A 57,671-nucleotide genomic window follows, 5' to 3' on the forward strand; every position below is an offset into this window, starting at 1 on the left:
GCGGCATCAAGCCGGGCCGTTTCAACGAATTCAGCGCCGGCGATGTCGTGCTTTACGCCGAAACCCTGGACGCCAGCCAGGACATGCTGAACATCTTCGTGCAGAGCCGGCAGAGCGACAGCACCGGGGTCGTGATCGCCGAACGGGGCCGGCTGCAGCGGGCCGACAACGGCGACAATTTCGTGGTCCTGAACAATGGACGCCGCTATCAGGGCATCCCCGGACAGGCCGATTACGTCATCAGCCAGTTCGACGAGTACGCCGTCCGTATCGGCGGGCCGGAGGAAATGTCCGCCACCCTGCGCCGCGAGGGAACGGCCAGCCTGGAACTGCTGGCGGCCGGCACCCCCAAGGAACTCGCCGAACTGCAAAAGCGCATCGGCATTCCGCTGGGGGTCGTCGCCCTCGCCCTCCTCGCCGTCCCGCTGGCGCGGGTCTCGCCACGCCAGGGCCCTTATGCCAGCGTCTTCTCGGCCTTCATCATCTACATCGTCTACGAGAATGCCCAGAAAATATCGCAGGGCCTGGTGATGTCGGAAAAGATCGCCCCCTGGGTGGCCTATGCGGCCATCTACGGCCTTCTGCTGCTGATGACGCTGGTGCTGTTCGCCAAGAACCTGGGCCTGCGCTGGGTGCGATACCAGCTGCATATCGGGAGACGGACATGATCCGCAGCCTGGACTGGTACATCGCCCGCGAGGTCATCAAGGGATCGTTGATCGCGGTGCTGATCCTGCTGACCCTGCTGAGTTTCTTCACCTTTGCCGACGAGCTGGGCGACATGGGCAAGGGCGACTACGGCATGCGGCAGATCTTCAAGTACCTGGCCCTGACCCTGCCCCGCAACTTCTATGAGCTGCTGCCACCCGCCGCCCTGGTCGGCAGCCTGGTCACCCTGGGAGCGCTCGCCAACCACCGCGAGCTGGTCGCCATGCAGGCGGCCGGCGTGGCCCGGGCCCGCATCGTCGGCGGCGTGATCCTCGGCGGGGTCATCCTGCTGGTCTTGTCCATCCTGGTCGGCGAACTGCTGGCGCCACCCTCGGAGCGCGCTGCCCAGAATCTCAAGTCCATCGCCCAGAACAAGCAGGTGACCTCGCGTTCCAAGTACGGCTTCTGGGTGCGGGATGGCAATGTCTTCATCAACATCCGCAGCATGACCGAACTGGAGCAGCTGGGCGACATCAGCATCTACGATGTCGACACCGACCGCCAGCTGACCCGTGCCACCCACGCCGACCAGGCCAGCCACGACGGCATCCGCTGGCGGCTGAGGGACATCAGCACCAGCATCTTTGACGGGCGGCGTGTGGCGACCTCGCATCTGCACGAAACCGACTGGTCCTCGGTGCTGGCGCCCGAGCTGCTGAATGCCTTCGTCATCCGTCCGGAGAACCTGTCGGCCCTGGAACTGCACAACTACGCGCAGTACCTGCGCGAGAACGGCCAGAAATCGCAGATCGTCGAACAGGCCTTCTGGGGCCGGCTGGTCAATCCGCTGGTCACGCTGGTCATGCTGATGGTGGCAATACCGTTCGTGCTGACGGTCAGGCGCGAGGTCGGCACCGGCCAGCGCGTGGTGGCCGGGGTGGTCATCGGGCTTGGCTTCCATGTGTTCGACAAGATGTTCGGCCACCTGGGGCTCGTTTATGAGCTGAACCCGCTGTTCTCCGTCTCCATGCCGACCCTCCTGGCACTGCTGGGCGTGCTGGTGGCCCTCTGGCGGCTGCGGACAACCTGAGCCGCCGGACCGGCAGGCGGAAATCCATGAAAACCGGAAGGCGGGCGAGGTTTGCTATCATTCGGCGGCTGTAACCGCACATACCGGCACGACCGCATGGCCCTACTGGAAACACCCGTTTGCGATTTCGGCGCGCGCGCCATCGACTTTGCCCTGCCCGGCGTCGACGGCAGGATCTGGACCCTGAGCGACTGCCTGGGCCCGCGCGGGCTGCTGGTCATGTTCATCTGCAACCATTGCCCCTACGTCAAGGCCATCCAGCCGAGGCTGGTGCGCGACACCCTGGCGCTCCGGGCGCACGGCATACATAGCGTGGCCATCATGGCCAACGATCCCGCCGACTATCCCGAGGATTCGTTCGAGAACATGCAGCGCGTCGCCCGCGAGCAGGAATACCCGTTCCCCTATCTCCTGGATGCCAGCCAGGCAACCGCCCGCGCCTATGGCGCCGTCTGCACGCCGGACTTCTTTGGCTACAACGCACAACTCGCGCTGCAGTACCGGGGCCGGCTGGACGCCAGCGGCCGCAACCCGGCACCGCCGGAGGCACGCCGGGAACTGTTCGAGGCCATGCAGCAGGTGGCCGAGACCGGCAACGGGCCGGCCGAGCAGATGCCCAGCATGGGCTGCTCCATCAAGTGGCGCGTGGCCTGAGCCCCACCAGCAGATTCAACCCACCAACCGGAACCTTACGACATATGAGCTTCAAACGACTGACCGATCTGGATCTCGCCGGCAAACGCGTCCTCATCCGCGAGGACCTGAATGTCCCCGTCAAGGATGGCAAGGTCACCAGCGATACCCGCATCCGCGCCAGCCTGCCGACCATCGAACATTGCCTCAAGGCTGGCGCCCAGGTCATGCTGATGTCGCATCTGGGCCGCCCCAGCGAGGGCGAGTTCGCCGGGGAGTTTTCCCTGCAGCCGGTCGCCGAGCGGCTGGCCGAACTGCTGGGTCGACCGGTCAAGCTGGCCAGGGACTGGCTGAACGGGGTCGAGGCCGCGCCGGGCGATGTCGTGCTCTGCGAGAACGTCCGCTTCAACAAGGGCGAGAAGAAGGACGGCGAGGAACTGTCGAGGCAAATGGCGGCCCTGTGCGACGTATACGTGATGGACGCCTTCGGCTCCGCCCACCGCGCCCATGCCTCCACCCATGGGGTCGGCCGCTTCGCCCCGGTCGCCTGCGCCGGCCTGCTGCTGGCGGCCGAACTGGACGCGCTGGGCAAGGCGCTGAAGCATCCGCAACGGCCGATGCTGGCCATCGTCGGTGGCTCCAAGGTGTCCGGCAAGCTCGAGGTGCTGGATTCGCTGTCCAGCCTCTGCGACCAGCTGATCGTCGGTGGCGGCATCGCCAACACCTTCATCGCCGCGGCCGGTTTCCCCGTCGGCAAGTCGCTGTACGAGGCGGATCTGATTCCCGAGGCGCAGCGGCTGATGGCACAGGCCAAGGCCCGCGGCGGCGAGATCCCGGTGCCGACCGATGTCGTTACCGCCAAGGAATTTTCCGAAGCCGCGGTTGCCACGGTGAAAAAGGTCGGCGATGTCGCCGAGGACGACATGATCCTGGACATCGGTCCTGAGACGGCGGCCCGCTATGCCGAGATCATCAAGTCGGCCGGCACGATCGTCTGGAATGGCCCGGTCGGCGTGTTCGAGATCGAGCAGTTCAGCCAGGGCACCCAGGTGGTCGCCCGGGCCGTCGCGGACAGCCAGGGCTTCTCCATCGCCGGCGGCGGCGACACCTTGGCGGCGATCGACCAATACGGCATTGGCGACCGGGTGTCCTACACCTCCACCGGTGGCGGCGCCTTCCTGGAATTCCTGGAAGGCAAGAAGCTGCCGGCTGTCGCCATGCTGGAAACCCGCGCAAGCTGACAGCGCCGCGAACACCGTGCCGGCGCGCGTCCGCGCCGGCGGTATGAACCTGTGCCTCGGCAAGTGCCCGCAGCGCTTGCCAGGCTGTACAAGCCCGGGACTTTCCGGTAAAACCGGAATCCGTTCCGCCTTTCACCTATCGTCAAGATTTTTCATGGCACGAGTTACCGTAGAGGACTGTCTCGACAACGTCGACAACCGCTTCCAGCTGGTGCTGGTGGCCGCCAAGCGCGCCCGCCAGCTGTCCATCAACCCCGATGACGCCAAGGTAGCCTGGGAGAACGACAAGGCCACCGTGGTTGCATTGCGGGAAATTGCCGCCGGCGACATCACCCGCGACTACCTGAACGTTCCGGTCAAGCAGGACCGTTTCACCTTCGCCCGCCCCCCGCTGCCCACGCCGGGCCCGGATCTCGATGACGAGGATTTCGACTGACGAAGGCGCGGGGCCGAGCGGAGCAGCCACATGCCGCACGCCGCGATCCGCCGTCATCGGGTAGCTTGACCGTGCGTGGCTGGCCGCATGCAGTCCCTTGCGCTACGTGAAGCCATCGAGCAGCCCCAGGAGAAGCTGATCCGCCGCCTGTGCGGCGTGCTGTCGGCCTATCTGGAGCCAGCGCAGATCGCCGAGGTCGAGCGGGCCTATCGCCTCGCCGATCGGGCCCATGCCGGCCAGACCCGCCTGACCGGCGAACCCTACATCTGCCACCCGCTGTCGGTGGCCCTGATCCTCGCCGACATGCGCATGGATGCGCGCGGCATCATGGCCGCGATCATGCATGACGTCATCGAGGACACCGCGATCGGCAAGGAACAGCTGATCGAGGAATTCGGCGAGGAGGTCGCCGAACTGGTCGACGGCGTCACCAAGCTCGGCCGCATCGACAGCAAGTCGCGTGCCGAGGCGCAGGCGCAGAACGTCCGCAAGATGTTCCTGGCCATGGTCAAGGACCTGCGCGTGATCATGGTCAAGCTGGCCGACCGCCTGCACAACATGCGCACGCTGGAAAACATGGCCAGCGCCAAGCGCCGCCGCATCGCCGCCGAGACCCTCGACATCTACGCGCCGATCGCCAACCGGCTTGGCATGCACGAGCTGTGCCTGGAGCTCGAGGATCTGGGCTTTGCCGCCATGTACCCGATGCGCGCGCGGGTGCTGGAGCAGTCCGTGCGCAAGGCGCGGGGCAACCGCAAGGAAGTCGTGAGCGGCATCGAGACCAGTATCCGGCGCCGCCTGGAAGACACCGGCCTCGGAGACATGGAGGTCATCGGCCGGGAAAAGCACCTCTACAGCCTCTATCAGAAGATGCTCCGCAAGCGGCGGCCGTTCGCGGAAGTCTACGATGTCTACGCCTTCCGCATCATCGGCGAAACCATCGATGACTGCTACCGGGCCCTGGGCATCGCCCACAACCTCTACAAGCCCGTGCCGGGCCGCTTCAAGGACTACATCGCCGTCCCCAAGGCCAACGGCTACCAGTCATTGCACACCGTCCTCGCCGGCCCCTATGGCCAGCCGGTGGAAATCCAGATTCGCACGCGGGCCATGCATCACCTGGCGGAAGCCGGCATCGCCGCGCACTGGCTGTACAAGAGCGAGCAGGAACATTCCACCTACAGCCAGGCCCGCGCCCACGAATGGCTGCAGGATCTGCTGGAAATCCAGAAGAGCGCCGGCGATTCGCTGGAATTCCTCGACAACCTCAAGGTGGACCTGTTCCAGCGCGAGGTCTACGTGTTTACCCCGCGTGGCCAGATCATCAAGCTGCCGCGCAACGCCACGGTCGTCGACTTCGCCTATGCGGTGCATACGCAGATCGGCAACACCTGCATCTCGGCCCGCATCGACCGGCAACTGGCGCCACTGCAGACCGTGCTCCAGAACGGCCAGACGGTCGAGATCATTACCGCCCCCTGGGCACGGCCGAATCCGCTGTGGCTCAATTTCGTGGTCACGGCCAAGGCGCGCGCGGCCATCCGCAACCACCTGCGGCACTTCAAGACCCAGGAGGGCATCGCCCTCGGCCAGCGGCTGCTGGAGAAGGAACTGGACAGCCTCGGCCAGCGCTACGAGGACATATCGGCCAAGCAGTTCGAGCACCTGCTGCGGCGCCTGGAGATGCCCAGCCGCGAGGCGCTGCTGGAAGACATCGGCTTCGGCAACCGCCTGCCGATGCTGGTGGCCCGGCAACTGATCAATACCAAAGGCCATGCCGATGCGGGCGAGCCCTCGGCCGGAAAACCGGAACTGAATCCCCTGATCATCAAGGGCACCGAGGGCATGGTGGTCAACCTGGCCAAATGCTGCCGGCCCATCCCGGGCGATCCCATCATCGCCTTCTTCAATCCCGGCAAGGGCATTGTCGTGCACCTGACCGAGTGCAAGAACGTCGAGGAGCTGCGCAAGCGCCAGGTCAACTGGATCGACGTGCAATGGGACAAGCAGGCCAAGGGCGAATTTCCGGCGCTGATCCGGCTGGAGCTGATGAACCAGGTGGGCACCCTCGCCAAGGTCGCCTCGACCATCTCGCGCATGCGCGCCAACATCGAGAACGTGCAGATCATCAACCAGGACAGCCAGGTTTCGGTGGACTTCATCACCCTCATGGTGCGCGACCGCAACCATCTCGCCACCGTCGTCCGCGAACTGCGCAAGCTTTCGATCGTACTGAAGATTTCCCGCGTCAAGACCGAGCTCCGCAAGAAAGCCCAACATGACTAGACAGATCGTATCCACCGACCGGGCGCCGCAGGCCATCGGCACCTATTCGCAGGCCGTCAGGGCCGGCAACACCGTCTACCTGTCCGGACAGATCCCGCTCGATCCCGACAGCATGAACCTGGTCGAGGGCGACATCGACGCGCAGATCCGCCGGGTCTTCGACAACCTCCTGGCGGTGGCCGAGGCTGCTGGCGGCAGCTTCGGCGACGTGGTCAAGCTCAACGTCTTCCTCACCGACCTCGGCCACTTCGCCCGCGTCAACACCATCATGGCGGAGTATTTCCAGGCGCCCTACCCGGCCCGCGCCGCCATCGGCGTGGCCGCCCTGCCCCGTGGCGCCGGCGTGGAAATGGATGCGGTGCTCGTCCTCGCCGCGTGAGGCGGACCGCTCGCCAGCATCCCGTCCACGGCCTGCAACGGTAGGCGATTCCATCGCCGCGCTCAAGGGCGTCGGCGCGCAAACCCTCGGAAAACTGGAAAAACTGGGACTCCGCAAGCGCGAGGACCTGTTGTTCCACCTGCCGCTGCGCTATGAGGACCGCACCCGGCTGACCCCGCTGGGCGCGCTGCGGGCCGGCGATCATGCCCTGGTCGAGGGACGCATCGAACTGGCCGACCTGAGCCCCGCCGGCCGGCGCTCGCTGACGGTTCGCATCGCCGATGGCAGCGGCTGGCTGTCGCTGCGCTTTTTCCACTTCACCCCGGATCAGCGTCGGCACTTCCTGCCGGGCCAGTGGCTACACTGCTACGGCGAGATCCGGGGAGGCTTTCATGGCCTGGAAATCGTCCATCCCGACTATCGACTGATCGCCGAGTCGGAGCGGGGCCGGCCCGAGGCCACCCTGACGCCGGTCTATCCGCTGACCGACGGACTGCACCAGAAGCTGCTGCGGCGTCTGGTCGCCCAGGCGCTGACGGTGATCGAGCAATTGCCTGACTGGCTGCCCGGCACCGGGCAAGCCGGAGACGACGGCCCGGCGCTCGCCGATGCCCTGCGGTTGCTGCACACGCCACCCGCCGGCCTGTCCGCGGGCTCGGCCGCCCTTGCCGCCGCCCGCCGGCGGCTGATCATCGAGGAGCTGGTGGCGCACCATCTCAGCCTGAGCCGCCACCGCGCCCGCATGCAGAGCCATGTCGCCCCCATCCTGACGATCGACCCGCAGGCCGCCGAAGCCTTCCGGGGCGCCCTGCCGTTCGCGCTTACCGGCGCCCAGACCCGCGTCATCGCCGAAATCGGCGCCGATCTGGCCCGCCCACGCCCGATGATGCGTCTGGTGCAGGGCGATGTCGGCTCGGGCAAGACCGTGGTGGCCGCGTTCGCAGCCCTGACGGCACTCCGCGCCCAGCACCAGGTTGCCATCATGGCGCCCACCGAGCTGCTGGCCGAACAGCATGCCCGCAGCTTCCGCCAGTGGCTGGAACCGCTGGGTACGGAGGTGGCCTTTCTCGCCGGCAAGGCCAAGGGCGCGGCCCGCAGCGCCACGCTGGAGCGCCTGGCGAGCGGCCGGGTCGGCGTCATCATCGGCACCCACGCCCTGTTCCAGGAGCAGGTGGCCTTCCACAGGCTGGGCCTGGTCATCATCGACGAGCAGCACCGCTTCGGTGTGCATCAGCGTCTGGCGCTGCGCGAGAAGGGCCGCCATCAGGGCCGCTACCCGCATCAGCTGGTCATGACCGCGACGCCCATCCCGAGAACCCTGGCCATGATCGGCTATGCCGACCTCGACCTCTCGGTGATCGACGAGCGGCCACCGGGGCGGACACCGGTCAGGACCAGCGTATTGCCGACCACCCGCCGCGATGACATCGTCGCCCGCATCCAGGGCTGGGTGGCACAGCGGCGACAGGTGTACTGGGTCTGCACCCTGATCGAGGAATCGGAATCGCTGCAGGCCGAAGCCGCCGAACGAACCGCCCGGCTCCTGGCCGAGGCGCTGCCGGACCTCGCCGTCGCGCTGATCCACGGCCGGCTGAAGGCCGCCGACAAGGAAGCGATCATGCAGCGCTTCAAGCAGGGTGATATCGACGTGCTGGTCGCCACGACCGTGATCGAGGTGGGCGTGGACGTTCCCAACGCCAGCCTGATGGTCATCGAAAACGCCGAACGGCTGGGGCTCGCCCAGTTGCACCAGCTACGCGGGCGCGTCGGCCGCGGTCCCGGCGAGGCGCATTGCGTGCTGCTCTATCAGCCTCCGCTGGGCGAGACGGCCCGCGCCCGGCTGGCCACACTGAGGGAGACCGACGACGGTTTCCTCATCGCCGAGAAGGACATGAGCATCCGCGGTCCCGGCGAATTGCTGGGTACGCGCCAGACCGGCCAGATCCAGTTCCGCATCGCCGATCTGGTGCGCGACGAAAACCTCCTGGATACCGTCCAGGCGCTCGCCGAGCGCCTGCATCGCGAGCACCCCCATCATGTGGAGCCGCTGATCGAACGCTGGCTGGGGCAGGCCGTGCACTATGTCGAGGCATAGCCGGCCGCGACCGGGCAAACGATGGTTTCCGGAAGCCGGGCGCTGCAAAACACTTGCATTCGGCGATCCTTTCCGCTGAAATGTCGGCACCGCCGAGCCCTGCTCAAGCCTTCCCGGCCGTTTCCCGGCCAGACCCGTTCCCGAACCGCTTTTCCATTCATCCGATCCTGCGGAGTTACCCGTGAGTGACAACATTCTCCAAATCAGCGACGCCGACTTCGACGACAAGGTACTGAAATCCGCCACGCCGGTACTGGTGGATTTCTGGGCCGAATGGTGCGGCCCGTGCAAGATGATTGCACCGATCCTGGAAGACATCGCCGTTGACTATGCCGGCCGGCTGACCGTCGCCAAGGTCAACATCGACAACAACCCCGCCACGCCGCAGCGTTACGGTGTGCGCGGCATTCCGACGCTGATCCTGTTCAAGGATGGCGAAGTGCATGCCACCAAGGTCGGCGCACTGGCAAAATCGCAGCTGGCGGCCTTCATCGACGCCAACCTGTAGGCGAACCGCAGCACCTGAATCCCCGCGGCGTCGTGGCCGCGGGCATGCTTGAACCCGTAACGCCGACACTCCAGTCCCGCACCGTCCTCCGGCCTCCAGTGCCCCAGGCTCTCCGCTGCCCCCTCCGACGATTCACCCCTCGCGGGATCGTGACTGGAACCCAACCGATTCCTCACCCAAACTCTCCTCTCCGTCCATGAATCTGACTGACCTCAAGCGCAAGCCGGTTTCCGAGCTGATAGAAATCGGCGAATCCCTGGAAATCGAGGGCATCGCCCGCACCCGCAAGCAAGACCTGATCTTCGCCATCCTCAAGAAGCAGTCCAAGAGCGGCGAGGACATCTACGGCGACGGGGTGCTGGAGATCCTCTCCGACGGCTATGGCTTCCTGCGTTCGGCCGACAGTTCCTTCCTCGCGGGACCTGACGACATCTACGTGTCCCCCAGCCAGATCCGTCGCTTCAGCCTGCGCACCGGCGACACGATTTCCGGCAAGATCCGGCCGCCGAAGGAGGGCGAGCGCTATTTCGCCATGCTCAAGGTCGAGCAGATCAACTACGAGCCGCCCGAGAACGCCAAGCACAAGATCCTGTTCTCCAACCTGACGCCGCTGTTCCCCAAATCACGCCTGCAACTGGAAGTCGGCAATGGCACCACCGAGGATCTCACCGCCCGCATCATCGATCTGGTGGCGCCCATCGGCAAGGGCCAGCGCGGCCTCATCGTCTCGCCGCCCAAGGCCGGCAAGACCATGATCCTGCAGAACCTGGCTCACTCCATCGCCGAGAAGTACCCGGAGTGCTACCTGATCGTGCTGCTGATCGACGAACGCCCGGAGGAAGTCACCGAGATGCAGCGCAGCGTCAAGGGCGAGGTTATTTCCAGCACCTTCGACGAACCGCCGGCGCGCCATGTCCAGGTCGCGGAAATGATCATCGAGAAGGCCAAGCGTCTGGTCGAACACAAGCGCGATGTGGTCATCCTGCTGGACTCGATCACCCGCCTGGCGCGCGCCTACAATACCGTGCAGCCCGCCTCCGGCAAGATCCTCACCGGTGGCGTCGACGCCAACGCCCTGGAACGGCCCAAGCGTTTCTTCGGCGCCGCCCGCAACATCGAGGAAGGCGGCAGCCTGACCATCATCGCCACGGCGCTGATCGATACCGGCTCACGCATGGACGAGGTGATCTACGAGGAATTCAAGGGCACCGGTAACAATGAGCTGCACCTGGAGCGCAAGATCGCCGAACGGCGCATCTATCCGGCCATCAACATCAACCGCTCCGGCACCCGCCGCGAGGAATTCCTGGTACCGCCGGATGAACTGCAGAAATGCTGGATTCTCCGCAAGATCCTGCAACCCATGGACGAAATGGCGGCCAGCGAATTCCTGATCGGCAAGCTCAAGGAAACCAGGACCAACCAGGAATTCTTCGACATGATGAAGCGCTGAGCGCCTCCCTGTCCGGCCAGTACCCCGCAGACGATCCCGGCCTGCCCTGCATTGCCGGGCATCGACCGCCCGGCGGCGTCGGCCGGACGGGCTCGCCACAAACCCTCCCGCAGGACATTGGATCTTGAACGATCCGGTCATCAACCGTTACGGCGATCGACGCATCGCGCAGGCGGAGGGTCATGGCGCCGACATTGCCTCGCAGCGGCTGGACCCGCTGGATCGGCTGGCGCTGGCCGAGATCGAACGGTGCTGGCACGAGACTCCCGCCCGAGCGCCCCGGGCGCTGGAACTCGGCTGTGGCGCGGGTGGCCTGGCGGTCCGTCTGGCACAGGCAGGAGCCGACTATACCGGTGTGGACCGGATCGATTTCACGGCGGATTTCGCCCGCCTGGCCGAGACCCTGACGCCGGCCTGCCGGGGGCGATTGTGCTTCGTGCAGGCCGATTTCTCGGCCCTGCCGGAAAGCCTGCTGGCCACACTGACGGGGCAGGTATCGCTGCTGATCGCCCAGCGTTGCCTGCACTACCTCCCCTACCCGTCGGCGCTGGCAAGCCTGCGCGATCTCGGACACCTGCTTGTGCCCGACGCAAGGGTCTACATCGGCGTGTCCGGTCTGGCGTCCGAGCTGAGCCTCGGCTATCCGGCGGCAAGACAGCCGCTGACGGTTCGCTTCGGCCGGCTCGGGAGCGACATGGCGGTGCGGCATGCCATCGAGGCGCCGGTTTGCCTGTATCGGCCGGATGAACTGCGGCAGTTGCTGGAGAACGCTGGCTATGAAGTGCTGAAACTGTTCAGCTCGCCCTTCGGCAACGTCAAGGCGGTGGCGATGCCCTCGCCCCGGCCCGGGCGGAACGGCGCAGAGGGCGGGCGGCAGGTCAGCGCAGCTGATCTTCCAGCCAGGCCTTGAGGTCGTCCTTCGACGCCTCATAGGCCTCGTACTGCTGCGGACTGAGCACGGGCTTCAGCGCCGCGTCCTTGGTGCTCATGAGGCTGCGACCCTTGTTCATCCTGGCCAGCCCGCCCTCGCTCCCCTTCAGCACCGGCTCCATTTGCCGCGCATAGTCGAGATTGATGGCCTGTACCCTGGTGGTCTGGGCCTCGTCGAGAGCGAGATGTTCCTGCATGTAACGGGTCTGGAGACCGGCCCGCTGCTCCGGCGTACTGGCCTCCATGCCCCCGGCGACGCAGGCCGGGACGATGGCGAGACCTGCGACCAGCGACAGGATCAGGCGGCAGCGCCGCGGCCTGGGCGACAAGCGCCCGACCATCCGCGCAGGCAATGCCATCAGTTGCTCTTGTCGATCGGCACCAGATCGATATCGGTGCGACGATTGCGGGCGCGCCCCTCTGGGGTTGCGTTGTCGTCAGTGGGCTGGTACTGACCATGCCCGGCGGCCGTCATGCGGGCGGGGTCGACACCCCTCTTCTGCAGGTACTCCACCACGCTGGCGGCACGCGCAGCGGAGAGTTCCCAGTTGCTCTTGTACTTGCCGCGCAGATGGTGACCCACCGGGACATCGTCGGTATAGCCCTCGATCTCGATGCGGTGATCGCTGGCATCCTGCAAGGTTGGAACCAGCTTGTCGAGAATCGCCCGACCGCTGCGGCTCAGGCCGGCCTGACCGGAGGGGAAGAGAATGCTGTCCTCGATCGTGACGCGGAGGCGGTCCTTCAGTTCCTGAATCTGCACCTGATCCGACTGGACTTCCGCCTGCAACTGCTCGTTGAGCTGATGCTCGCGATCATAGGTTTTCTGCATGACGCAGCCCGAACCCAGCAGGGCCGAGAAGAGCAGAATGGCAAGCTTCCTGGTGCGCATGGTCAGTCTCCGTGGGGTTGCGGTTCTGGGGTTTCTTTCTTGTCGTCGCCGGCGCCAGCCGGCTCGGACTCCGCCTCGGCCGCGGCCGCGGCCGGTCGTTTCAGGGGCGCATAGGGCTTGCCGTCGAAGGTGTAGTCCACCTCATGCGGAAAACCGTCCTCCATGAATTCGGCCGTGTACAGCTTCACGCCCTGCCTGACTTGCTCGCGGAACTCCACCTCCGTGGCGGTGGGATAGGCGGCCTTGAAGGCCCGCAGAACGGGCGAGGGAACCTGATAAACGGTCAGGTGGCTCATGCAGCCGGCCAGGATCAGCACACCGGCTCCCCAGGCCCGTGCCAGGAGCTTGTGGACGGGGGATCGGCTGGGTCTGGCCATCGATTCTGTCGGCGACACGTTGGCGGATGGTCGGGGAATGGCGGTCTGTCGGAAGAGGCCGGCAGGCACGGCACCTGTGCCCGGGGTACGGGACCACGCCCCTGGAAAGCCAAGGCCCCGTACCACGCAGCCCATGCGGTGACTAACCCAGTACCAGCTTCACCACCCCGACAATGGCGAGGATGAAGAGCACCGTGAAGACGATGCCGGCGACGATGTAGGGGGTGGCCGATCCACCGGTGAAATCGCGTTCACGGTTGGCGCTGCTCTGCACCCCGAAGGCTGCGGATACCACGCTGCCGATGACCTGCCGCAACGATGGCTTTTGCTCATGCATCGTGGACACCGGCTCCTTACTCGGACTTGGCCTTGCGCTTCTGTTCGTAGATCTTGTAGCCGATGGCCAGGCCGACGACCACGATCACGGTGAACAGCGACCGCCAGCTGGCGCTGCCGGTATAGATCTGCTCCTCATCGACGTTGCCCCACAGGTTGGAGCCGGCGCCGCTCTTGACATCCTCGCCGCCACCCATGGTCAGCAGGTAGTTCCAGATGAAGTTCATCGGGATGATGCTGGCGATGCTGACGCCGATCGACATGATCAGCAGGTCGATGGCCTTGTTGACATCAGCATTCTTGGTCAGGTTCTCGCTGATGGTGATATTGTCGAGATAGAGCTTGACGATGACATAGCCGGGCAGGATCAGCACCACGGCCATGCCGAACAGATCCTTGACCACCAGGCCGCTGTTGCTCGAAAAGAGGCTGAAGGCGACGATGAGAATGACGCTGAAGATGCCCACGCCGGACCACATCAGCACATCGGGCTTACCGAACTTGAACAGATCTTTGATCATGACTGCCAGACTCCTTATTGTTTTTTGAAAAAGTAGAACCCTTCGAGACCGCCCTTGAGGATGAGTTCATTGCCTTCCTTCTTGTAGACGGAATAATCGATGGTCCTGCCCGGGCGGCCCGGGTCGTCGGCAACAATCTTCCCGTTGACGATCTTGTAACTCCACTCGTGGCGATCGTCGGTCTTGAAATGGCGGTTGTAGCCGCTGGTGACGATGATGCCGTCCGGCCGGAATTCCCAGGTGCGGTTTTCCGGAACCTGCGGCTTGTCGAGCGCGGCGGCCACCGATTCGAGCTTCCAGCTGCCGACGATCTCGCTCATGTCCTTGAGCGCGATATCGGCGTTGGCCGCGGTCGTCAGCAGGGTGGAAGCCAGCAGGACCGTGCGTGCGCCATGTAGTGTCAGTTTCATCGGAGATCCCCCCGCCGAAGTTGTTGTCGTGTCACCTTCCCGGCCAACAGAATTCGGTATTTCTGCAGGGAGGAAGCGTTGCAAATCAGCGCCGATTCTTACATTTTTCAATTCGGCATAGCAAGGAAGCCAAGCGAGAGCCGGACCCCGGTGGTTTATAGGCATGGCGCCAGCCTCTACAATGCCGCGTTTTGCGCACGATGACCCGCCCCGCCATGACCCAAGATTACGCTGCCCGGACCCGCCAGATTCGGTCGCTGCTGGCCGAACGCATCCTGTTCCTGGATGGCGCCATGGGCACCATGATCCAGACCTACCAGCTGGCCGAGGCGGACTATCGGGGCGAACGCTTCGCCGAATGGCCACGTGATCTCAAGGGCAACAACGACCTGCTGGCCCTGACCCAGCCGCAGATCATCCGCGCCATCCACGACGCCTATCTGGAGGCCGGCGCCGACATTCTCGAAACCAACACCTTCAACGCCAACCGCATCAGCATGGCGGACTACGGTATGGAGGCGCTGGTCTACGAACTGAACGTCGAAGCCACCCGTCTGGCCCGCGCCGCCTGCGACGCGACGACCGCGCAAACCCCGGACCGGCCACGCTTCGTCGCTGGCGTGCTGGGTCCGACCAGCCGCACGGCGACCCTCTCGCCCGACGTCAACGATCCCGGTTTCCGCAATGTCCACTTCGACGAACTGGTGGAGGCCTACACCGAGGCCACCCGCGGCCTGGTCGACGGCGGCGCCGACCTGATCCTGATCGAAACGGTGTTCGACACCCTCAACGCCAAGGCCGCCGTGTTCGCCGTCGAGCAGTTCGCCGAGGATCACGGGCTGCCCCTGCCCGTCATGATCTCCGGCACCATCACCGACGCCTCCGGCCGTACCCTGTCCGGCCAGACCGTCGGCGCCTTCTGGAACTCGCTGCGCCATGCCAAGCCCATCTCCTTCGGCTTCAACTGCGCGCTGGGCGCCAAGCAGTTGCGCCAGTACATCGAGGAACTGTCGAACCTTGCCGACACCCATGTCTCGGCCCATCCCAATGCCGGCCTGCCCAACGAGTTCGGCGAGTACGACGAATCGCCCGAGGCCATGGCCAGGGAGATCGCCGAATGGGCCGAACAGGGCTTTCTCAACATCATCGGCGGCTGCTGCGGCACCCGCCCGCCGCACATCAAGGCCATCCACGACGCGGTAAAGGATTGCCCGCCGCGCCGGGTACCGTCACCCGAGCCGCAATGTCGCCTGGCCGGACTGGAGCCGCTGAACATCGGCGCCGACACCCTGTTCGTCAACGTCGGCGAGCGCACCAATGTCACCGGCTCGGCCGTCTTCCGGCGGCTGATCCGCGAGGAAAGGTACGAAGAGGCGCTGGAGGTCGCCCGCCAGCAGGTGGAAAACGGCGCCCAGATCATCGACATCAACATGGACGAGGGCATGCTGGATTCGCAGGCCGCGATGGTGCGGTTCCTGAATCTGATCGCCGCCGAACCGGACATCGCCCGCGTGCCGGTGATGCTCGATTCGTCCAAGTGGGACATCCTCGAGGCCGGCCTCAAGTGCGTGCAGGGCAAGGGCATCGTCAACTCCATCTCGATGAAGGAGGGCGAGGACGCCTTCCTGCGCCAGGCCCGGCTGGTGCGCCGCTATGGCGCCGCGGTCATCGTCATGGCCTTCGACGAGGTTGGCCAGGCCGACACGGTGGCGCGCAAGGTCGAGATTTGTACCCGCGCCTACAGGCTCCTCACCGAAAAGCTGGACTTCCCGCCCGAGGACATCATCTTCGATCCCAACATCTTCGCCGTCGCCACCGGCATCGAAGAACACAACCGCTATGGGCTGGATTTCATCGAGGCGGTCAAGATCATCAAGGAGACCCTGCCCCACGCGCTGATCTCGGGTGGCGTCTCCAACGTCTCGTTCTCGTTCCGCGGCAACAATGCCGTGCGCGAGGCCATCCACGCCGTGTTCCTCTACCACGCCATCCGCAACGGCATGGACATGGGCATCGTCAACGCCGGCCAGCTGGCCATCTACGCGGACATCCCGGCGGAACTCCGCGACACCATCGAGGACGTGATCCTGGCGCGGCACGACGGCGCCACCGAACGGCTGCTGGAACTCGCCGACCGGTACCGCGAGGAGGGCGGCACGACGGAAAAAAAGGAGGACCAGGCCTGGCGCGCCTGGCCGGTCGCCAAACGGCTGGAACACGCCCTGGTCAAGGGAATCGACGAATTCATCGAGGCTGATACCGAGGAAGCCCGCCAGCAGTTCGAGCGGCCCCTGCATGTCATCGAGGGCCCGCTGATGGACGGCATGAACGTCGTCGGCGACCTGTTCGGCGCCGGCAAGATGTTTCTGCCGCAGGTGGTGAAGTCGGCCCGGGTCATGAAGAAATCGGTGGCCTACCTGATGCCGTTCATGGAGGCGGAAAAGGCGCTGAATCCCGCGCCGAAGTCCAACGGCAAGATCCTCATGGCCACCGTGAAGGGCGACGTCCACGACATCGGCAAGAACATCGTCGGCGTGGTGCTGCAATGCAACGGCTTCGACGTGGTCGACCTGGGCGTGATGGTGCCCTGCGAGAAGATCCTGGATGCCGCGCGCGAGCACCGGGTGGACATCATCGGCCTCTCCGGCCTCATCACCCCGTCGCTGGACGAGATGGTGCATGTCGCCAGGGAGATGCAGCGCCTGGGTTTCGCCATCCCGCTGCTGATCGGCGGCGCCACCACCTCGCGGGCGCACACCGCGGTCAAGATCGAGCCTCACTACCAGGCCGGCCCGACCGTCTACGTGACCGACGCCTCGCGCGCCGTCGGCGTCGCCGGCAGCCTGCTGAGCGAGGACCTGCGCAATGACTATGTCGCCCGCATCCGCCGGGAATACGAGGAGGTCCGCGTCCACCACGGCGGCCGCAAGGCCAGGGCGCCCCTGCACGACATCGCCGCCGCCCGCGCCAATGCCTTCCGCGCCGACTGGACCGGCTACGCCGCGCCCCGGCCCGGATTCCTGGGCGTGCAGACCTTCGACCGCTACCCGCTGGCGGAACTGGTCGACTTCATCGACTGGTCGCCGTTCTTCCACACCTGGGAGCTGGCCGGCAGCTACCCGAAAATTCTGGACGACGAGATCGTCGGCGAGCAGGCCCGCGCGCTGTATGCCGATGCCCGGGCCATGCTGGAGACCCTGGTCGCGGACGAGTGGCTCACCGCGCGCGCCGTGCTGGGTTTCTTCCCGGCGGCGCGGGTCGGGGACGACATCCAGCTGTATGAGGACGAAAGCCGCCAGCGCCCGCTCGCTGTCCTGCACCACCTGCGCCAGCAGTCCGTCAAGCCGCCGGGCCAGCCCAACTATGCGCTGTCCGACTTCGTCGCGCCGCAGGAGAGCGGCATCGCCGACTACGTCGGTGGCTTTGCCGTGACCGCCGGCATCGGCATCGAGGAACACCTCGACCGCTTCGCCGCCGAGCATGACGACTACAGCAGCATCCTGCTCAAGGCGCTGGCCGACCGGCTGGCCGAGGCCTTCGCCGAGTGCCTGCACCGCCGCGTGCGCCGTGAATTCTGGGGCTATGCCCCGGACGAAGCGCTGAACAACGAGGCCTTGATCGAGGAGGCCTATCGCGGCATCCGCCCGGCCCCCGGCTATCCCGCCTGCCCCGACCACACCGAGAAGGCGACGCTGTTCCGCCTGCTCGAGGTGGAATCGCGCAGCGGCATCCACCTGACCGAGTCCTTCGCCATGACCCCGGCCTCCTCGGTCAGCGGCTGGTATTTCAGCCACCCGGCGGCGCGCTATTTCAACGTCGGCAAGATCGGTCGCGACCAGGTCGAGGATTACGCCCGCCGCAAGGGTCTGTCGCTGGCGGACATGGAACGCTGGCTGGCGCCAACCCTGGCCTACGAGCCGGACTGAGCGCCCATGCGGCGCCTGCTGCTCTACGGCACGGACGGCTGCCATCTGTGCGAGATAGCAGCGGACCGGGTGCGGCAGGCACTGCCGACCCGCGCCGATCCCGCCGCGCTGGAGCTGATCGACATCGCCGCCGACGATGCCCTGCTGGCGGGCTACGGGATGCGCATCCCGGTGCTGCGCCGCGCCGACGGGCGCGAGCTGGACTGGCCCTTCGGCGCGCAGGAGCTGGCCACCTTCCTGTCACCCGACTGAACGGCCCTGCTTTTTTTCGCAACCCCAATCGAACCGGAGACACGCATGAGCACGGTATTTCGAACCGAACAGGACAGCATGGGCGAGCTGAAGGTCCCCGTCGATGCGCTGTACGCGGCCCAGACCCAGCGCGCGGTGGAAAACTTTCCGGTCAGCGGACTGACCCTGCCGCCGGCCTTCATCCGCGCGGTAGCGCTGATCAAGCAATGCGCGGCGGAGGTGAACGCCCAGCTGGGCATGCTGGATCCGCAGATCGCCGACGCCATCCAGTCGGCCGCCGCCGAGATCGTCGAGGGACATCATCTCGACCAGTTTCCGGTCGATGTCTTCCAGACCGGCTCCGGCACCAGCACCAACATGAACGCCAATGAGGTCATCGCGACGCTGGCCGCCCGGGTTTCCGGACGGCCGGTCAGCGCCAACGACCACGTCAACATGGGCCAGAGCAGCAACGACACCATCCCCACCGCCATTCACCTGAGCGCCGCCCTGGAATGCAAGGGCAAACTGCTGCCGGCGCTGGATACCCTCGCCGATGCGCTGGAAACCCGGGCGCGCACGCTGGACGACGCGGTGAAGACCGGCCGCACGCACCTGATGGACGCCATGCCCATCACGCTCGGCCAGGAACTCGACGGCTGGGCCTTCCAGGTCCGCAACGGCAGCGCGCGCATCGAGTCGGCCCTGACCCGCATCCACAAGCTGGCCCAGGGCGGCACGGCGGTCGGCACCGGCATCAACGCGCACCCGGAATTCGCCCGGCGCATCGCCGCGGCGCTCAGCCAGAAGACCGGCATCGCGCTGGCGCCGAACGAGAACTTCTTCGAGAGCCTGAGCACCCAGGACGCGGCGGTGGAGCTGTCCGGCCAGCTCAAGACCGTCGCCGTGAGCCTGATGAAGATCGCCAATGACCTGCGCTGGATGAATTCCGGCCCGCTGGCGGGGCTCGGCGAGATCGAGCTGCCGGCATTGCAACCGGGCAGTTCCATCATGCCCGGCAAGGTCAACCCGGTGATCCCGGAATCGGTCGGCATGGTCGCCGCCCAGGTCATCGGCAACGATGCCACCATCACGGTAGCCGGCCAGTCGGGCGCGTTCCAGCTCAACGTGATGCTGCCGGTGATCGTCTACAACCTGCTGCAGAGCATCGAGCTGCTGGCCAACGCCGCCCGCCTGCTGGCGCAGAAGGCCATCGCCAACTTCACGGTACGGACCGACAACCTGGAACGGGCGCTGGCCCTGAATCCCATCCTGGTCACCGCACTGAATCCGGTGATCGGCTATCTGGAGGCCGCCAGGATCGCCAAGACCGCCTATCAGTCGCGGCGGCCGATCATCGAGGTCGCCGCCGAGATGACCGACATTCCCCGCGCCGAGCTGGAACGGCTGCTGAACCCGAAGGCTCTCACCGCGGGTGGCATCCAGGCCGACGGATGAGCCGCACCGGCCGCTCGCGGCGCCGGCTCCCGCTGGCGCTCCTGCTCGGCGGGCTGGGCCTCCCGGCCTGCCAGGCCCCGCCCGTGATCGAGCACCAGGCCAGGCTGACGGAGATCGTCCGGGTCGAACCCGGCATCCGGCTCGATCTCCGCTACGCCACCCCCCGCAACTTCACTGGCTGGCCGCTGTACCCGGTCGCCCGGGCCTACCTGCTGCCGGCAGCGGCCGCGGCCCTGGGCCGCGCGCACCGGAGCCTCGCCGCCGAGGGCTACGGCCTCTTGGTCTACGACGCCTACCGGCCCTGGCACATCACCAAGGCGCTATGGGACGCGGCGAGCGAGTCCGACCGCCGGCAGGGCTATGTCGCCGATCCGGATACCGGCTCGCGTCACAACCGCGGCTGCGCGGTGGATGTCGGTCTCTACGACCTGACGACCGGGCGGGAAGTCCCCATGCCCAGCGCCTTCGACGACTTCAGCGTGCGCGCCCATGCGGACTGGCCGGGTGCAAGCCCGGCAACCCGGCGCACCCGGGCGCTCCTGCGCCAGGCCATGGCGGCCCAGGGCTACACCGTGCTGGCCAACGAGTGGTGGCACTTCAACTACCGGGATTGCGATCGCCAGCCCCTGCTGGATATTCCCCTGACACGCGCCGGTCAGGCGTCTCCCTGAGCGGGCCGGCCGGGGTGGCGGCCGGCTGCGATTCCGTCCACGCCCGCGCCAGCCCCTCGCGGACGGTATCGACGATCGCCTGGTAATCCAGGCAACTGGTCGCCGCCAGCTCGCGGCGGAGGGCGCTCACCTCGGGCAGTCGCCGCAGCGCGGCATACAGACCGCCGAGGTAGACGAAATCCAGCCGCAGCAGCCGGGTCAGCGCCTGCACGGCATATCCCGGAATCACCTGCCGCAAGGCCTCCGGCGAGAGATGGATCCACTCGAACAGGAACTTGTTGCGGCGACCGATGCGCTGGATGCGCGCGGCCCGCACGTGCCGCTTGATGGAGGAATCGCTGTGGTCGTGGACGATGCGGCAGCCCGGCTCGAACAGGCTGCGCCAGCCGCGGCGCCAGGCCCGCAGTCCCAGGTCGATGTCCTCCCAGTAGAACGGCTGGTAGATGGGATGGAAACCGCCCAGGGCCTGGAAGCGCGACTTCCTGACCGCCATCGAGCCGCCGGAGGCGAACAGGGTCGGCACCGCCCGATCCGGCAGGCGTCCGCCCAGTTTCAGTGGCCGCAGGCGCCGGCGGCGGATCTCGTAGCCGCGCCAGGATTCGTCGGTGGGGCGCCCCTGTCCGTCGACGATCAGCGGCGCGACCGCGAACACATCCGGCGCCTGCAGGTGCCGGATCAGCGGAGCGATGAAATCGGCGTCCGGCCGCACGTCGGAGTTGAGCAGCACCAGGCACTCGTTCGCCGCCACCTCGACCCCGGAATGCACGGCCTCGGCAAAACCGCGGTTGACGGCATGCTGCACCAGCCTGACGCCGGGAAACTCGCGCGTCAGCCGCGCCACGCTGTCATCCGTCGAGCCATCGTCGACGACGATGATCTCGCAGTCGCCGGGATAGTGCGCGGCGGCGGCCAGCACAGCCGGCAGATTGGCGCCCAGCAGCCGGGCACCGTTGAAATTGGGAATGACGAGGCTGACGGCCGGCAGGATCGCATCAGGCATGGCGCGGGATTGTGCGGATATGGCAGAAGCTGGCCCCGATCAGCAGGCTGAGGGGATGAAAATGATGGCGGGCGAAAAACGGCAGGGTCAGGAAGCCCACCACCAGGAAGCCGGCCCAGGCAGCCAGCAACGCCAGGCCCCGGCGCCGCTCCGGCAATGTCCGGCTGTCGCGGATGGCGCGCGCCAGCCCCCGATAGCCCAGCGCGAAGGCGGCAAGGAGCAGCGTCAGCCCCAGCAGCCCATGGCTGTAGAGGATTTCCAGGAGGAAGTTGTGCGGGAAGACAAAATCCTTGACATGACGGAGGCTGGAATAGGCCTGGTAATCCCGGTAATAGGCGCCGAAGCCGTGGCCCAGCCACCACTGCAGCGGCGTGCTGGACAGTTGCAGAGGGATGAACTCCCGCCACAGCACCCAGCGCTCCTCCTGGTCGATATGGACGAGGAAATCGTCGATGCGATCCGCGAAGCCGAACCCGCCGGAGGCATAGAGTCCCGCCGCCAGCAGCAGGCTGAACCCGGCCAGCCGCCAGCCGAGGCGCGGTGACAGATGCGGCACCAGGGCCAGCGGCATGCAGAACAGGGCCAGGTAGCCGGGCCGCGAATGGGTCAGCAGCAGCATCGCCAGATCCACCACCAGGGCCAGCACCAGCAGCCAGCGGACCCGGGCGCGCAGGGCCAGGGCCAGACAGGCGAGCGGCGGCAGCACCAGTACCGCATAGGCCGCCATGTAGTGGATGTTGCGGTAGAGGCCGCGCGGCCCGTCGTGGTTGCCGCGGGAACCGAGCAGGTCGGCGACGCCCTGGGTGGCGACAAACACCAGCAGCAGCAGGATCATCGCCGTACGGTGATCGAAGCGCGCCGACACGCGCGGGGGCAGCAGGGTCATGGCCGTCGCCATCACGAGCCCGCCCAGCAGGATGGCAGGCTCGTGCCCCGGGCTCGGCTGGACCGCCATCGTCACGCCCAGCACCAGGAACACCAGTCCCGCTCCCCACAGCCAGACCAGCGGCCGCGGCAGCCGCAGGCGGGCCGGCTCGCCGATGCCGATCAGCAGCAGGGCGGCCGCTGTCACCTGCTGGCTCAGGACATAGGTGCCGCGGTTGGTCAGCAGCGACAGGGCAAAGCCATAGACCCCCAGCAGCAGCAGACGATTGCCGAGCGCCGTCGCGGCCGGCCGGCAGGCGGAACAGGAAAGCGGAAAACGGCTGCCGGACATGACGCGCAACGGACCCCCGGGAAAAGCCCGGCATTATACGGCCGGCCCACCGGGCGCGAGGGAAACCCCATGGCGGACCGGCTTCGCTACAATAGTCCACCCCCGTGTCGCGGCCGCCGACCCTCCGTCCCGATCCCCATGCCTGCCGATGAAGATCGCAACATGTCCGCGACAAGCGCCACATCACGCCGCCCGGCCGGCTCATCCGCCGACCGTCAGCCTCAGGGCATACCCGACATGAGCACCGACCTGGCCATCTTCTTTTCCACCTCGGGCCACAGCGGCGTCGACCGGCTGGCGCAGAATCTGGTGCCGGCCCTGGCCAGGCGCGGCTATGCCGTCGACGTGCTGAAGGTCCGCAAGCACGGCCCCTATCTGGACAGCCTGCCCGAGGGCGTGCGGGTCATCGACCTGGGCACGGCGCATACCTATTCCAGCCTGCTGCCGCTGGCCCACTACCTGCGCCGCCACCGGCCGAGGACGCTCTATTGCGACAAGGATCGCGTGAACCACACCGCGATCCTCGCCCATGCCCTGGCCGGATCGTCCAGCTACCTCGCCGTCGGCACCGGCACCACGCTGTCGATCGACTGCGCCCAGCGCGGCCTGCTGCATCGCGTCAAGACGCGGTTTTCCACCGGCCGGCTGTACCGCTATGCCGACAATGTCATCGTCACCTCCCGGGGTGTGGCGGACGACATGGCCGCCTATACGGGCCTGCCACGCCGGCACATCTCGGTCGTGCCCTGCCCGGTCGTGCCGGCCGCGGCATTCGAAGGCCGTTTCGGGACGCCCGACCACCCCTGGTTCGGCGACGGCGGACCGCCGATCATCATGGGCCTCGGCGAACTCTGTGCCCGCAAGGACTTCGTCACCCTGATCCGCGCCTTCGCCCGGCTGCGCGAGCGCCTGCCCTGCCGGCTGATGATCCTCGGCCGGGGACAGGATCGCGAACGCCTGCTGGCGACGGCGCACGCGCTCGGTGTCGCCGAGCAGCTGGCGCTGCCCGGCTTCGTCGAGGCACCCCATGCCTGGCTGGCCCAGGCCAGCCTGTTCGCCTTCACCTCGCTGCTGGAGGGGCTCGGCTTCGCCCTGATCGAGGCGCTGGCGGTCGGCATTCCCTCGGTCTCGACCGACTGCCCCAGCGGCCCGCGGGAAATCCTGCACGATGGCGACTACGGACCGCTGGTGCCGGTGGGCGATCACGAGGCGCTGGCCGCCGCCATGGCCGAGGTGCTCCGGTCGCCCCTGCCGAAGGCCAGGCTGCAAGAGGCCGCCCGGCCCTACGAGATCGAGAACGCCACCAGCGCCTACATCCAGGCACTGCATCTGGACCAACCCGCCCGCCGGCCGGAACCCTTGCCGCGTGACTGACATCGTCACGCCGAACGGGGCGCGTCGCCTCCGCATCGTGTTCTTCTCGCCCTCCTTCGGCGACGGCGGCGTCGAGCGCGACACCGTCAACCTGGCCAACGGCTTCAGCGCCCTGGGCTATCCGGTCGCCATCCTGCTGCGGCAGACCGAGGGGGCGTTCCAGTCGCAGCTTCAGTCCGGCGTCGAGCGCATTCGGCTGCCAGGCGGCCGGCCCGAAGCCAGTGGCCAGGCGCTGGCCGACTACCTCGGCGCGCATGCGGTGGCGGCCGTCATCAGCGCCAACGATGCCGACGATCGCATCGCCGTGCGCGTCAAGGCACAACTCGCGGACCGCAGCGGCGCGCGCTTCTACATCCGCGTCGGCACCGCCATCGTCAGCCGCCTGCGCGAGGATCGCCTGCACTGGCTGACCGGCGGCTTCCGCCGCCGACAACTGGCACGGCTGTTCCTGGCCTGCGACGGCGTCATTACCACGTCCACCGGCGCAGCGCGGGAAATCGTCGCGGAACTGGGCATTCCGCCGGCGCGTGTGACGGCGATACCCAACCCCACGCTCACCGCCGATGTCGAGCGGCTGGCCGCCGTCGAACCCGGACATCCCTGGTTCGCCGCCGGCCAGCCACCGGTCATCATGGCCCTGGGGCGGCTGGCGCGGGTGAAGGACTACCCGACCCTGATCCGCGCCTTCGCGCAGCTGCGCGCCGAGCGCGCCTGCCGGCTGCTGATCCTCGGCCGGGGGCGGCAGCGCGACCGGCTGCTTCAGCTGGCCACGCGGCTCGGGGTCGGCGAGGATGTCGACCTGCCGGGCTTTTTCGACAACCCTTACGCCAGCCTGCGGCGCGCCAGCCTGCTCGCTGTCAGTTCGCTGCGCGAAGGGGGACCGATCGTGCTGATCGAAGCGCTGGCGCTGGGCATCCCGGTGGTGTCCACCGACTGCCCGACCGGCCCGCGCGAGATCCTGCAGGACGGCCGCTACGGCCGGCTGGTGCCGCCGGGCGATCCGGCCGCGCTGGCCGCGGCCATGCGCGAGACGCTGGACAACCCGCCGGATGCGGCCCTGCTGCGACAGGGCGCCGCTCCCTATACCCAGGCCGACAGCTGCCGGCGGCACTTGCAAGCCATGGGCCTGGCACCAGTCTGAGGCGCGGCGCGGCTTGCGCCGGAAGAAGCGTGACGGTAAGGTGCGCGCTCCCCGATTCTGCCCCACGATGAAGCCTCCTTCTCCCTTGCGTGTTTCCCTGTCTGACGTTCCCGGGCGGGTCCGTGGCCTGGCCCGGACGCTGTGCCTGCTGGCCCTGGGCGGACTCGTCGCCGGCCCCGTGCCGGCCGGCGCCGATACCCAGAAGTCTTCGACCGCCCCCAGCGCCAGGCAGGCGCCGGCCGTCCAGCCACGCTTCGTGGTCGTCATCGATGCCGGCCATGGCGGCAAGGATGGCGGCGCCCAGGGCCCGCGCGGCACCCTGGAGAAGGATGTCGTGCTTGCCGTGGCGCGGCGGCTGGCCAGACAGCTAAACCGCGAGCCCGGCATGCGCGGCATCCTGGTGCGCGCCGACGACCGCTTCCTCAACCTGCGCCAGCGGGCCGAGATCGCCCACCGGGCCCGTGCCGACCTGTTCGTCTCGCTGCACGCGGACGCCTATGCCGACGGCGAGGCCAGCGGTTCCTCGGTCTACATCCTGTCCGAATCGGGTGCCAGCAGCGAGGCTGCCCGCTGCCTGGCCGACCGCGAGAATGCCGGCGAGGTGGGCGGCGTCGATCTCAGTACGCAGGACGCCGTGCTGGCCTCGGTGCTGGTGGACCTGTCCAAGAACGCCAACATCGAAGCCAGCGAACGCGCCGCCGGCCAGGTACTGGGAGCCTTGCAGCAGGAATTCCGCCTGCACAACCCGGGCGTGCAGAAGGCCGGCTTCGCCGTGCTGAAATCGCTGGACGTGCCGTCCCTGCTGGTGGAGATGGCCTTCATCTCCAATCCCGACGAGGAAGCCCGGCTGCTGGACCCGAAGCAGCAGGAGCGCCTGGCGGGCGCGCTGTACCGGGGCATCCGCCAGCATGCCGCCACGCTCGGCCGGCTTCCCCCGGACCCCGCCGGCGCAGCGACGTCCGCCGGGCGCGACAATCCCGAACCGACCCGAACCTCGTCGATACCCTGAGCGATACCGCCACCGGATCGCCGGCGATCCGCCACGGATAGGCGCCCGGCACCGATTCGGCGATACTGCCCACTCCGGCGGCAGGGCCGCCACCGACCTTCGAGGTGATCCATGTCGCACCGTGGTCTGCTGCTGCTTGCCGGCCTGGCCTGGCTCCTGAGCCAGACATCGGGCGCCGCCCCCCTCCCGGCCACCGCCATCCCGGACGCGCTGAAACCCTGGCAGGACTGGGTACTGTGGCCGGAGCGCAACCTCGGCTGCCCGGCGCTCACGGACCACGCCGGGATGCGGCCCTGCGTCTGGCCCGGCCGGTTGCGCCTTGATCTCGACGGGCGCGGCGGGCGCTTCGAGCTGGCGCTGGCGGTCTATGCCGAGCAGCAGGTGGCGCTGCCGGGCGACACCGTGCACTGGCCCCAGGCGGCGACGGCCAACGGCCGGCCGCTGCCGGTTGTCGAGCGGGATGGCCTGCCGTATGCCTCGCTGCCGCCCGGCACCCACTATCTGTCGGGTCGCTTCCGCTGGGACCGGCTGCCCCCCACCTTGGCCCTGCCAGCGGGATCGGCGCTGATCGACCTGAAAGTGCACGGGAGGCCGGTGGACTTCCCCACCCTCAACGAACAGGGCCAGCTCTGGCTCGCGCCGGCGGCGGACGAACCGCCGGCCGCGGCCTCGGACACGCTGCATGTCGCCGTGTTCCGCCGCCTCGACGACGGCGTGCCGGTCCGGGTACTGACCCATGTCGACCTCGATGTCGCCGGCAAAAGCCGCGAGATCGCCCTGGCCGGCGCACTGTTGCCCCAGGCCGTAGCGATGCGGCTGGACAGCCCCCTGCCCGCGCGCCTCGAGCCGGACGGTACCCTGCGGCTGCAGGTCCGACCGGGCCGCTGGTCGCTGGAACTCCTGGCCCGCTATCCCGGCGGCATCACCGAGTTCCCGCGCGCCGCAGCCGGCGAAGCCTGGCCGACCGAGGAAATCTGGTCCTACCGGGCCGACCGCGCCGTGCGCCTCGCCGAGGTCGCGGATGCCGCCACCGTCGATCCGCGCCAGACGCAACTGCCGGAGGACTGGCGCGACCTGCCGGCCTACCGGCTGGAAGCCGGCACGGTGCCGCGGCTGAACGTCCTGCGGCGCGGCGATCCGGAACCGGAGCCGGACCGGCTGACCCTCAGCCGCAGCCTGTGGCTGGATTTCGACGGCGGCGGCTACACGGTGGCTGACCACATCGGCGGCCAGATGACTCGGGACTGGCGCTTGAACGCCGGTGCCGGGCTGCGGCTCGGCCAGGTGCTCCTGAATGGCGAGCCGCAGCCCATCACTCTCGACCCCGCCGGCGGCGAGCGCGGCGTCGAGGTCCGCCGCGGCGACCTCGACCTCCATGCCGACAGCCGCCTGCCGGCGGGCCAGACGCTGTCGGCGACCGGCTGGCGCAAGGATTTCCGGTCGCTGCGGGCCGAGCTCAACCTGCCGCCGGGCTGGCGGCTGGTCACCGCCTGGGGCGTCGATGAGGCCCCAGGCGCCTGGATGACGGCCTGGACGCTGCTGGACTTCTTCGTCGTGCTGACCCTCGGCCTGGCGGCCGGCAAGCTGTGGGACTGGCGCGCGGGACTGCTGACCCTGTTGACCCTGACGCTGATCTGGCAGGAACCGGGGGCGCCGCGTTTCGCCTGGGTCAACCTGCTGGCCGTGGCCGGCCTGCTGCGGGTACTGCCGGCCACGGCGGCAGGCGGTGCGCGGGCGGCGACGATGCGCCGCTGGGTGCAGGGTTACCGGCTGCTGGCGGTGGTCGTGCTGGCGCTGATCGCGATCCCGTTCCTGGGCCAGCAGCTGCGCCTGGGCCTGTATCCGGCGCTGGAACATCCCTACGGCGCCCCGGGCCTGGCGACACCCGAGGTTGCCCGAGCGCAGGCTGCCGGCGAGGTGGCCTCGGCGCTGGCGGAAAACCGGGATGAAAGCATGCCGGACAGTCCGCCGGCGGCGCCGGCGATGAAGGCCGCCGGCCCGACCGCGCCGGCGCCCGAACCGGTCGCGCTGGGCGTCGACCGCATCGACCCCGATGCCCTGACCCAGACCGGACCCGGGCGGCCGGCATGGACCTGGAACCGCATCGCCCTGGTCTGGAAGGGGCCGGTCCAGCAGGACCAGAACCTGACGCTGGTGCTGGTTTCGCCGGCCATGAACCTGTTCCTCAATGGGCTGCGCGTCCTCCTGCTCGCGGCACTGGCGGCCCTGCTGATCCGTGGCGATGCGCCCTGGCCACGGTTCCGGCTGCGTGCCGGGCAGACCGCAGGACTGTTGCTGCTGATGCTGTTCCTGCCCCGGCCGCACGCCGCCGAACTGCCAACTCCGGAGCTGCTCAACGAACTGCGGAACCGGCTGACCGCCCCGCCCGCCTGCGCGCCCCGCTGCGCCGATATCCCGCGCATGACGGTGAGTACCGGGCCACGCACCCTGAACCTGCAACTCGACATCGATGTCGCCGCTCCGGTCGGCGTGCCCTTGCCGGCGCAGCCGGGGTGGTGGCTGCCATCGCAGGTGCAGGTCGACGGCAAACCCGCCACCGCCCTGCTGCGCGACGAGGAGGGGCGGCTCTGGCTGGCGCTGGAGCCGGGCCGGCACCGGGTCGCACTCGGCGGTGGCCTGCCCGCGCAGGATCAGGTCGTGCTGCCCCTGCCCCTGCGGCCGCACCGGATCGAGACAGCCGGCAGCGGCTGGCGTATCGAGGGAGTCGGTGAACACGGCGTTCCCGAGGTGCAGCTGCGCCTGCTGCGGATCACCGGGGAGACGCCGTCCTCCCTGCCGGCGCTGGCCGCAGGCGAGCCGCTGCCGGCCTTTCTGGAGGTGGAGCGAACCCTGGCGCTGGGGCTCGACTGGCGCGTCGTCACCCGGGTGCGCCGCCTGACCCCGCCCGACAGCGCGGTGACGCTGGAAATCCCCCTGTTGCCGGGGGAATCGGTGCTGACGGCCGACCTTCCGGCTGCCGGCGGCCATGTCCGCTTCAGCCTGCCCGCCGGCGAGACGGAGGGCGGCTGGACTTCGTCGCTGGCGCGACAGGCCACCCTGACGCTCGCCGCGCCGGATACCGGGCGCTGGTCCGAGGTCTGGCGCCTGGCCATCGGGCCCCGCTGGCATGTCGCCAGTTCGGGCATCGCCGTGGTCCACCATCGCGCGCCCGATGGCCACTGGCAGCCGGAATGGCGGCCCTGGCCCGGCGAGCAGGTCACGCTCGCCATCACCCAGCCGGCCGGGGCGCCCGGCGAGACCCTGACCATCGATGGCAGCGAACTGCGGCTGCGGCCGGGCAAACGGGCCACGCAAGCCTCGCTGAGCCTGAACTTCCACAGCTCGCAGGGCGGCCAGCTGCCGGTGACCCTGCCACCCGGCGCGCAGCTGCAAGCCGTGGCGATCGACGGCCTGGCCCAGCCGATCCGCCAGGACGGCCGCACCGTGCGCCTGCCGGTGCATCCGGGCCGGCAGACGGCCCGGCTCGACTGGGCCAGCCAGGATGGCATCCGCACCGTCTTCCCGGTACCGGACATTCGCCTGGGCCAGCCCAGCGTCAACGCTACCGTGCATGTCGAGATGAGCCCGGACCGTTGGATCTGGCTGCTGGGCGGGCCGCGCATGGGCCCGGCGGTGCTGTTCTGGAGCGTGCTGGCGCTGCTGGTGCTGCTGGCCTTCGGACTGTCGAGGCTGCCGCATAGCCCGGCACGCTTCGGCGAATGGGCGCTGCTGCTGGTCGGGCTGAGCCAAGCCTCGGTCAGCGGCGGCCTGGCCGTTGTCGGCTGGCTGCTGGCGCTCGCCTGGCGGGAAAGGACGCCGTTGCCGGCCGGCAGCCGTACCCTGCGGTTGACGCAGACCGGCCTGATCCTGTGGTCGCTCGTGGCGCTCGCCACACTCACCGGAGCCGTCGCCGAGGGTCTCCTGGGCCTGCCGGCCATGCAGATTGCCGGCAATCAGTCGCAGGCCCAGGATCTGGTCTGGTACCTGGATCGCAGCCCGGAAACCCTGCCGCGACCCTGGGTGCTGTCCGTACCGCTGTGGGTCTATCGCGGCCTGATGCTGGCCTGGGCCCTGTGGCTCGCCAACACCCTGCTGAAGTGGCTCCGATGGGGCTGGAACTGCCTGATGGGTGACCCCATCGCGACGGCAGAACCGTGATCCGGCCGGCGGGGCCGGAGCCGGGAGGCACGGACCAGCCATGCGGCGGCGGCTTGAAGACGGCCGCCGGCATCCCCAACCCGCCATGCCTCGGTGCCGCCTCGCCCGGCAACGTAAACTATCGCCATCCGGCCGACCGACCGACCGAGGTCCGCCAGGCCGTTCCAAGAACCCGCCGGGGGGCAGTTCCTCCGCGCCCCCCGATCGTCCAGGAGTCCAGCCGTGTCCATGTCTGCCCGTATCCCCATGATTGTCCTGCTGGCTGCCGGCATCGCCGCCTGCGCCACCAACAAGATCACCGGCCGCACGCAGGCCATGCTGGTCAGCGACGAATCGGCCGCGCAGCAATCCAGCCAGGCCTATGCCCAGCTGATCGGCGAGGCCGCGCAGAAGCGCCTGCTGGATGACGACACCTACGAGCTCAACCGCATCCAGTCGATCGCCAAACCGCTGATCCAGCAGGCGGTCAAACTGCGACCGGAAGTCCAGAACTGGCGCTGGGAGGTGCACGTCCTGAAGAGCGACGAGATCAATGCCTGGTGCATGGCCGGCGGCAAGATGGCGGTCTACACGGGGCTGTTGCAGAAGATCCAGCCGACCGACGACGAACTGGCGGCCGTCCTCGGGCATGAGATCTCGCATGCCCTGCTCTCGCACCAGGCCGAGAAACTGTCGCGGGCGCAGATGCAGAAAGCCGGGCTCACGGCGGGCGTGCTGGCGGGCGCCATGTTCGGCGTCAATCTCGGCAACCTGGCTTCCATCGCCGATTCGGTGGCCACGCTGGGTCTGCAACTGCCCAACAGCCGCGAGGCCGAGAGCGAGGCCGACCAGGTCGGCATCGAGCTGGCGGCCAGGGCCGGCTTCAATCCGAACGCGGCGGTAACCCTGTGGGAAAAGATGATCCGCTTCGGCAGCGGCGGCACGCCGGACTGGCTGAGCACCCACCCGAATCCGGAGTCGCGCATCGCCGCCATGAAAGCCCGGGCGCAACAGTTGATGCCGGTCTACGAGGCGGCCCGCCAGGGCGGCGCCAGCGCAGCGCCCACATCACCCGCGGCGGCGGTGCAGACCCGTCCGCTGAACTAGCCCGGGATCAGACCGGATCGCCCGGCCTTTCCCGGGCATTGTCGAGCAGATCGAAGAACAGCTGCTCCAGCCGGTTGGCGGCGTTGCGCAGCGCCATCACGCGGACGCCGATGGCGGCCAGCGCGTCGAACAGTGCATGCACGCCGACCTCGGTCGGCACCTCGGCCGACAGCGTGCGCTCGTCGATGCGCTCCAGCCGCATCGCCGCCAGTTCCGGCAGGACCGCGAGCGGGCGGTCCAGTTCGAGGATGTAGCGGCTGGCGTGCAGCCGTGCCAGCAGGCTGTCCATGGCGGCGTGCTCGACGATCCGCCCATGGTTGATGATGGCGATGTGGCGGCAGAGATTCTCCGCCTCCTCCAGGTAATGCGTGGTCAGGATGATGGTGGTGCCCTCGCGGTTGATGCGCGTCAGCAGCTCCCACATGGACCGGCGGATCTCGATGTCCACGCCGGCGGTCGGCTCGTCGAGGATCAGCAGGCGCGGCGAGTGCACCAGCGCCCGTGCGATCATCAGGCGCCGCTTCATGCCGCCGGACAGGGTGCGCGACACGCTGTGACGCTTGCCCCACAGTCCCAGCTGGTCCAGGCAGTTTTCCGCCCGCTCCCGCGCCTCCCGCCGGGGGATGCCCTGATAGCCGGCATGGTTGGCGACCACGCTGAGCACGGTCTCGAACTGGTTGAAGTTGACTTCCTGCGGCACCAGACCGATCAGCCGCTTGGCGGCGTCGCGCTGGCGGTCCAGATCGAGCCCGAAAATCTCCACCCGCCCCGCCGTCTTGTTGACCAGCGAGCTGATGATGCCGATGGTGGTGGACTTGCCGGCGCCGTTCGGCCCCAGCAGGGCGAAGAAATCCCCGGTGGCGACATCGAGATCGATACCTTTCAGGGCCTCCATGCCGTTGCGGTAGGTCTTGCGCAGTCCGCGCAAGGACAGGGCTTTCATCGTGGGTGTATTTCGCCGGGGGGATTTGCAACAATACTCGGGCAGCCGCCGGCGCCACGCGCACAGCGGCTTTTTTTCGCAAAGTTTAACGGATTTCCCGGCTCCGCCCGCCGGTTCCCGCAACCCGCCGCACCGCCATGACCCTGCCCAGCCAAGACAAACCCCGCCAGGTCGCCGCCGTCGACCTAGGCTCCAACAGCTTCCACATGATCGTCGCGGAACTGCGGGCCAACGAGATCGTGGTGCTCGACCGGCTGCGCGAAATGGTCCGCCTGGGCGCCGGCCTGACCCCGGACAACCAGCTCGGTGAGGACATCCAGCAACGGGCGCTGGAGTGCCTGGAACGCTTTGGTCAACGCCTGCGCCACCTGCCGCCCGGCAGCGTGCGGGCGGTGGGCACCAACACCCTGCGCGTCGCCCGCAACGCCGGGCCTTGGCTGCTGCGGGCCGAGCAGGCACTGGGCCACCCGATCGAGATCATCGCCGGCATCGAGGAGGCGCGGCTCATCTACCAGGGCGTCGCCGAGAGTCTGGCCCCCGACGGCAAGCGGCGCCTGGTGATGGACATCGGCGGCGGCAGCACCGAATACATCATCGGCGTCGACCGCACGCCGCTGCAGAAGGAAAGCCTGCGCATGGGCTGCGTCTCCATGAGCCTTGCCCACTTCGCCGACGGCCGCATCACCGCCAAGCGCTTCCGTCGCGCCGTGCTGGCGGCCGAGCGCGAGCTGGAACCGTTCCAGCATCTCTTCTGCAGCCACGAATGGGCCCAGGCCGTGGGCGCCTCCGGCACGCTCAGGACAACCCAGAAGCTGCTGCAGAACCGCGGCTGGAGCCGCGACGGCATCTCTGCCGAGGGCCTGCAACGGCTGGTCGACCTGGTGGTCGATGGCGGGCGCCTGAGCAGGACGCTGCTGCCGGACCTGGATCCCGAGCGCCACCCCAGCTTTCCCGGCGGTCTCGCCATCATCCAGGCGAGCTTCACGGCGCTGGGCATCCGGCACATGCAGATTTCCGACGGCGCCCTGCGCGAAGGCCTGCTGCACGACCTGCTGGGCCGCATCAACCATCAGGACATCCGCGAGCGCACGGTAGCGGCGCTGGCCACGCGCTACCACGTGGAAATGGAACACGCGCGGCTGATCCAGGACACGCTGGCCGACTGGCTGTCACAGCTGGAGCTGCTGCCGGAGCTGGACCGCGCCAGCGCCAGCCAGTGGCTGGACTGGGCCGCCCGGCTGCACGACATCGGCCGCGACATCGCCCACAGCGGCTATCACAAGCACGGCGCCTACATCCTCGCCAATGCCGACCTGCCGGGTTTCTCGACCCAGGATCAGCTGCTGCTGGCCACGCTGGTGCGGGCGCATCGCCGCAAGTTTCCGATCAAGCTGTTCAAGGAGCTTGCCGCACCCTGGGACGAAGCCGGCAAATGGCTGGCCGTCCTGCTGCGCCTGTCGATCCTGCTGCACCGCAGCCGCGCCCTGGTCGACCTGCCGAGCATCGGCCTGCGGATCGACAGATCCGCTGTCTGCCTGGAGTTCCCGCCCGGCTGGCTGGAGGCACACCCCCTGACCGTGGCCGATCTGGAGCAGGAGGCGACCTACCTGCAGGCCGCGGGCATCGCGCTGAGCTTCAGCTGAGGCGGCGCAGCAGGCGATACCAGACCATCCCCAGCCCCTCGTGGATGGCGTGATAGCTGTCTACCCAAGCCTGCGCATCGGGCAGGAAATCCAGCCAGTCCAACTCGACAGCACCCTCGCAGCCGGTGCCGGCCGGAATCACCTCCAGGCCCAGCCGCTCGAATTCCGGCGCGGCCCGCGGCAGATGCCAACCCTGGCTGACCAGATAGATGCGCTTCACACCCGCCGGCTCCAGGAGTCGTGCCGCGTTGCGGGCGTTTTCCCGGGTGGTGCGGGCGCGGTCCTCGACCCAGCGCACCGGCACCCCGAAATCCCTCACCAGCGTCTCGCGCATGGCCGCGGCTTCCGCCGGACGCCCCTCGGCCGCGCCACCGGTGACGAGGATGGGCAGCCCGGTATCGCGGTGCAGGCGCGCGCCGTGCCGCAGCCGTTCCAGCGCCAGCGGCTTGACCGCCGGCGCGCCCCCGTATTCGGGGGCAACCTCGCGGAGGCCGCCGCCGAGTATGACGATGGCATCGGCGGGTGCCGTCACCGGACGGCAGGCGTCGGTCTGCCAGGGCGCCAGGAGCACCCTGGCGATCGCCGGAATACCCAGCAGGATCAGGCCGGCGAGACTGCCCGCTAGCAGGGTCCGTCCCCAGCCGGGCCAGCGGGGCCACAACGCCAGGCCGGTCATCGCCAGCAGGGGCAGGTTGACCGGCGGCAGCCATGCCAGCCCGAGCAGCTTGCCGGCCACGAACCAGACACTATCCAGCACGCCAACCCCCGGTGCGCGGGGCATGCGCCGATGCCGGCATCGCGCTCAGGAGATGGCGAGCGCCGACGGGTCCGGCGCCAGGACGGCATCGCCCTTGTCACGGGCGGCCAGCTCGATGCCCTCGCTCTCCAGCAGGAACGCCAGCGCCTCCTCCAGCAGGGCCCGGGCTTCGGCCGTCATGGCGTGCAGGCGCGCATGCACGGCGGCATCCTGGGCATGGCGATGCTCGCAGGCAAGACTGTACTGCTCGAACGCACCCAGACGGGACACCAGTTCGACGAGATGGTGCGGACATTCGCAGGGCAGATGGATTTCCCGATTGGCGATCTCGGTCAGGGTCGCGGCATCGAAGCGGGGCGGCGCCACGGGGCGCGGCACAGCCAGGATGGCCGTCTCGGGCGGTGTCTCGGCGGCGACCGGCAGGCAGGCCCCCAGCAACAGCTCGGGGGTCAGTGGCGCCCGCAGCGTCTGGATTCCGCGCTGATGCAAGCGTTCGAGCACGGTTCTTGCCGAGAAGGCATAGACGACCACGATGCGGCGCGTCCGGAGCTGGGCCGGGAGTTCCAGCAGACGGCCGAGCCGATCGGCGGAAAGCGCCGGAAATTCGACGATGGCGATGTCGGCCTGCCGTTCCCGTCCCTCGCGCAGGAAGTCGGACCAGAGCGTATGAGCGGCACGGATGTCGAGGGCGGACAATGGCCCCGACCAGTGACGCAGCTGGTGCGGCAGGGCGTCGCCGTAGGCGATGACCGAGACACGGCGCCCGGCGTCAGGCTCCAGCCCCGCGGCGAGGAGGCCCTGCTGCTGGAACTCGGCATGCACCGCCAGCCGGCTGCGCAACTCCGCCTCGGGCAGGTGCACGATCGAGCCCACCGGCTCGCCGCGCTCGACCAGCTGCTTGATCAGCAGCAGCCGCGAGACATCCTCCCGCGTGTAGAAGCGCCGGTTCTGGGCCGAGCGCCGCGGACAGACGGCACCATAACGGCGCTCCCAGACGCGCAGGGTGTCCATGGGAATGCCGGTCAGCCGCGAGACGGTGCCGATGCCGAAGGAAGAACCCGTAATGGAGACAGTCAAGCGACCTCCGTTGAACAAAAACCACAGGATTCAGTCTGACGGCATGCTACGCAAAGTCATTGTCCTTGACAACAGATTGACAGGACCGGGCCAAGATGGGTTAATGATGGACAACATATGGACATGGCCCGCTGGATTGACAGCCAAGCGCAGACGGCGTGAAGCCGCTCTACCCGTTCTAGACAGGCAGGGATTGCCAGGATCGACAAGACGTTGAGGTTGCGGAGTTCATCTCCGCGTTTTTGGATACCAAAGAGGAAGAGACATGAAAGACATGACGAAGAACATCCTCCTGTGGGTCGTCATCGCGTTCGCGCTGCTGTCGATGTTCAATTACTTCAGTCCCCGGGGCAAGACAGACCCGGCCATGACCTACACCAATTTCATCGCCGCCATCAACCAGGGCAGCATCCGCCAGGTCAACATCGAGGGCGATGTGATCAGCGGCATGACCACCGATGGCGACCGCTTCATGACCTATAACCCGGGCGATCCCCACCTGGTCGACGACCTGCTGAAGAACCATGTGGACATCAAGGTCGTTCCCCCGGAACGTCCCTCCTTCCTGACCCAGCTGTTCATGGCCACCTTCCCCATGCTGCTGCTGATCGGCGTCTGGATCTACTTCATGCGGCGCATGCAGGGCGGTGCCGGCGGCGGAGCGATGAACTTCGGCAAGAACAAGGCCAAGCTGATCGAGGAGGACAAGGTCAAGGTCACCTTCGCCGATGTCGCCGGCTGCGACGAGGCCAAGGAAGATGTGCAGGAAATGGTCGACTTCCTGCGCGACCCGACCAAGTTCCAGAAGCTGGGCGGCATGATCCCGCGCGGCGCCCTCATGGTCGGCCCGCCCGGCACCGGCAAGACCCTGCTGGCCCGCGCCATTGCTGGCGAGGCCAAGGTTCCCTTCTTCTCGATCTCCGGCTCCGACTTCGTGGAAATGTTCGTCGGCGTCGGCGCCTCCCGCGTCCGCAGCATGTTCGAGGAGGCCAAGAAGCGCGCCCCCTGCATCATCTTCATCGACGAGATTGACGCCGTCGGCCGCCAGCGCGGTGCCGGCCTCGGCGGTGGTCACGACGAGCGCGAGCAGACCCTCAACCAGCTGCTGGTGGAAATGGACGGCTTCAGCGGCAACGAGGGCATCATCATCATCGCCGCCACCAACCGGCCCGACGTACTGGACAAGGCGCTGCTGCGTCCCGGCCGCTTCGACCGCCAGATCACCGTCGGCCTGCCCGACCTGCGCGGCCGCCAGCAGATTCTGGGCGTGCACATGAAGCGCGTGCCGGTGGCCGGCAACGTCGAGACCGAATGGCTGGCGCGCGGCACCCCGGGCTTCTCCGGCGCCGATCTGGCCAACCTGGTCAACGAGGCCGCCCTGTTCGCCGCCCGCCGCAACAAGAAGCAGGTGGAGATGGATGACTTCGAGAAGGCCAAGGACAAGATCCTCATGGGCGCCGAGCGCAAGACGGCGGTCATGAGCGAGGAGGAGAAGCTGGTGACGGCCTATCACGAGGCCGGCCATGCCATCGTCGGCCGGCTGGTGCCGGATCATGATCCGGTCTACAAGGTCAGCATCATCCCGCGCGGACGCGCCCTGGGCATCACCATGTTCCTGCCCGAGAAGGATCAATACAGCATGAGCAAGCAGAAGCTGGAAAGCCAGATTTCCAGCCTCTACGGCGGTCGCCTGGCCGAGGAAATCATCTTCGGCACCGAAAAGGTCACCACCGGCGCCCAGAACGACATCGAGCGCGCCACCCAGCTGGCCCGCAACATGGTCACCCGCTGGGGCCTGTCGGAGCGACTGGGGCCGCTGGCCTACAGCGAGGAGCAGGGCGAGGTCTTCCTCGGCCGCTCGGTCACCCAGACCAAGTCGGTGTCCGAGGAGACCGCGCACCTGATCGACGAGGAGATCCGCTCGGTGATCGACCGCAACTACGAGCGTGCCGATCGCCTGCTGCGCGAGAACCTCGACAAGATGCACCTGATGGCCGAGGCGCTGATGAAGTACGAGACCATCGACCGTCACCAGATCGACCAGATCATGGAAGGGCGCGTACCCAGCCCGCCGAAGGACTGGATCAACACGCCGCCGAGCAACGCCGGCAGCGAGGGCGGTTCGCCGTCCGAACCGGTCGAGATCGGCCCGATCGGCAAGGCTGCGACCTCGCACTGAGCCCCTGCCCGTCCCAGGCCCGCCGGAGCCCGCTCCGGCGGGCTTTTTCATGCCCGGCGCCCCGTTTGCCGGCGGCACCGGCAGCCGCCACGGTCAAACCGGTTAAAATGGCCGCCCCGAATCCACCGTGCCGCCATGTCCAAGTCCAACCGTCCCGAACCCGCCGCGACCGCCGTCCAGGACGAGGCCATGGCTGTCGCCCGCGGCATCCAGAAACCCGGACAGACCAAGGAGCAGACACGGCTGATCGCCCAGGGCATCGCCAAGGGGATCGAACAGTACAAGCGCCAGCAGAGCGCCAAGGCCCGGGAGCGCGACAAGGCCCGCAAGCGTCTGGACAAACAGCGTCACCAGGCAGCCGCCGGTCACGGCGCGCCCTTGCACGAGGATGCCGAAGACGGGCTGGCCTCCGGTTCCGATCCGGTCATGGCCCTCCGCGTGGCTGCCTGGCTGTTCACGCTGATGGCGCTGCTGCATGGGCTGCGCCTCCTGGCCGGCTGGCCGGTCGTCATCGCCGGCTGGAACGTTCCCGCGTGGCTGTCCGGCCTTGCCGTCCCGCTGCTCGCCACCCTGGCCTTCTGGCTTTTCCGCGGCGCCCGCCGCCTCCGCTAAACCCTCGGACCCACCCCCATGAAACTACTGTCCATCATCATCCTGGTCTTCCTGATCGCCAGCATGTCCTACCTGATGTTCGGCAAGCTCGGCATCCCCGACGGCGTGAGCGCGGTGCAGAACTTCGACGCCAAGCGGTTCGCCGGCACCTGGTACGAGATCGCCCGCCTGGACCATGGCTTCGAAAAGGGCATGAGCCACGTGACCGCCGACTACCAGCCCAGGGACGATGGCGGCTTCCGCGTCGTCAACAAGGGTTTCAACACCAAGACCGGCCACTGGGAATCCAACGAGGCCAAGGCCTTCTTCATCGATACGCCGGATGTCGGGCGCCTCAAGGTCTCCTTCTTCGGCCCCTTCTACGGCAGCTACAACGTCATCGACCTGGATCCGGAAAACTATCGCTACGCCATGGTGACCGGCCCCAATACCCGCTTCTTCTGGATTCTGTCGCGCGACAAGACGCTGGACAACCCGACCATGCAGCGGCTGGTACAGAAGGCCATCGGTCTCGGCTTCAAGCTGGAAAAACTGGTCTATGTGGACCAGAAGGACGAGACGGTGCCGGCACCGGGAGCGGCGCCGGCCGCGCCGGCGCCATGACAGCCCGCGCCGGGCGCCAGCCGGCAGCGCTCACACGCGGCTGACCCGACGCTCCCGCCAGCCGGCAACCAGCCCCGCGGCCAGCGCCAGCCACAGCAGGGCGGGCACCGCCCAGTAGGCGCGCTGGTAGACCGTGGGCGCCGGCACCCGCACGAAGGGCACGTCGTAGACGCCGGCCCAGGGCTCATGCAGCGGCGATTGCCGCAACACCTCGCCGCTCGCCAGGCCGACGGTCGAGATGCCGGTATTGGTGGCGCGCAGCACCGGTCGCCGCAGTTCCACCCCGCGCGCCAGCGTCATCATCATGTGCTGCCAGGGCTCCTGCCAGCTGCCGTACCAGGAATCGTTGGTGGTATTGACGATGAACTGCGCCCCGAGGTCGGCCAGGGCGCGGCTGAAATCGGGGAACAGGCTCTCGTAGCAGACCTGCGGCCCCATGCGCAGCCCGTTCCACTCCAGCAGCACCGTGGGCCCCGGCCCGCGCGCGAACTGCCCGGTGGGCGGCAACCAGGAGCGGAGCTGCGGAAACCAGCTCTCCCCGGGGATGTACTCGCCGAACGCCAGCAGCCGTGTCTTGCTGTAATGGGGCGGCACGACCTCGCCGTCCTGATCCAGCATGAACAGGGAATTGGTCAGCAGCCGTGAGGCGAAATCCACCCCGTAGGCGCCGGTCACCAGTGCCAGCCGGCGCTGGCGGAGAAACTCGCGCAATCTTTCGCTGTAGGGGCTCGGGTTGAGGTCTTCCCCCAGCAGGGCCGGAAAGGCGGTTTCCGGCCACAGGGCGAAATCGATCGGGCGCACCTCGCCCGCCAGTGCCGCACCGGTCGCCTTCAGGTAGCGGTCGAGAATGGCCTGCTGATAGCCCTTGCCGAGTTCGGCCGAGATTTTCTCGAAATTGCCGACATTGCCCTGCACCAGCAGCACCCGCAGCAGGCCATCCGGCTGCGGCAGGCGCTGCTTGAGCCACAGCCCGCCCAGATTCAGGAGCGTGAAAGCCACGACGACGCCCGCCAGCAGCCGGCGGCCCCGCGCCTCGCGCCGCTGCCGCCAGGCCAGCAGCAGCGGCCAGTTGGCCAGCAGCGTCGCCGCGCTGAGGCCGCTGAAGCCGACGATCTCGGCCCAGTGATACAGGGGCACCTGGCTGCCGTACCAGGAATAGCCGAAGTTCCAGTCGAACAGGGTCGGCGAATTGGCCTCGCAGAGCACCGTGATCAGAGCCATCAGCGCCAGCGACAGGCCGGGCCGCCAGCGGAAGCGGCGCTGCCCGAGAAACCACAGCAGCCCCGCCAGCGGCACGAACAGGTGCGCCAGCAGCGCGAACAGCAGCATCCCCAGTACGGCCACCGGCCAGTCCAGCTGGCCGAATTCGTGCAGCACGTAGGTAACCCAGTTGAAACCGATGAGGGTGAAGACGAACGCGGTCAGGAAGCCCCCCAGAACCACCTCCCGCCAGCGCGCCTGGCGTTGCCAGAACAGCCACAGCGGCACGAAGCAGAACAGCGAGGCCCAGGGCGGAAACGGAATGTAGCTGGTGCCGATGAACACGCCGGACAGGACCGGCAGCCACCAGTGACGGGCGGAGGGCTTCATGGGCTGGTACGCGAGAAACGGGGTTGTGTGCGGTTGCGTGCAGAGGCGGAAACGGGGCCTGAGGCCGGCAACCGGGCTGACGACCCCGGCTGCCGGAAGCGTGGCATGCGCCTGGTGCAGGCGTCGCCGGCCCTCAAAGCCGCTCGCGGACGATCGTCGCGATCTCCGCATCGTCGAGTTCCACCGGATTGGTCTTCATGCTCGCGCCGCGCGCATTGGCGACGATACGCGGCAGGTCCGGCTCGCCGACGCCGAAATGCGCCAGGCGCGGCAGGCGCAGGCGGACCGTCCACTCCGACAGGGTCTCCAGCAGCGCCGCCCGCGCCGCGGGCACATCCAGCCCCGGGCGGCCCACGAGCCAGCGACCGACATCGGCATACCTGGCCAGCGCCGGGGATGCCGGCGCGCGCGCCTGCAGGGCAGTCAGGTTGACCCCGGTCGCCGCCGCCAGCAGCGTGCCACAGACCACCCCATGCGGAATCGGGAACAGCGATCCCAGGGGCTGGGCCAGGCCATGCACCGAACCCAGTCCCGTCTGCGCCAGGCAGATACCGGACAGCAGCGCCGCATAGGCCATCCGCGCGCGGGCCTCGGCCGCCTCCGGACCGGCCTCGTACCAGGGCAGCAGGCCTTCGATCGCCGCCCGCAGGCCCGATTCCGCCAGGGCATCGGTCAGGGGATTGGCGCGCAGCGAGACATAGGCCTCCAGCAACTGCGTGAAGGCATCCATGCCATTGGCGGCAATCAGCTCGGGCGGACAGCCGGCCAGCAGATCGGGATCGACGATGGCATGCGTGGCCACCAGCCGATCGTCGCGGAACGACTTCTTGAAACCGTCGGCCCCCTGGCGCGTCAGCACCGCGTTGCGGGTGGCCTCGGAACCGGTGCCCGCCGTGGTCGGGACGGCGACAAAGGGCGTTGCCGGCCCCCGGTAGGGCCGCTCGGGCCCGACCCCTTCCAGGTGCTCCATGACGCTGCTGCCCGGTTTCAGCAGGCCGGCGATGGCCTTGGCGGCGTCGAGGACGCTGCCGCCGCCGATACCGATCACGGCATCGATGCCGGCCGGACCCCAGATCCTGACGGCCTCGTCCACCGCCTCCGGGGCTGGCTCGCCGGTGATCCGCAACAGCTCCCATTCGAGGTCGCCTGCCTGCAAGGCGTGTTGCAGGGCTTCCCAGGACGGCGAAGAGACAAACGACTGTCCGCCGGTGACGATCAGGAGTCGATGCCCGAAGGCGCGGGCGATGTCGGGCAAGGCGGCCAGGCGCCCCGGGCCGAATTCGATGCGCGGCAGGCGGCCGATCGAGAACGGCTGCATGCCCTCAGCCCGCCGGGTAGAGGCCCTGCATGGGCACGCCCTGCCGCGGCCGGGCCATCATCTCGGCGACCGTATCGCGCCAGACGGCGTAGTGCGGCGTCTGCTTGTGCGCCGCCGCGTCCTCGGCGCTGGCATAGGCCTCATAGAGGATGAAATGCGTGACGTCGGCGGGATCCTGCAGCACGTCGAAGCGCCGGTTGCCGGGCTCCCGCACCGAGGCTTCATGGTTCAGCCGGGTCGCGGCCAGGAAGGCCGGAACCGATTCGGGTTTGACATGGACATGGACGAGGGTGACATGCATGGTGATGGCCGTTTGCTGGATGGGGTGTGTGACAACGGGGGGCGGAGACCCTGCGCCGGCGTGAGGGCTGCCGCCCGTCTCCCGGCACCCCGCCGGTGGGAAATGCCGGCCCTGGCCCGGTGTATCGCGGCGGCCGGAAGGACCCTGCCGAGGTGCGCCTGTGGGGCCGGTGAGACCGGCGCCTATTTTCGCCTACCTTGTCCCCTCAGGTCGAATGGCGGGACACGCCAGGCCGGCTTTCGCGTCCCGCATGGCGCGGGCGGAAGCCCGGCTCGGGTGGCCTCCGCACCCTGCGGGCAACATGCGGGGGAAACCGTCCGTCCCCTGCGGGCCGGCTGGCGAGGGCGCCCGCAGGGCACATGCGCGATGCGGGAACGATAGCGGCGCGAGGTTGCCGCGGGAAGACACCCGGGCTACGCGGCCCGGCGGGTTCGGGGATGGCGACGTCGCCCGGCTGGCGTGCGCTGCCGGACGAGTGCGCCGAGGCGTCGCTGCAGGCCTACTGCCTGACGCCGCTGGTGGTACCCGATACCGCGCCGTCCTGGGCCTGGAAGCGGCCGGCGTACATCTGCTTGTCGCGCGTCACCTGTACCTGGGCGGCCAGACCGCCGACGCTCAGGTTGATGTCCGCGCTACAGTTGCGGTTGACCTTGAAGGTACCCTCGGTGGCAATCTGGGGCGTGTTGAAGGTCACGAATTCGCAGTAGCTGCCCAGGTCCATGCGGACGTTTCCAGCCTTGTCGACCACCAGCCGGCACTGGCCGACGTGCGCACCCTCCTGGACGATGAAGGCCGACTGATAGGTGATCCAGGTTCCCCTCACATCCTGCTGGGTACAGACGGCGCTGGCCGGCCCGCTCAGCAGCAGGGCGGCAGGCAGGGAGAGGAAGGTCAACAGGGAGCTTTTCATGATGTGGTTTTTCCTTGGACGTCGTTGTCGTTGTAAGGCTGCTGGCCATGCGGCCACCCCCTCACCGCGATAGCAAAAGTCACGCCATCGACAGGACGGGCCGGCCTGACCCGGGCCGGCGAACACCGGATGGCGCGCCTGGGCCAAATGCCGCAGTCGCTGCGCCATTTGCCGCATCGCCCCCACGGCATTCGCGGCAGCAGGCACCTGCCGCCACCGTATCCGACCGCTCGCGGGTAGCGGGCTGCTAAAATGACGGCTTTTTGGGAAACCGTCTTGAAGCGCCCCAGCCAGCTCTTTACCCGGCCTCTCCGCTGGCGGCGGGCATGTCCCGGCTCATCGGCGAGCGCCGCCGCCCCGGGCGAGCTGCAATCCTGGCTGCAGGAAGCGGGCTCGCTGACCCTGCGCCTGCGGCGGCTGTGCGGCGACAGTTTCAGGCTGGTCGTGCTGGACCAGGCCTGGCAAAAGCCGTTCGCGGAAGAGGCACGCTTGCTGCGTCTGCGACCGGGCCAGCGTGCGCTGGTGCGCGAAGTCAGCCTGCAGGATGCCGACCGGCCACTGGTGGTGGCCCGCAGCATCATCCCCCTGCATACCCTGCATGGCGCGGATCGGCGTCTGGCACGGCTCGGCAACCGCCCGCTGGGGCATCTCCTGTTTGCCGATCCCCGGCTGCAACGGCTGGACCTGCACGTCACCCGCGTCGAGCTGGCACAGCGGCTCGCCGGCGCCTTCGACAGCGGGTCGGCGCCCATCTGGGGTCGCCGCTCGCTCTACAGTCTGGGCAGGGATCACACCCTGCTGGTCGCGGAATTCTTTCTGCCCGAACTCATGCAGCTCACTGCCAGGACCCTGCCGCCATGAACACACCTGCCACGCCCGGCTGGCGCCGCCAGCTCGATGCCTACTGGCGCCTGATGCGCCTGGACAAGCCGATCGGCATCTTCCTGCTGCTGTGGCCGGCGCTGTGGGCGCTGTGGATCGCGGGGTCGGGACATCCGCAGGCCCGGGTCGTGGCCGTCATCGTGCTGGGCACGGTGCTGATGCGCTCGGCGGGCTGCGTGATCAACGACTATGCCGACCGCGATTTCGACCCGCATGTGGAACGCACCCGCCTGCGCCCCATCGCCGCGGGCGAGGTGAAGCCCCGCGAGGCGCTGTGGCTGTTCGTCGGCCTGTGCCTGCTGTCACTGGCCCTGGTCCTGTCCATGAACCCCCTGACCATCGCCCTGGCGGTACCCGGCGCCTTCCTGGCCGCCAGCTATCCCTTCACCAAGCGCTGCACGCATCTGCCGCAGGCCTACCTGGGCGTGGCGTTCGGCTGGGCGGTACCGATGAGCTTTGCCGCCGAGACCGGCGGCATCCCGGCGCTGGGCTGGCTGCTGTTCCTGGCCGCCATCCTCTGGGCGCTGGTCTACGACACCCAGTACGCCATGGTCGATCGCGACGACGACCTGAAGATCGGCGTCAAGTCGACCGCCATCCTGTTCGGCCGCCACGACCGGCTGATCATCGGCCTGTTGCAGGCCGGCCTGCTGGCGGTGCTCCATGCCGTCGGCCGCAACGCCGGCCTGGGCCTGCCCTACCAGCTGGGCTTGCTGGCCGGGGGCGGGCTGTTCGCCTACCAGCAGTGGCTGACCTGGAACCGGGAACGGTCCGCCTGCTTTCGCGCCTTCCTCAACAATCACTGGTTCGGCGCCACCCTCTTCGCCGGCATCGCACTGGATTACGCGCTGCGCTGATGGGCCCCGGCGGCTGACGGCGGCGAGAGGTGGCCCGGCGGCGGCATCGCGCCTTGGCGCCCCCACCGGTACCCAGAAGTCGACCGCGCCGACACGCCTTGACCTGAATGGCTCTGGATTCCTCGTGGAACGGCTAGGCTAGGGGCAATACCGTCGGTACCGGCCTCGACCTGCGGCGGGCAGCCGATCGACTCCGGCCACCAAGGGATCAGCCGACGGATCATCCGGATTGCCGGCGTAGTCGGGATGCCTGACCCAGATCATGTTCAGCGGTTGTGCCGATGAAGGGTGCCAACAACGTCATGCCACCTGGATATCCCCCCATCCGCCCCTCTCCCCTCAGGCAGACGGCGCGAGAGTGGCATGACCTTGTTGACTGGCGGTAACCCGGAAGCCCCAGTTCGCAAGCCCATTAGACAAGTCATGTTGTGTGCAGGATGAGATATCCGAATCTTTATAATGCCGAAGTCTCGGCCGGTTCCCTGATGTTGCCGGAAAGCCGGCGCATAGCCGCCTTCATGCTAACCGACCCGGATCAGGCGGCTTGGCGACGGGCATTCAGCCTCGAGGAAAACCTTCTCCAAAAAAACAAGCCTGCGACCGCCAGGCGGATGGCCCGTCTTATCCGCAACCGGTTTGCAGGTGCCCGCCAAGAGACGTTACGGCTGGTGGCCGAGGGCACCAGAGAAGTGGCTTTGCAAATCCTGTTTGCCTGCGCGGTCAAGCACAGCCGTTTGCTGGGTGATTATCTGAACGATGTCTATCGCGAACGGCTCCGTCGACTGGAAAGGACGCTGGATGCGAAAAGCTGGGGAGATTTCCTAGTTGAGTGCGAACATCGGGATCCGATCGTCTCCGAATGGTCGGAGAGCACCCGCAAGAAGGTTTTCCAGGTAGTCGTTCGCATTCTCGCGGAAGCCGGTTACCTGAAATCGACCCGGGGCCTGGAACTGACGGTTCCCCACGTGCACCCGCTCGTTGCAAGACACCTCAACAGCCTCGGCTGGGGCGACATTCTCGCCATCATGGAGATAGAAACTTGAGTGGCAGCTTCAAAGATCGGCTGAACGGCATCCTGCCCAAATTGACCTCACCGGACTTTCTCCGCAATCAGGGATTGGGCAATGAGATCGGCTTTTGGATCTTCGACTACCCGCCGGAACAGGAAATGGCCATGCGCGCCTTTCTCCATGAGGTGATCATGCCGGCGTTGGAAAAGCACCAGCCCGCCATCCGCAGCGCAGCGGTCAACCTTTTTGACCTGACCATCGGCCTGCTCGAGGACCGCAAACTGCTCGATAAGGCCCTCGACATGCAGCGTACCCAGGGCGACGCCAAAACCCTGGAGTCCCTGCGCCGGGTCCTCAAGGAAGACAGGTTGGCCGAGCGCCTGGTGGCCCAGCACGACATCAATAATCTCGACTTGCTGTTGCTCTGGAACGTCGGCGCCGTCTATCCGATGCTGCGCACCCATACGCTGTTATCCGCGCTGCATCCGCTCATGAAAGACACCCCCTTGGTGATGTTCTTCCCTGGAAAGTACGACGGCTACTCGCTGCGGCTCTTCAACAAACTGGCGGAAGACCACTATTACCGGGCCTTCCGGCTAATTTCCTAATCCTGGACGAACCCTACGATCAACCCCACCATGAAAATCAGGGAACTCTTCACCAAACCGATCGATCGTCCGATCAACGGCGTCATCAAGGCCGATCAGCGTGATGCCGAAAGCATCTGGCAGGAGCTGGACGAATATGTCGTCACCAAGCAACTCACCGAATACTTCCGCCGGTTTTTCGACGCTTACCTGGCAGCAGCCGACAATCCCAAGGATCCGGTACTCTCCGCCCGCATGGGTGTCTGGGTATCCGGATTTTTCGGGTCGGGCAAGTCCCACTTCATCAAGATCCTGTCCTACCTGCTGGAGAACATCGAGGCCGTCAATCCCAGAGATGGCAGCCCTAGGCGTGCCGCCGAATTCTTTGACCCATCCAAGATCAAGGACCCCATGCTCCTCGCCGACGTGCAGCGTGCGATCCGGGGCAGTGCCGATGTCATCCTGTTCAACATCGACGCCAAAGCCGACAGCAAATCGGATCGGGATGTGATCCTCCAGGTGTTTCTGCGCGTCTTCAACGAAAAGCTTGGCTACAGCGGCGATGCCCCGCACGTCGCCGAGATGGAACGCTATCTGGTCAGCAAGGGCGCCTATGACGCCTTCAAGTCAGCCTTCGCCGAAAAGAATGGCTCTAGCTGGGAGGCCGAACGCGATGCGGTGGATTTCCTCCGCGATGATGTCGTGCATGCCCTGGCCAAGGCCCTGAACCAATCCGAGGACTCGGCCGCCGCCTGGTTCGATAATGCCCGCGACACCTACCGGATCAACATCGAGGGTCTCGCCAAGATGATCCGGGACTACCTGGATACTCGACCACCTGGCCACCGCATCATCTTTCTGGTCGATGAGGTCGGGCAGTTCATTGGCGACAACACCCAGCTCATGCTCACCCTGCAAACCATCACCGAGCAATTGGGCACCCTCTGCCAGGGGCGTGCCTGGGTCATCGTCACCAGCCAGGAAGACATTGACGCCGCCATCGGCGAGGCCAACAAGGCCAAGTCGCAGGACTTCTCCAAAATTCAGGGGCGCTTTCATTCTCGGCTGTCGCTGGCCAGTTCCAATACCGATGAAGTCATTGGCGAGCGTCTGCTGGCCAAAACCGAAGCGGCCCATCAGGCCCTGCGGGATACCTTCGAAAAGAAGGGCGACATCATCAACAACCAACTCGCCTTCGTCGGCAACTCGGTGACCCTCAAAAGCTACAAGGATGCCGCCGAGTTCGTCGCCTGCTATCCGTTCTCGCCCTATCAGTTCGCCCTGCTGCAAAAGATCTTCGAGTCGATCCGCAAGGTCGGCGCCACCGGCAAGCACCTGTCCAAGGGCGAGCGTTCGTTGCTCGACGCCTTTCAGTCGGCCTCCATGCGCAACGCGGATCGCGACATCGATGCCCTGGTGCCGCTCTATGACTTCTATCCCAGCATCGAGAGCTTCATCGATACCAGCGCCAAGCGGTCGATCGACGAGGCCCCCGGCAATCCGGCCCTTGAGCCTTACGATGTCCTGCTGCTCAAGGCCCTGTTCCTGATCCGCTACATCCCGGATATCGTCAAACCCAATATCGACAACCTCGCCACCCTCTGCGTCGATCAGATCGACACCGACAAGCTGACGCTCAAGCGCCGTGTTCAGGAAAGTCTGGCGCGCCTGGAAAAGCAGCGGCTGGTCAGCCGCAACGGTGATCTCTGGTTTTTCCTCACTAACGAGGAGCGCGATGTCGCCCGCGAGATCGGTCATGTCGGGATCGCCTCCAGCGAGAAATCCCGGCTGCTGAGCGAGCTGGTGTTCGATGACCTTCTCGGCGGTCTGACCAAGGTCCGTCATCGCGACACCAAGGCCGATTACGAATTCAACCGCCTGCTCGATGGCGTCCCCTGGAAGCACGCCAGCCATGCCCTCAGTCTCGACGTGATCACGCCGCTGGGCGACGACTACGAACAGCTATCCGATGCCAAATGCATCCTGCGCAGTTCCGAAGCTGGGGGGCGCGCCCTGATTCGCATGGCGGAAGGCGAACGACTCGACATTGAGTTGACGCTGTATCTGCAAATCGAAAAGTACATCGAGAGCCCCAAGGCCAGCACTGCCGCCGCCTCGCTCAAGCGCATCCTCTTGGACCGCAAGGACGAGAACCGCGAACGCCGCACCCGAATCCTGGCCCAATTGAGCAACATGCTGCTGGCCGGGGATTTTTACGCGCTGGGCCAGAAACCCCAGATCAAGGCGGTGACGCCCGCCACCCTGCTCGACGAGCTGCTGAACTACCTGATTACCAATACCTACACCAAACTGCCCTACATCAAGGTACGCCAGGCCGATCCCATCGCCGAGATCAAGGCCGTGTTGGCAACGAATGACATCGGCCAGTTCAACCTCTATCCGGATGCCGCAGCCGGCAACCCGCTTGCCGTCAAGGAAGTCCGCGACTACCTCCACCTCAAGGCCAGTGCCGAGCGCATCTTGCTGTCGGATGTGGTCGACCGGTTCACCGGCATACCCTGGGGCTGGAAGCCCGACTGGGAGGTCGTGCTGTTGGTGGCGCGGCTATTCATGGCCGGCGAGATCAAGCTGATATGCGAGGGCGTCGATCTCGATCCGAAAAGCGCTGTCGATCCGCTCACCAAATCCGTGCGCTTCAAGCAGGTCTCCATCCTCAAGAAGAAGGTACCGGATACCGCCGCAGTCAATCGGGCTCGCGATCTGTACAAGCAACTGTTCTCGAAGATCGCCCGCGAGGACGCCGATGGCCTGGTGGCTGATTTTCGGACGGCCCTGAGTGAATGGCTGTCCGGTCTGGAAAGCCACCGTCAGACCGCCTCCGCCAAATACCACCCCGGCAAGGAGGTGATCGACACCGCCATCGCCCGCATCGGCAAACAGTTGGCCATCCGCGATGCCTTCGAATTCATTGAAGCCATGCTGGCGGCAAAGGATGCCTGGCTCGATGCCGGTGATGACATCGCCGACGTGGTCAGTTTCTATAAGACCCAATTGCCCACCTGGCACAAGCTGCTGGATGCCCTGACCGGCTTTGGCGACAATCGCGACATCCTGCTCAAGGAGAACCCCAGCGCCACGGCCCTGGCCGATCTGGAGGCCATCCGTGAACATCCGGCGCCCTATGGACAGGTGTCCCGCATTGAAGCCCTGATCAGGACCGTCGAAACAGTCAATGACGCCGCCGCCCAGGACAAACGCGAGCAGGCGTTGAAATCCATCGATGCCAAGCTGGCCGAAGTGCAGAAATCACTGGATCAGATCCAGGCCGACGCCGACCTGCGCAACCAGGCCCTCTATCCGCTTCAGGACCTGAAAACCCGGGTCGCTGGCCTCATCAGCATTCCCAAGATCCTCTATGCCCAGGATCAGGCCGGCGCCTTGCTCGATGAGGCCATGCTGGTCATCGAAACAGCCAGCCGCCCGGCGCCCACGCCACCCGGCAGCCCGCCCCCCGCGGGCAACCCACCTGTCGCGCCGACGCCCAAACCGGCCAGAGTCATCCGCGCCGCCGAGTTGTCCCCCAGCATCTATCTCGAAACCGAGGCCGATGTCGAAGCCTTTGTGGCCAAGCTGAAGGCCGATTTACTCGACATCATCCAATCCGGCAAGCGGGCGCGTATTCAGTGAAAGATGCAGCGCACTACGCCATGACGGTTTCTGATTATGCCAAGCTCCATGTGGCAATCGGGGCCGACTGCCTGGGCAATGAGCTTCGAAGAATGGGAGAAGAGCGCTCCAGATGGATGCGCTCAATGATGGAGACGACCAGCCTGGCGGATCAGATCGACAAGATTGTGGGAGCAAACTCTGCGGCTACTCTGTTGGCCCAGCAGATGTACGACGTGCAAAAAGCCCAGGAGGAAAGCATCCGGAAAATGCTCGATCCGCTGGAAAGTATCCGGGGCAGCCTGTTAAAGGACAGCTCAATCCAACGGATGATGGACGAGCTCAAAAAACCGGCATTTGCGGCGAACCATTTCACCAAGCTCATCGATCAGCTAACTGGACCCGCCTCTCGTTTGCACACGTTGCGCTCGCACGCTGAGGACTCACTAGAGCAGGCTCGCAGAATGTTGGCCGAGACTTCAGTCAGCAACAGCTTGCAGCAGATGATGAAGGGCTTCGAGGACACCAACAAGCGTTGGGTAGTCCCGACTGCGTTGATTGACGCCATGGTGCCCTTGCAAGCCTGGCAAGAGCAGTTTGGCAAGCTGTCCTTGCCGGTAATGGACGTTGCCTCCGCTGCAACTCTTGCCAACCTGCTGGGACATGAGGGGATCGAAGCGCAGCTTGCCGCGTTGGGCATCAATCCAGATGGTTCGATTAATGCCCGGTTTGTTGCGGACAGGGGCGAAGAGGGCATCGGCCTAAGTCGCAAATCAATCGAGCTCATGACTCTCTTGGGCTTCATCTTGGCCATTTTGGTACCCATCTATCAAGAGATTTCCTCCACAAGATGGCAAGCAGCAACAGATGAAAAGCTGGCAAAACAAGCGGAAGTCCTCGAAACCCAGAGAAAAATGATCGAGTCTCTTTCCACGCTGGTTGAAAAAACAATGGTGCGTGAGGCCCAACAACAGGAACAGCGATTTGTTGTCAGGGAACGAGTGACACTGGTGCGCTCCAGACCCGCGAGTGGTTCTTCCGTAGTCGGAAAGTTGTTGCCACGGGAAGTGGTTCGTCCTATAGCAGAGGACGGCAAGTGGGTTCAGTTTGAGTATTACCACTGGCTGCACCGTGAATATCGAACGGGATGGGCTTTGAAGAAATACTTCCAGCGCGTGGCGCGCCCCCCGAACAATAAAGCGCAATTTGAGCAATAGCCCCCATGAACAAAGCCAAACTCAAGACCTACGCCCCCCAAGCCCGCAAGGACTTCATTGCCGCCGTCACGGCACGAGCCCACTTGCTGGGTATCGCGGAACAGAACGGCCAGCTGGAAATTGCCCCCGGCGAGAAAACCGGTGATCTCGTCCTGATTGCCGGGCAAGCCTGGCCGGCCAAGGTGCATAACCAGCGCGAGCGGCTGATTCAGCGCATGCGGAAGGAGGGCTTTGCCCAGACGCTGGAGGCGATTGCCTACACCTGGTTCAACCGCTTTGCCGCGCTGCGCTTCATGGAAATCCACGATTACCTCGGGCATGGCCACCGTGTCCTCTCCGGTCGTGAAGGCGGCTTGCCGGAAATCCTCACCCACGCCACCGAACTGGTCGGCGTGCTCCCCGGCCTCAAAGCCCAGCCCGTGGCCGACATGAAACTGGCCGGCAACCAGGACGGCGAGCTTTATCGCCTGCTGCTGGTCGCCCAGTGCAACGCCTTGTCGAACGTCATGCCCTTCCTGTTCGAGCGCATCGACGACGAGTCCGAACTGCTGCTCCCCGGCAACCTGGAACGCACCGATTCCGTCGTCGCCAAGCTGGTGGAGGCGATTCCCGAAAACGACTGGAACGAAGTCGAGGTGATCGGCTGGCTTTACCAGTTCTACATCAGCGAGAAGAAGGACGCAGTCATCGGCAAGGTGGTCAAGAGCGAGGACATCCCCGCCGCCACCCAGCTCTTTACGCCCAACTGGATCGTCCAGTACCTGGTGCAGAACAGCGTCGGCCGTCTTTGGTTGATGGCCAATCCAACGTCAAGCCTCAAGAGCCAGTGGCCGTACTACATCGAGCCGGCCGAGCAGACGCCCGAGGTGCAGGCGCAACTCGACGCCCTGATCAAGACCCGCATGATTGATGACGGCGGAAGCCTGAACCCCGAAACCATCACCGTGCTCGATCCCGCCTGCGGCTCCGGCCACATCCTCGTGGAAGCCTACGAAGTCCTCAAGGGCATCTATCTGGAACGCGGCTACCAGGCCCGTTCCATCCCCCGCCTGATTCTGGAAAAGAATCTCTACGGCCTCGACATTGATGATCGTGCCGCGCAACTCGCCGGCTTTGCCCTGCTGATGAAGGCACGGGCGGATGACCGCCGCCTACTGGAAACGCCGGTCAATCTCAATGTGCTGGCCTTGCAGGAAAGCGCCGGCATCGACCTCGACGAATTCGCCGGCCACCTGACGCCCCACGGCATCAACCGGACGGTGCTGGGCACACTGCTGGACACCTTCACCCACGCCAGGACGTTTGGCTCGCTGATCCAGATTCCCAAGGTGCTGGAAGACGGACTGACCGGCTTGGAAGATGGCATCGCCAAGGCCATCGAGAACGGGGATGTGTTCGCTAAGGCAGTTGCGCAAGATCTGGTGCCGCTGGTGCGGCAGGCCAAGATTTTGGCGATGAAGTTTGACGCGGTGGTGGCGAATCCGCCGTATATGGGAAGTAAATTTCAATCCTCGGAGGTAAAGATTTACCTTCGAGAGCGCTATATTGGATATGAAAAGGATCTGTTTTCCGCATTTATGGGTCGATCCTATAGGTTCTTAGCCAACCATGGCTTCGCTGGATTCATGACGCCTATGGTTTGGATGTTCATCTCATCTTATGAGGCGTTAAGAAAACATCTAGTTACAGACGCTGACTTAATAACTCTGGTTCAATTGGAGTACAACGCTTCAGGTGAAGTCCGTGTCCCACTATGTGCCTTCGTTTTTGGCCGATCACATATTCCAAAAAGCTTAGGAACATTTATACGGCTTGTTGATTTTCCGGGCGAAAACAATCAAGGTCCACTGACACTCGAAGCTATTGCTGATCCAAACTGCAAGTGGCGATTTAACACTCGTCCAGGTGACTTTATCCGAATCCCAGGGTCGCCTATTGCCTACTGGGTAAGCGAAGGAGGCGCCTCAGTGTTTAAAGACTCGCTTTCGCTTGGGAGGTTAGTGAAAGTAAAACAAGGTATGACCACTGGAAACAACAGTCGTTACCTTAGATTTTGGCATGAGATATCCATAAAGAAATTCTCTCAGTTTGGAGGAACAAAATGGTATCCATTTAACAAGGGTGGCAATTTCCGACGTTGGTTCGGAAACCACGAGTACGTTTTGAATTATGAGTTTGGCGGAAAAGAGCTTATTAACGATAGTATGGCGGGCAAGAATCCAGGATTTAGGCATGACGGAAAGGATCACTACTTCACTAGAGGCGTCACGTGGTCTGCAATATCAAGTTCGAATTTTTCAACTAGGGCTATGCAACCAGGGTTCGTGTTCGGTAACGCCGGGCCAACGGCCTTCGCAGATGAGTCAACTCTTGATTTCATTCTGGCATTAACTAATTCAAAAATTGTTAGTTATTATACAAAAATATTTAGCCCAACCCTCAATTTTGAAATTGGTGACATAGGAAAAATACCTGTTCTTGCAAACATCAATGACGATATAAAGACGCGTTGTCGTGAAATTTCCTCTGAGCTAGTTTCCATCTCTAGATCAGACTGGAACAGCTATGAGACCTCATGGGAGTTTTCCAAGAGCCCATTTCATATATCTGGGGCAAGTAGACTGTCTGAATCATTTCGCGTTTGGAATGCTAACAAAGCAAAAGCTGTCAATGACATGGTGCGTCTTGAGGAGGAAAACAATCAAATCCTTATTACCCTATACAACCTTCAATCGGAGCTCCCTCCCGAAGTTCCCGAATGTCAAATCACCCTCAATCGTGCTGACCGCGAAAAAGATTCCCAGCGCCTGATCTCCTACGCCATCGGCTGCATGATGGGCCGCTACAGTCTCGACGAACCCGGCCTCATCTACGCCCAATCCGGCAACGTCGGCTTCGATTCCACCCGCTACAAAACCTTCCCCGCCGACGCCGATGGCATCGTCCCCATCACCGACGAACTCTGGTTCGAGGACGACGCCGCCAACCGCATCCGCGAGTTCCTGCTCGCCGCCTGGCCAGCGGGGACGTTGGACGAAAACATGGCCTGGCTTGCCGAGAGCCTTGGCACCAAGGGCAATGAGACGCCGGCCGAGACCATCCGCCGCTACCTCGCCTCCAGCTTCTTCAAGGATCACCTGCAAACCTACAAGAAGCGCCCGATCTACTGGCTCTTCAGAAGCGGCAAACAGGGCGCCTTCCAGGCACTGGTGTATCTGCATCGCTATCACGAGGGCACGCTGGCCCGCATGCGTGCCGAGTACGTCGTCCCGCTCACTGGCAAGATGCACTCCCGCATCGAGATGCTTGAAAAGGACAAGGATGCCGCCCCTTCCACCGCAGCCCGCAACAAGATCGCCAAACAAATCGAGTCGCTGAAAAAGATGCACGTCGAACTGCTGGCCTACGACGAGAAACTGCGGCACTACGCCGACATGCGCATCAGTCTCGACCTGGACGACGGGGTGAAGGTGAATTACGGCAAGTTCGGGGATCTGCTGGCCGAGGTAAAAGCGGTGACGGGCGGGCCGGCGGATGACTGAATCCGCCCCGCGATTATTGGTCGTGGGTGGGCCGAATGGCAGCGGCAAGTCCACCTTCGCGGCGGAATACGTTGAACGCTATGGCCTTCCCTATTTGGGGGCCGACGCGATCGCGGCCGAGTTGGCCCCGCAAGCCCCGCTCAGCGTGAGGGTGCAGGCGGGCAAGGCGTTCGTGCGCCAGCTTGAAGGCGCTCTGGCGGCCCGTGAGTCGCTGGTGATCGAGTCGACGCTGGCGGGAAAGGGCCTCGAGCGCCAGTTACAGGCCGCCAAGGCGCTGGGGTATCGGGTTAGCATTGTTTTTGTGACGCTCGACAGCCCGGCATTGTGCGTTGCCCGAATCCAGGAACGAGTGGCCCAAGGCGGACATCATGTGCCCGTTGAGGACGTGCGGCGACGCTTTGGCCGGGCCCGACAGCTATTCTGGACCCATTACCGCCTGCTGGCGGACGACTGGCAGTTGTTCAGCAATACCACTAGCGGCTTCGAACTGATTGCCGTGGGCCAAGGGGCGAGGGTGGCCGAGGCAGACCCGACCCTATTTGCCGCTTTTATCGACTCTTTGGAATAACCCCCATGCATAAGCCACATTTTGAACCGGTCATCGACCCCGAAGTCTTTCGCCATGCCTTCGAGATGCTCGCGATCGGCAATGTCGCCGCCCACCGCGCCCAGGCGCGTAATCGGGCACTGAATATCCCGAACTACTACTCGATTGCCGGGCGCATCGTCAGCGACCAGAGCCGTGATGCCGACAGGAATGCGGCTGATGCCCCCTCGACAAATGCTCTTGCCGATGCGACTTGATATCCATGCGCGGCGTCGCCGAAATCTGGCCTGAATCAGAATTTGTGCAAGAGGTGCTTGCACTATTGCTTTGGGGGCAAGCTCACCTGCTACGGACCATGCTGAAGACGCCTGATGAACAGAAATCACATGCAGCCAAGGTAGGCGACCGCGCATGACCCAACCCCGCATCACCGAGGTACTCGGAAACCTGTTTGCCAGCCATGCCGTGGTGTTCTGGCACGATCCCGATGGCGAGTTTGTGTCTTCCGTCGCTGACTTCGCGCCGGAGGGCATCACCTTGTTGCACATGGACGCCCTGCCGGTTTTGGGCATCAAGATTCAACTGGAGCGCGCCGGACGGGATGACCGGTTCCTGCTCTACAGCGCGAAACCGGAGCCGGACCCGGCGCATGACTGGTTGCTGGATGTGCGACTGCGCAGCAAACCTTTCCGGGCCGATCAGGCGTCCATCCTGCTGGAGGATCTGGGGCTGGTCAGTCAGCAGTTGCGGGATCATCTCAAGGCCCGATCCGTGTTCCTGGGCGGCCGGGATCGGGTCGAGCGCCTGAAGCGCTTGGTCTTGCCGCAGGATAGTGCCGGGGATCTGGACCGGAAGATGATCGCCGTGCTGGTCAAGGCGGAACCGGCTGACCTGAATGCCATTCTGCTGCGTCTCTACGCGGGCATGATCGAGGACGGGGTGGCCAGCCTGGAAGCCGTGCCCAAGGCGTGGAGCGAGGTGGTCGGTAACGATCTGGAGCCGGCCTTCTGGTCGCTGGTCGCGGCCGAGTTTGGCTACCCGACAGACCAACCGTCGCTGCGGGACTTGCTGTTCCGCATGCTGGTGACGGATTTTGCCCGGGCGTTGCGGTCGGCGTTGCCGGCCCAGCTTGGCCACTTCGTTCTGACCGATGCGGCGCGGGCGGCCAATGCCTGCGTATTTGCCTCGGGGTGGCGTTCCCACCTGCAACACTTCGGCAGCTACGATGCGCTGTCAGGCGCCGTGGGACGGGAACTGGGCTTGGCCGGACTGTTGGGGCCGTTGTGCACCGATGACCTGGTCGAGGCCATGACCTTCGAAGAGGTCGAGCGGCGCATCATCCAGGACATCAAGGCACGGATCATCGCCGGCGAGGGGGCTGACATGGACTCCTTGCGCGCCCTGATGGCCCGTCGCCGGGATGGGCATTGGGCGAGCAAGTTGCTGGCCCATACCAGCCCGACCACCCGCGCCCTGGCGGCTTGCTATGACGCACTGGAAGCGGGCGCCGCTTTCCTGGAACTCGCGGCGCGGCACAAGAGTGGATTCAGTTTCCCCCACGCCGAAGCCGCCCTGGCCGCCTACCGGGACGAACTGTTCCGTTTCGATCAGTTGTATCGCCAGATGAACCACGCGGCCGATGCGGTGGAGCCGATGGGCTGGGCATTGCTGCACGAACTGCGTGAGCGCATCGAAAGCGCCTATTCCGGCTGGTTCATCCCGCAACTGGGCTCGGCCTGGAACCCGGTCCTCGAAGGCGACAACGGGTTGCTGGCCCAGTGGAAGGTACCGGGCTGGATCAAGCAGCAGGATTTCTATGCCAGCCAGGTCAAGGCTCACCTCGACAGCGGCATCCGCCGGGTGTTCGTGGTGATTTCCGACGCCTTCCGTTACGAGGCCGCCGAGGAACTGGTGCGCGATTTCAACGGCAAGAGTCGCTTCAAGGCATCCCTAACCGCCATGCT

General features: G+C 65.9%; 49 protein-coding genes (2 of these 49 only partly in view). 34 read left to right on the plus strand and 15 right to left on the minus strand.

The genetic code is table 11. From position 1 onward, the window contains the following. The 11 genes from lptF to ACH5N8_RS09215 all read left to right on the plus strand — a co-directional run. Positions 1–668, plus strand: the 3' portion of a protein-coding gene (gene lptF / locus ACH5N8_RS09165; RefSeq protein ID WP_460026357.1) for an LPS export ABC transporter permease LptF. It extends 475 nt beyond the left edge of the window; 668 of the gene's 1,143 nt are visible here — the last part of the coding sequence; the start codon falls outside the window, past its left edge; the stop codon is at positions 666–668. Continuing rightward, positions 665–1,738, plus strand: coding sequence for an LPS export ABC transporter permease LptG (lptG, locus tag ACH5N8_RS09170; protein ID WP_483281088.1), 1,074 nt, complete (start codon positions 665–667; stop codon positions 1,736–1,738). The genes lptF and lptG overlap by 4 nt, the downstream gene beginning before the upstream one ends. Before the next feature lie 96 nt (positions 1,739–1,834). Continuing rightward, the gene (locus ACH5N8_RS09175; protein ID WP_460026355.1) at positions 1,835–2,392 is read left to right on the plus strand and encodes a thioredoxin family protein; all 558 of its coding nucleotides are present in this window, start codon (positions 1,835–1,837) and stop codon (positions 2,390–2,392) included. 44 nt (positions 2,393–2,436) lie between these two features. Then, positions 2,437–3,612, plus strand: coding sequence for a phosphoglycerate kinase (locus tag ACH5N8_RS09180; RefSeq protein WP_460026354.1), 1,176 nt, complete (start codon positions 2,437–2,439; stop codon positions 3,610–3,612). 154 nt (positions 3,613–3,766) lie between these two features. Continuing rightward, positions 3,767–4,048, plus strand: a complete 282-nt coding sequence (gene rpoZ, locus ACH5N8_RS09185) for a DNA-directed RNA polymerase subunit omega (RefSeq protein WP_460026353.1) — start codon at positions 3,767–3,769, stop codon at positions 4,046–4,048. An 87-nt stretch (positions 4,049–4,135) separates the two neighbouring features. After that, positions 4,136–6,334 (plus strand): RelA/SpoT family protein, encoded by a 2,199-nt coding sequence (locus ACH5N8_RS09190; RefSeq protein ID WP_483281089.1) that lies wholly within the window; start codon positions 4,136–4,138, stop codon positions 6,332–6,334. After that, positions 6,327–6,713 (plus strand): RidA family protein, encoded by a 387-nt coding sequence (locus tag ACH5N8_RS09195; protein WP_460026351.1) that lies wholly within the window; start codon positions 6,327–6,329, stop codon positions 6,711–6,713. The genes ACH5N8_RS09190 and ACH5N8_RS09195 overlap by 8 nt, the downstream gene beginning before the upstream one ends. Beyond that, positions 6,688–8,808 carry an ATP-dependent DNA helicase RecG gene (gene recG / locus ACH5N8_RS09200; protein ID WP_483281090.1) on the plus strand — a complete coding sequence of 707 codons (2,121 nt, stop codon included), beginning with the start codon at positions 6,688–6,690 and terminating at the stop codon, positions 8,806–8,808. Before ACH5N8_RS09195 ends, recG begins: the two co-directional genes overlap by 26 nt. A 181-nt stretch (positions 8,809–8,989) precedes the next feature. Then, positions 8,990–9,316 (plus strand): thioredoxin TrxA, encoded by a 327-nt coding sequence (gene trxA / locus ACH5N8_RS09205; protein ID WP_483281091.1) that lies wholly within the window; start codon positions 8,990–8,992, stop codon positions 9,314–9,316. Between the two features lie 196 nt (positions 9,317–9,512). Then, positions 9,513–10,769, plus strand: a complete 1,257-nt coding sequence (gene rho / locus ACH5N8_RS09210) for a transcription termination factor Rho (RefSeq protein WP_460026348.1) — start codon at positions 9,513–9,515, stop codon at positions 10,767–10,769. A gap of 124 nt (positions 10,770–10,893) precedes the next feature. Next, entirely contained in the window at positions 10,894–11,679 is a 786-nt protein-coding gene (locus ACH5N8_RS09215; RefSeq protein WP_483281092.1) for a class I SAM-dependent methyltransferase, read from the plus strand. Here the strand turns inward: ACH5N8_RS09215 and ACH5N8_RS09220 are convergent. From ACH5N8_RS09220 to ACH5N8_RS09245, 6 genes are all read right to left on the minus strand, one after another. Next, a complete protein-coding gene (locus tag ACH5N8_RS09220) occupies positions 11,648–12,058 on the minus strand; it encodes a hypothetical protein (protein WP_483281093.1) in 411 nt (136 codons plus the stop codon). The genes ACH5N8_RS09215 and ACH5N8_RS09220 overlap by 32 nt on opposite strands. Further along, the gene (locus ACH5N8_RS09225) at positions 12,058–12,591 is read right to left on the minus strand and encodes an OmpA/MotB family protein (protein WP_460026345.1); all 534 of its coding nucleotides are present in this window, start codon (positions 12,589–12,591) and stop codon (positions 12,058–12,060) included. The genes ACH5N8_RS09220 and ACH5N8_RS09225 overlap by 1 nt, the downstream gene beginning before the upstream one ends. A gap of 2 nt (positions 12,592–12,593) precedes the next feature. Continuing rightward, the gene (locus tag ACH5N8_RS09230; protein ID WP_483281094.1) at positions 12,594–12,968 is read right to left on the minus strand and encodes a hypothetical protein; all 375 of its coding nucleotides are present in this window, start codon (positions 12,966–12,968) and stop codon (positions 12,594–12,596) included. A gap of 142 nt (positions 12,969–13,110) precedes the next feature. Continuing rightward, complete coding sequence (locus tag ACH5N8_RS09235) at positions 13,111–13,305, minus strand: DUF2970 domain-containing protein (RefSeq protein WP_460026343.1); 195 nt, start codon at positions 13,303–13,305, stop codon at positions 13,111–13,113. Between the two features lie 16 nt (positions 13,306–13,321). Next, on the minus strand, positions 13,322–13,825 hold the full coding sequence (locus ACH5N8_RS09240) for a hypothetical protein (protein WP_460026342.1): 504 nt from the start codon (positions 13,823–13,825) through the stop codon (positions 13,322–13,324). A 14-nt stretch (positions 13,826–13,839) separates the two neighbouring features. Continuing rightward, on the minus strand, positions 13,840–14,235 hold the full coding sequence (locus ACH5N8_RS09245) for a hypothetical protein (protein WP_460026341.1): 396 nt from the start codon (positions 14,233–14,235) through the stop codon (positions 13,840–13,842). 215 nt (positions 14,236–14,450) lie between these two features. Here ACH5N8_RS09245 and metH point away from each other — a divergent pair, with 215 nt between their 5' ends. From metH to ACH5N8_RS09265, 4 genes are read left to right on the plus strand one after another with little or no spacing between them, the layout of a single operon-like run. Continuing rightward, the gene (metH, locus tag ACH5N8_RS09250) at positions 14,451–18,161 is read left to right on the plus strand and encodes a methionine synthase (protein ID WP_483281095.1); all 3,711 of its coding nucleotides are present in this window, start codon (positions 14,451–14,453) and stop codon (positions 18,159–18,161) included. Positions 18,162–18,167: 6 nt separating this feature from the next. Beyond that, a complete protein-coding gene (locus tag ACH5N8_RS09255; protein ID WP_483281096.1) occupies positions 18,168–18,413 on the plus strand; it encodes a glutaredoxin family protein in 246 nt (81 codons plus the stop codon). A 45-nt stretch (positions 18,414–18,458) separates the two neighbouring features. Then, positions 18,459–19,850: a class II fumarate hydratase gene (locus ACH5N8_RS09260; protein ID WP_483281097.1), complete on the plus strand. Its 1,392-nt coding sequence runs from the start codon at positions 18,459–18,461 to the stop codon at positions 19,848–19,850. Further along, a complete protein-coding gene (locus ACH5N8_RS09265) occupies positions 19,847–20,521 on the plus strand; it encodes a M15 family metallopeptidase (protein WP_483281098.1) in 675 nt (224 codons plus the stop codon). Before ACH5N8_RS09260 ends, ACH5N8_RS09265 begins: the two co-directional genes overlap by 4 nt. On the opposite strand, the gene ACH5N8_RS09270 is transcribed toward ACH5N8_RS09265, so the two are convergent. Together ACH5N8_RS09270 and ACH5N8_RS09275 are read right to left on the minus strand one after the other, a co-directional pair. After that, positions 20,448–21,521, minus strand: coding sequence for a glycosyltransferase family 2 protein (locus tag ACH5N8_RS09270; protein ID WP_483281099.1), 1,074 nt, complete (start codon positions 21,519–21,521; stop codon positions 20,448–20,450). The two genes, ACH5N8_RS09265 and ACH5N8_RS09270, sit on opposite strands and share 74 nt — an antisense overlap. Then, a complete protein-coding gene (locus ACH5N8_RS09275) occupies positions 21,514–22,737 on the minus strand; it encodes an O-antigen ligase family protein (RefSeq protein WP_483281100.1) in 1,224 nt (407 codons plus the stop codon). The genes ACH5N8_RS09270 and ACH5N8_RS09275 overlap by 8 nt, the downstream gene beginning before the upstream one ends. Before the next feature lie 237 nt (positions 22,738–22,974). Here ACH5N8_RS09275 and ACH5N8_RS09280 point away from each other — a divergent pair, with 237 nt between their 5' ends. The 5 genes from ACH5N8_RS09280 (at position 22,975) to ACH5N8_RS09300 (ending at position 31,505) form a co-directional block, all read left to right on the plus strand. Then, positions 22,975–24,111 carry a glycosyltransferase gene (locus ACH5N8_RS09280; protein ID WP_483281101.1) on the plus strand — a complete coding sequence of 379 codons (1,137 nt, stop codon included), beginning with the start codon at positions 22,975–22,977 and terminating at the stop codon, positions 24,109–24,111. Continuing rightward, the gene (locus ACH5N8_RS09285) at positions 24,104–25,252 is read left to right on the plus strand and encodes a glycosyltransferase (protein ID WP_483281102.1); all 1,149 of its coding nucleotides are present in this window, start codon (positions 24,104–24,106) and stop codon (positions 25,250–25,252) included. Before ACH5N8_RS09280 ends, ACH5N8_RS09285 begins: the two co-directional genes overlap by 8 nt. A gap of 67 nt (positions 25,253–25,319) precedes the next feature. Beyond that, positions 25,320–26,261, plus strand: a complete 942-nt coding sequence (locus ACH5N8_RS09290; protein ID WP_483281103.1) for an N-acetylmuramoyl-L-alanine amidase family protein — start codon at positions 25,320–25,322, stop codon at positions 26,259–26,261. A 111-nt stretch (positions 26,262–26,372) separates the two neighbouring features. Further along, positions 26,373–30,419 carry a hypothetical protein gene (locus ACH5N8_RS09295; RefSeq protein WP_483281104.1) on the plus strand — a complete coding sequence of 1,349 codons (4,047 nt, stop codon included), beginning with the start codon at positions 26,373–26,375 and terminating at the stop codon, positions 30,417–30,419. A 228-nt stretch (positions 30,420–30,647) separates the two neighbouring features. Continuing rightward, complete coding sequence (locus tag ACH5N8_RS09300) at positions 30,648–31,505, plus strand: M48 family metallopeptidase (protein WP_460026398.1); 858 nt, start codon at positions 30,648–30,650, stop codon at positions 31,503–31,505. A 7-nt stretch (positions 31,506–31,512) separates the two neighbouring features. Here ACH5N8_RS09300 and ACH5N8_RS09305 read toward each other — a convergent pair whose 3' ends face one another. Beyond that, complete coding sequence (locus tag ACH5N8_RS09305; RefSeq protein WP_460026330.1) at positions 31,513–32,448, minus strand: ABC transporter ATP-binding protein; 936 nt, start codon at positions 32,446–32,448, stop codon at positions 31,513–31,515. A 137-nt stretch (positions 32,449–32,585) separates the two neighbouring features. Between ACH5N8_RS09305 and ACH5N8_RS09310 the strand changes: the two genes are divergently transcribed. Next, on the plus strand, positions 32,586–34,091 hold the full coding sequence (locus tag ACH5N8_RS09310) for a Ppx/GppA phosphatase family protein (RefSeq protein ID WP_483281105.1): 1,506 nt from the start codon (positions 32,586–32,588) through the stop codon (positions 34,089–34,091). On the opposite strand, the gene ACH5N8_RS09315 is transcribed toward ACH5N8_RS09310, so the two are convergent. Further along, a complete protein-coding gene (locus tag ACH5N8_RS09315) occupies positions 34,084–34,872 on the minus strand; it encodes a YdcF family protein (RefSeq protein ID WP_483281106.1) in 789 nt (262 codons plus the stop codon). The genes ACH5N8_RS09310 and ACH5N8_RS09315 overlap by 8 nt on opposite strands. A 21-nt stretch (positions 34,873–34,893) precedes the next feature. After that, positions 34,894–35,925, minus strand: coding sequence for a MerR family transcriptional regulator (locus tag ACH5N8_RS09320; protein WP_483281107.1), 1,032 nt, complete (start codon positions 35,923–35,925; stop codon positions 34,894–34,896). 265 nt (positions 35,926–36,190) lie between these two features. Between ACH5N8_RS09320 and ftsH the strand changes: the two genes are divergently transcribed. From ftsH to ACH5N8_RS09335, 3 genes are all read left to right on the plus strand, one after another. Next, the gene (ftsH, locus tag ACH5N8_RS09325; protein ID WP_460026326.1) at positions 36,191–38,104 is read left to right on the plus strand and encodes an ATP-dependent zinc metalloprotease FtsH; all 1,914 of its coding nucleotides are present in this window, start codon (positions 36,191–36,193) and stop codon (positions 38,102–38,104) included. Positions 38,105–38,239: 135 nt separating this feature from the next. Next, positions 38,240–38,716 carry a DUF2956 domain-containing protein gene (locus tag ACH5N8_RS09330; RefSeq protein WP_483281108.1) on the plus strand — a complete coding sequence of 159 codons (477 nt, stop codon included), beginning with the start codon at positions 38,240–38,242 and terminating at the stop codon, positions 38,714–38,716. An 18-nt stretch (positions 38,717–38,734) separates the two neighbouring features. After that, entirely contained in the window at positions 38,735–39,319 is a 585-nt protein-coding gene (locus ACH5N8_RS09335) for a lipocalin family protein (RefSeq protein ID WP_483281109.1), read from the plus strand. Positions 39,320–39,349: 30 nt separating this feature from the next. Here the strand turns inward: ACH5N8_RS09335 and lnt are convergent, their stop codons facing one another. The 4 genes from lnt to ACH5N8_RS09355 all read right to left on the minus strand — a co-directional run bounded on the left by lnt (position 39,350) and on the right by ACH5N8_RS09355 (position 43,438). Then, positions 39,350–40,909, minus strand: a complete 1,560-nt coding sequence (gene lnt / locus ACH5N8_RS09340; protein ID WP_483281110.1) for an apolipoprotein N-acyltransferase — start codon at positions 40,907–40,909, stop codon at positions 39,350–39,352. 133 nt (positions 40,910–41,042) lie between these two features. Continuing rightward, entirely contained in the window at positions 41,043–42,227 is a 1,185-nt protein-coding gene (locus ACH5N8_RS09345) for an iron-containing alcohol dehydrogenase (RefSeq protein ID WP_483281111.1), read from the minus strand. A gap of 4 nt (positions 42,228–42,231) precedes the next feature. Continuing rightward, a complete protein-coding gene (locus ACH5N8_RS09350; protein ID WP_483281112.1) occupies positions 42,232–42,528 on the minus strand; it encodes an antibiotic biosynthesis monooxygenase in 297 nt (98 codons plus the stop codon). A 499-nt stretch (positions 42,529–43,027) separates the two neighbouring features. Then, positions 43,028–43,438, minus strand: coding sequence for a hypothetical protein (locus tag ACH5N8_RS09355; RefSeq protein ID WP_483281113.1), 411 nt, complete (start codon positions 43,436–43,438; stop codon positions 43,028–43,030). Between the two features lie 276 nt (positions 43,439–43,714). Between ACH5N8_RS09355 and ACH5N8_RS09360 the strand changes: the two genes are divergently transcribed. The 10 genes from ACH5N8_RS09360 to pglZ all read left to right on the plus strand — a co-directional run. Continuing rightward, a complete protein-coding gene (locus ACH5N8_RS09360) occupies positions 43,715–44,299 on the plus strand; it encodes a chorismate--pyruvate lyase family protein (protein ID WP_483281114.1) in 585 nt (194 codons plus the stop codon). Continuing rightward, on the plus strand, positions 44,296–45,177 hold the full coding sequence (gene ubiA / locus ACH5N8_RS09365; RefSeq protein WP_483281115.1) for a 4-hydroxybenzoate octaprenyltransferase: 882 nt from the start codon (positions 44,296–44,298) through the stop codon (positions 45,175–45,177). Before ACH5N8_RS09360 ends, ubiA begins: the two co-directional genes overlap by 4 nt. A gap of 437 nt (positions 45,178–45,614) precedes the next feature. Further along, positions 45,615–46,220, plus strand: coding sequence for a DUF1819 family protein (locus ACH5N8_RS09370; RefSeq protein ID WP_483281116.1), 606 nt, complete (start codon positions 45,615–45,617; stop codon positions 46,218–46,220). Beyond that, positions 46,217–46,795: a DUF1788 domain-containing protein gene (locus ACH5N8_RS09375; protein ID WP_483281117.1), complete on the plus strand. Its 579-nt coding sequence runs from the start codon at positions 46,217–46,219 to the stop codon at positions 46,793–46,795. The genes ACH5N8_RS09370 and ACH5N8_RS09375 overlap by 4 nt, the downstream gene beginning before the upstream one ends. 30 nt (positions 46,796–46,825) lie before the next feature. Beyond that, positions 46,826–50,422, plus strand: a complete 3,597-nt coding sequence (brxC, locus tag ACH5N8_RS09380) for a BREX system P-loop protein BrxC (protein WP_483281118.1) — start codon at positions 46,826–46,828, stop codon at positions 50,420–50,422. A 20-nt stretch (positions 50,423–50,442) separates the two neighbouring features. Next, positions 50,443–51,618, plus strand: coding sequence for an SH3 domain-containing protein (locus ACH5N8_RS09385; RefSeq protein ID WP_483281119.1), 1,176 nt, complete (start codon positions 50,443–50,445; stop codon positions 51,616–51,618). A 5-nt stretch (positions 51,619–51,623) separates the two neighbouring features. Then, positions 51,624–55,160: a BREX-1 system adenine-specific DNA-methyltransferase PglX gene (pglX, locus tag ACH5N8_RS09390; protein WP_483281120.1), complete on the plus strand. Its 3,537-nt coding sequence runs from the start codon at positions 51,624–51,626 to the stop codon at positions 55,158–55,160. Then, entirely contained in the window at positions 55,153–55,728 is a 576-nt protein-coding gene (locus tag ACH5N8_RS09395; protein ID WP_483281121.1) for an ATPase, read from the plus strand. Before pglX ends, ACH5N8_RS09395 begins: the two co-directional genes overlap by 8 nt. 5 nt (positions 55,729–55,733) lie before the next feature. Then, on the plus strand, positions 55,734–55,964 hold the full coding sequence (locus tag ACH5N8_RS09400; RefSeq protein ID WP_483281122.1) for a hypothetical protein: 231 nt from the start codon (positions 55,734–55,736) through the stop codon (positions 55,962–55,964). A 154-nt stretch (positions 55,965–56,118) separates the two neighbouring features. Next, on the plus strand, positions 56,119–57,671 hold the 5' portion of the coding sequence (gene pglZ, locus ACH5N8_RS09405; protein ID WP_483281123.1) for a BREX-1 system phosphatase PglZ type A. Its footprint extends 1,060 nt past the window's final position; 1,553 of the gene's 2,613 nt are visible here — the first part of the coding sequence; its start codon is at positions 56,119–56,121; its stop codon lies beyond the right edge, outside the window.

Source organism: Methyloparacoccus sp. NF-16 (assembly GCF_056880625.1).

Excerpts from the sequence above, each read along its gene's own strand:
- ACH5N8_RS09245 (WP_460026341.1), bottom strand. The coding sequence starts at position 14,235 with ATGAAACTGACACTACATGGCGCACGCACGGTCCTGCTGGCTTCCACC.
- ACH5N8_RS09195 (WP_460026351.1), top strand. The coding sequence starts at position 6,327 with ATGACTAGACAGATCGTATCCACCGACCGGGCGCCGCAGGCCATCGGC.
- ACH5N8_RS09225 (WP_460026345.1), bottom strand. The coding sequence starts at position 12,591 with ATGCGCACCAGGAAGCTTGCCATTCTGCTCTTCTCGGCCCTGCTGGGT.
- ACH5N8_RS09315 (WP_483281106.1), bottom strand. The coding sequence starts at position 34,872 with ATGCCCCGCGCACCGGGGGTTGGCGTGCTGGATAGTGTCTGGTTCGTG.
- ACH5N8_RS09280 (WP_483281101.1), top strand. The coding sequence starts at position 22,975 with ATGAGCACCGACCTGGCCATCTTCTTTTCCACCTCGGGCCACAGCGGC.
- ACH5N8_RS09330 (WP_483281108.1), top strand. The coding sequence starts at position 38,240 with ATGTCCAAGTCCAACCGTCCCGAACCCGCCGCGACCGCCGTCCAGGAC.
- ACH5N8_RS09305 (WP_460026330.1), bottom strand. The coding sequence starts at position 32,448 with ATGAAAGCCCTGTCCTTGCGCGGACTGCGCAAGACCTACCGCAACGGC.
- ACH5N8_RS09190 (WP_483281089.1), top strand. The coding sequence starts at position 4,136 with ATGCAGTCCCTTGCGCTACGTGAAGCCATCGAGCAGCCCCAGGAGAAG.
- ACH5N8_RS09290 (WP_483281103.1), top strand. The coding sequence starts at position 25,320 with ATGAAGCCTCCTTCTCCCTTGCGTGTTTCCCTGTCTGACGTTCCCGGG.
- ACH5N8_RS09295 (WP_483281104.1), top strand. The coding sequence starts at position 26,373 with ATGTCGCACCGTGGTCTGCTGCTGCTTGCCGGCCTGGCCTGGCTCCTG.
- ACH5N8_RS09400 (WP_483281122.1), top strand. The coding sequence starts at position 55,734 with ATGCATAAGCCACATTTTGAACCGGTCATCGACCCCGAAGTCTTTCGC.
- ACH5N8_RS09270 (WP_483281099.1), bottom strand. The coding sequence starts at position 21,521 with ATGCCTGATGCGATCCTGCCGGCCGTCAGCCTCGTCATTCCCAATTTC.
- ACH5N8_RS09395 (WP_483281121.1), top strand. The coding sequence starts at position 55,153 with ATGACTGAATCCGCCCCGCGATTATTGGTCGTGGGTGGGCCGAATGGC.
- ACH5N8_RS09350 (WP_483281112.1), bottom strand. The coding sequence starts at position 42,528 with ATGCATGTCACCCTCGTCCATGTCCATGTCAAACCCGAATCGGTTCCG.
- lnt (WP_483281110.1), bottom strand. The coding sequence starts at position 40,909 with ATGAAGCCCTCCGCCCGTCACTGGTGGCTGCCGGTCCTGTCCGGCGTG.
- ACH5N8_RS09175 (WP_460026355.1), top strand. The coding sequence starts at position 1,835 with ATGGCCCTACTGGAAACACCCGTTTGCGATTTCGGCGCGCGCGCCATC.
- ACH5N8_RS09235 (WP_460026343.1), bottom strand. The coding sequence starts at position 13,305 with ATGCATGAGCAAAAGCCATCGTTGCGGCAGGTCATCGGCAGCGTGGTA.
- ACH5N8_RS09385 (WP_483281119.1), top strand. The coding sequence starts at position 50,443 with ATGACGGTTTCTGATTATGCCAAGCTCCATGTGGCAATCGGGGCCGAC.
- ACH5N8_RS09345 (WP_483281111.1), bottom strand. The coding sequence starts at position 42,227 with ATGCAGCCGTTCTCGATCGGCCGCCTGCCGCGCATCGAATTCGGCCCG.
- ACH5N8_RS09310 (WP_483281105.1), top strand. The coding sequence starts at position 32,586 with ATGACCCTGCCCAGCCAAGACAAACCCCGCCAGGTCGCCGCCGTCGAC.
- ACH5N8_RS09220 (WP_483281093.1), bottom strand. The coding sequence starts at position 12,058 with ATGGCATTGCCTGCGCGGATGGTCGGGCGCTTGTCGCCCAGGCCGCGG.
- ACH5N8_RS09355 (WP_483281113.1), bottom strand. The coding sequence starts at position 43,438 with ATGAAAAGCTCCCTGTTGACCTTCCTCTCCCTGCCTGCCGCCCTGCTG.
- rho (WP_460026348.1), top strand. The coding sequence starts at position 9,513 with ATGAATCTGACTGACCTCAAGCGCAAGCCGGTTTCCGAGCTGATAGAA.
- ACH5N8_RS09265 (WP_483281098.1), top strand. The coding sequence starts at position 19,847 with ATGAGCCGCACCGGCCGCTCGCGGCGCCGGCTCCCGCTGGCGCTCCTG.
- ACH5N8_RS09255 (WP_483281096.1), top strand. The coding sequence starts at position 18,168 with ATGCGGCGCCTGCTGCTCTACGGCACGGACGGCTGCCATCTGTGCGAG.
- ACH5N8_RS09275 (WP_483281100.1), bottom strand. The coding sequence starts at position 22,737 with ATGTCCGGCAGCCGTTTTCCGCTTTCCTGTTCCGCCTGCCGGCCGGCC.
- ACH5N8_RS09370 (WP_483281116.1), top strand. The coding sequence starts at position 45,615 with ATGAGATATCCGAATCTTTATAATGCCGAAGTCTCGGCCGGTTCCCTG.
- metH (WP_483281095.1), top strand. The coding sequence starts at position 14,451 with ATGACCCAAGATTACGCTGCCCGGACCCGCCAGATTCGGTCGCTGCTG.
- ACH5N8_RS09240 (WP_460026342.1), bottom strand. The coding sequence starts at position 13,825 with ATGATCAAAGATCTGTTCAAGTTCGGTAAGCCCGATGTGCTGATGTGG.
- recG (WP_483281090.1), top strand. The coding sequence starts at position 6,688 with ATGCGGTGCTCGTCCTCGCCGCGTGAGGCGGACCGCTCGCCAGCATCC.
- ubiA (WP_483281115.1), top strand. The coding sequence starts at position 44,296 with ATGAACACACCTGCCACGCCCGGCTGGCGCCGCCAGCTCGATGCCTAC.
- rpoZ (WP_460026353.1), top strand. The coding sequence starts at position 3,767 with ATGGCACGAGTTACCGTAGAGGACTGTCTCGACAACGTCGACAACCGC.
- pglX (WP_483281120.1), top strand. The coding sequence starts at position 51,624 with ATGAACAAAGCCAAACTCAAGACCTACGCCCCCCAAGCCCGCAAGGAC.
- ACH5N8_RS09180 (WP_460026354.1), top strand. The coding sequence starts at position 2,437 with ATGAGCTTCAAACGACTGACCGATCTGGATCTCGCCGGCAAACGCGTC.
- ftsH (WP_460026326.1), top strand. The coding sequence starts at position 36,191 with ATGAAAGACATGACGAAGAACATCCTCCTGTGGGTCGTCATCGCGTTC.
- ACH5N8_RS09300 (WP_460026398.1), top strand. The coding sequence starts at position 30,648 with ATGTCTGCCCGTATCCCCATGATTGTCCTGCTGGCTGCCGGCATCGCC.
- lptG (WP_483281088.1), top strand. The coding sequence starts at position 665 with ATGATCCGCAGCCTGGACTGGTACATCGCCCGCGAGGTCATCAAGGGA.
- ACH5N8_RS09335 (WP_483281109.1), top strand. The coding sequence starts at position 38,735 with ATGAAACTACTGTCCATCATCATCCTGGTCTTCCTGATCGCCAGCATG.
- brxC (WP_483281118.1), top strand. The coding sequence starts at position 46,826 with ATGAAAATCAGGGAACTCTTCACCAAACCGATCGATCGTCCGATCAAC.
- ACH5N8_RS09260 (WP_483281097.1), top strand. The coding sequence starts at position 18,459 with ATGAGCACGGTATTTCGAACCGAACAGGACAGCATGGGCGAGCTGAAG.
- ACH5N8_RS09230 (WP_483281094.1), bottom strand. The coding sequence starts at position 12,968 with ATGGCCAGACCCAGCCGATCCCCCGTCCACAAGCTCCTGGCACGGGCC.